This window comes from Ligilactobacillus hohenheimensis (genome assembly GCF_947381805.1).
Classification (GTDB): Bacteria; Bacillota; Bacilli; order Lactobacillales; family Lactobacillaceae; genus Ligilactobacillus; species Ligilactobacillus hohenheimensis.
Genome location: NZ_CANCXC010000003.1, coordinates 115,024 through 172,694 on the forward strand (window position 1 = coordinate 115,024; position 57,671 = coordinate 172,694).

Annotated in this window: 53 protein-coding genes, 1 tRNA gene and 1 riboswitch (2 of these 55 only partly in view); of the genes, 25 read left to right on the forward strand and 29 right to left on the reverse strand. The window is 50.7% G+C overall.

All coding sequences use genetic code 11. The features are described from left to right. The 4 genes from QOR60_RS05280 to mnmE all read right to left on the reverse strand — a co-directional run. Positions 1-682, reverse strand: the 5' end (the start) of a protein-coding gene (locus QOR60_RS05280) for a GH25 family lysozyme (RefSeq protein WP_283582321.1). The gene continues 1,268 nt to the left of window position 1, outside the view; only the first 682 of its 1,950 coding nucleotides appear in the window; its start codon is at positions 680-682; its stop codon lies off the left edge, out of view. A 164-nt stretch (positions 683-846) separates the two neighbouring features. Continuing rightward, positions 847-2,265 (reverse strand): flippase, encoded by a 1,419-nt coding sequence (locus tag QOR60_RS05285; RefSeq protein ID WP_283582322.1) that lies wholly within the window; start codon positions 2,263-2,265, stop codon positions 847-849. Between the two features lie 250 nt (positions 2,266-2,515). Then, positions 2,516-4,420 (reverse strand): tRNA uridine-5-carboxymethylaminomethyl(34) synthesis enzyme MnmG, encoded by a 1,905-nt coding sequence (mnmG, locus tag QOR60_RS05290; protein ID WP_283582323.1) that lies wholly within the window; start codon positions 4,418-4,420, stop codon positions 2,516-2,518. A gap of 14 nt (positions 4,421-4,434) precedes the next feature. After that, positions 4,435-5,829: a tRNA uridine-5-carboxymethylaminomethyl(34) synthesis GTPase MnmE gene (gene mnmE, locus QOR60_RS05295; RefSeq protein ID WP_283582324.1), complete on the reverse strand. Its 1,395-nt coding sequence runs from the start codon at positions 5,827-5,829 to the stop codon at positions 4,435-4,437. A gap of 196 nt (positions 5,830-6,025) precedes the next feature. Between mnmE and QOR60_RS05300 the strand changes: the two genes are divergently transcribed. Continuing rightward, the gene (locus QOR60_RS05300) at positions 6,026-7,003 is read left to right on the forward strand and encodes an FAD:protein FMN transferase (RefSeq protein ID WP_283582325.1); all 978 of its coding nucleotides are present in this window, start codon (positions 6,026-6,028) and stop codon (positions 7,001-7,003) included. 40 nt (positions 7,004-7,043) lie between these two features. On the opposite strand, the gene QOR60_RS05305 is transcribed toward QOR60_RS05300, so the two are convergent. The 17 genes from QOR60_RS05305 to yjeM all read right to left on the reverse strand — a co-directional run bounded on the left by QOR60_RS05305 (position 7,044) and on the right by yjeM (position 28,147). Further along, positions 7,044-7,418, reverse strand: coding sequence for a hypothetical protein (locus QOR60_RS05305; RefSeq protein ID WP_283582326.1), 375 nt, complete (start codon positions 7,416-7,418; stop codon positions 7,044-7,046). Between the two features lie 177 nt (positions 7,419-7,595). Beyond that, positions 7,596-8,159: a redoxin domain-containing protein gene (locus QOR60_RS05310; protein WP_283582327.1), complete on the reverse strand. Its 564-nt coding sequence runs from the start codon at positions 8,157-8,159 to the stop codon at positions 7,596-7,598. Positions 8,160-8,258: 99 nt separating this feature from the next. Next, positions 8,259-9,143: a LysR family transcriptional regulator gene (locus QOR60_RS05315; RefSeq protein WP_283582328.1), complete on the reverse strand. Its 885-nt coding sequence runs from the start codon at positions 9,141-9,143 to the stop codon at positions 8,259-8,261. A gap of 697 nt (positions 9,144-9,840) precedes the next feature. Next, positions 9,841-11,136 carry an adenylosuccinate synthase gene (locus tag QOR60_RS05320; protein WP_283582329.1) on the reverse strand — a complete coding sequence of 432 codons (1,296 nt, stop codon included), beginning with the start codon at positions 11,134-11,136 and terminating at the stop codon, positions 9,841-9,843. 162 nt (positions 11,137-11,298) lie between these two features. Further along, the gene (locus tag QOR60_RS05325) at positions 11,299-12,078 is read right to left on the reverse strand and encodes an alpha/beta fold hydrolase (protein ID WP_283582330.1); all 780 of its coding nucleotides are present in this window, start codon (positions 12,076-12,078) and stop codon (positions 11,299-11,301) included. Continuing rightward, complete coding sequence (gene citX / locus QOR60_RS05330) at positions 12,059-13,489, reverse strand: citrate lyase holo-[acyl-carrier protein] synthase (protein WP_283582331.1); 1,431 nt, start codon at positions 13,487-13,489, stop codon at positions 12,059-12,061. Before citX ends, QOR60_RS05325 begins: the two co-directional genes overlap by 20 nt. Positions 13,490-13,583: 94 nt before the next feature. After that, positions 13,584-15,119: a citrate lyase subunit alpha gene (citF, locus tag QOR60_RS05335; RefSeq protein ID WP_283582332.1), complete on the reverse strand. Its 1,536-nt coding sequence runs from the start codon at positions 15,117-15,119 to the stop codon at positions 13,584-13,586. Continuing rightward, positions 15,109-16,014, reverse strand: coding sequence for a citrate (pro-3S)-lyase subunit beta (gene citE, locus QOR60_RS05340; RefSeq protein ID WP_283582333.1), 906 nt, complete (start codon positions 16,012-16,014; stop codon positions 15,109-15,111). The genes citF and citE overlap by 11 nt, the downstream gene beginning before the upstream one ends. Before the next feature lie 2 nt (positions 16,015-16,016). Continuing rightward, positions 16,017-16,307 carry a citrate lyase acyl carrier protein gene (gene citD / locus QOR60_RS05345; RefSeq protein WP_283582334.1) on the reverse strand — a complete coding sequence of 97 codons (291 nt, stop codon included), beginning with the start codon at positions 16,305-16,307 and terminating at the stop codon, positions 16,017-16,019. Continuing rightward, positions 16,297-17,349 (reverse strand): [citrate (pro-3S)-lyase] ligase, encoded by a 1,053-nt coding sequence (gene citC, locus QOR60_RS05350; RefSeq protein WP_283582335.1) that lies wholly within the window; start codon positions 17,347-17,349, stop codon positions 16,297-16,299. Before citC ends, citD begins: the two co-directional genes overlap by 11 nt. Positions 17,350-17,557: 208 nt before the next feature. After that, a complete protein-coding gene (locus QOR60_RS05355; protein WP_283582336.1) occupies positions 17,558-18,499 on the reverse strand; it encodes a DMT family transporter in 942 nt (313 codons plus the stop codon). A gap of 144 nt (positions 18,500-18,643) precedes the next feature. Then, the gene (locus tag QOR60_RS05360; protein ID WP_283582337.1) at positions 18,644-20,065 is read right to left on the reverse strand and encodes a DASS family sodium-coupled anion symporter; all 1,422 of its coding nucleotides are present in this window, start codon (positions 20,063-20,065) and stop codon (positions 18,644-18,646) included. A 247-nt stretch (positions 20,066-20,312) separates the two neighbouring features. Continuing rightward, positions 20,313-21,764, reverse strand: a complete 1,452-nt coding sequence (locus QOR60_RS05365) for a basic amino acid/polyamine antiporter (RefSeq protein ID WP_283582338.1) — start codon at positions 21,762-21,764, stop codon at positions 20,313-20,315. A gap of 197 nt (positions 21,765-21,961) precedes the next feature. Beyond that, complete coding sequence (dnaB, locus tag QOR60_RS05370) at positions 21,962-23,365, reverse strand: replicative DNA helicase (protein ID WP_283582339.1); 1,404 nt, start codon at positions 23,363-23,365, stop codon at positions 21,962-21,964. Positions 23,366-23,513: 148 nt separating this feature from the next. Beyond that, positions 23,514-23,963: a 50S ribosomal protein L9 gene (gene rplI / locus QOR60_RS05375; RefSeq protein WP_283582340.1), complete on the reverse strand. Its 450-nt coding sequence runs from the start codon at positions 23,961-23,963 to the stop codon at positions 23,514-23,516. A 5-nt stretch (positions 23,964-23,968) separates the two neighbouring features. Beyond that, on the reverse strand, positions 23,969-26,020 hold the full coding sequence (locus QOR60_RS05380) for a DHH family phosphoesterase (protein ID WP_283582341.1): 2,052 nt from the start codon (positions 26,018-26,020) through the stop codon (positions 23,969-23,971). Between the two features lie 576 nt (positions 26,021-26,596). After that, a complete protein-coding gene (gene yjeM / locus QOR60_RS05385) occupies positions 26,597-28,147 on the reverse strand; it encodes a glutamate/gamma-aminobutyrate family transporter YjeM (protein WP_283582342.1) in 1,551 nt (516 codons plus the stop codon). Between the two features lie 274 nt (positions 28,148-28,421). Here yjeM and nrdI point away from each other — a divergent pair, with 274 nt between their 5' ends. Genes nrdI through QOR60_RS05400 form a run of 3 tightly spaced genes read left to right on the forward strand, consistent with a single transcriptional unit; the run spans position 28,422 to position 30,284 of the window. Beyond that, entirely contained in the window at positions 28,422-28,874 is a 453-nt protein-coding gene (gene nrdI, locus QOR60_RS05390) for a class Ib ribonucleoside-diphosphate reductase assembly flavoprotein NrdI (protein ID WP_283582343.1), read from the forward strand. A 22-nt stretch (positions 28,875-28,896) separates the two neighbouring features. Next, positions 28,897-29,877, forward strand: a complete 981-nt coding sequence (gene nrdF, locus QOR60_RS05395; RefSeq protein WP_283582344.1) for a class 1b ribonucleoside-diphosphate reductase subunit beta — start codon at positions 28,897-28,899, stop codon at positions 29,875-29,877. Between the two features lie 26 nt (positions 29,878-29,903). Next, on the forward strand, positions 29,904-30,284 hold the full coding sequence (locus tag QOR60_RS05400) for a hypothetical protein (RefSeq protein ID WP_283582345.1): 381 nt from the start codon (positions 29,904-29,906) through the stop codon (positions 30,282-30,284). A gap of 206 nt (positions 30,285-30,490) precedes the next feature. On the opposite strand, the gene QOR60_RS05405 is transcribed toward QOR60_RS05400, so the two are convergent. The 3 genes from QOR60_RS05405 to rpmH form a co-directional block, all read right to left on the reverse strand. Continuing rightward, a complete protein-coding gene (locus tag QOR60_RS05405; RefSeq protein ID WP_283582346.1) occupies positions 30,491-31,336 on the reverse strand; it encodes a membrane protein insertase YidC in 846 nt (281 codons plus the stop codon). A 12-nt stretch (positions 31,337-31,348) separates the two neighbouring features. Next, positions 31,349-31,693 carry a ribonuclease P protein component gene (gene rnpA, locus QOR60_RS05410; RefSeq protein WP_283582347.1) on the reverse strand — a complete coding sequence of 115 codons (345 nt, stop codon included), beginning with the start codon at positions 31,691-31,693 and terminating at the stop codon, positions 31,349-31,351. Between the two features lie 72 nt (positions 31,694-31,765). After that, the gene (rpmH, locus tag QOR60_RS05415; protein ID WP_010581276.1) at positions 31,766-31,900 is read right to left on the reverse strand and encodes a 50S ribosomal protein L34; all 135 of its coding nucleotides are present in this window, start codon (positions 31,898-31,900) and stop codon (positions 31,766-31,768) included. A gap of 545 nt (positions 31,901-32,445) precedes the next feature. On the opposite strand from rpmH, the gene dnaA reads away from it, so the two are divergent. From dnaA to QOR60_RS05480, 13 genes are all read left to right on the forward strand, one after another. Next, positions 32,446-33,843, forward strand: a complete 1,398-nt coding sequence (gene dnaA / locus QOR60_RS05420) for a chromosomal replication initiator protein DnaA (protein ID WP_283582348.1) — start codon at positions 32,446-32,448, stop codon at positions 33,841-33,843. 165 nt (positions 33,844-34,008) lie between these two features. Continuing rightward, complete coding sequence (dnaN, locus tag QOR60_RS05425; RefSeq protein ID WP_283582349.1) at positions 34,009-35,145, forward strand: DNA polymerase III subunit beta; 1,137 nt, start codon at positions 34,009-34,011, stop codon at positions 35,143-35,145. Positions 35,146-35,395: 250 nt separating this feature from the next. Then, the gene (gene yaaA / locus QOR60_RS05430; protein WP_283582350.1) at positions 35,396-35,632 is read left to right on the forward strand and encodes a S4 domain-containing protein YaaA; all 237 of its coding nucleotides are present in this window, start codon (positions 35,396-35,398) and stop codon (positions 35,630-35,632) included. Next, positions 35,619-36,779, forward strand: a complete 1,161-nt coding sequence (gene recF / locus QOR60_RS05435; RefSeq protein WP_283582351.1) for a DNA replication/repair protein RecF — start codon at positions 35,619-35,621, stop codon at positions 36,777-36,779. Before yaaA ends, recF begins: the two co-directional genes overlap by 14 nt. Positions 36,780-36,805: 26 nt before the next feature. Further along, the gene (gene gyrB / locus QOR60_RS05440; RefSeq protein ID WP_283582352.1) at positions 36,806-38,764 is read left to right on the forward strand and encodes a DNA topoisomerase (ATP-hydrolyzing) subunit B; all 1,959 of its coding nucleotides are present in this window, start codon (positions 36,806-36,808) and stop codon (positions 38,762-38,764) included. Between the two features lie 77 nt (positions 38,765-38,841). Next, positions 38,842-41,322 carry a DNA gyrase subunit A gene (gyrA, locus tag QOR60_RS05445; protein ID WP_283582353.1) on the forward strand — a complete coding sequence of 827 codons (2,481 nt, stop codon included), beginning with the start codon at positions 38,842-38,844 and terminating at the stop codon, positions 41,320-41,322. A gap of 181 nt (positions 41,323-41,503) precedes the next feature. Beyond that, a complete protein-coding gene (gene rpsF, locus QOR60_RS05450; protein ID WP_283582354.1) occupies positions 41,504-41,794 on the forward strand; it encodes a 30S ribosomal protein S6 in 291 nt (96 codons plus the stop codon). A gap of 33 nt (positions 41,795-41,827) precedes the next feature. Further along, positions 41,828-42,385: a single-stranded DNA-binding protein gene (gene ssb, locus QOR60_RS05455; RefSeq protein WP_283582355.1), complete on the forward strand. Its 558-nt coding sequence runs from the start codon at positions 41,828-41,830 to the stop codon at positions 42,383-42,385. Positions 42,386-42,405: 20 nt separating this feature from the next. Beyond that, positions 42,406-42,642 (forward strand): 30S ribosomal protein S18, encoded by a 237-nt coding sequence (gene rpsR / locus QOR60_RS05460; protein ID WP_283582356.1) that lies wholly within the window; start codon positions 42,406-42,408, stop codon positions 42,640-42,642. 104 nt (positions 42,643-42,746) lie between these two features. Then, complete coding sequence (locus QOR60_RS05465) at positions 42,747-42,956, forward strand: hypothetical protein (protein WP_283582357.1); 210 nt, start codon at positions 42,747-42,749, stop codon at positions 42,954-42,956. Then, positions 42,956-43,876: an RluA family pseudouridine synthase gene (locus QOR60_RS05470; protein ID WP_283582358.1), complete on the forward strand. Its 921-nt coding sequence runs from the start codon at positions 42,956-42,958 to the stop codon at positions 43,874-43,876. The genes QOR60_RS05465 and QOR60_RS05470 overlap by 1 nt, the downstream gene beginning before the upstream one ends. After that, positions 43,873-44,991: a glycosyltransferase gene (locus QOR60_RS05475; RefSeq protein ID WP_283582359.1), complete on the forward strand. Its 1,119-nt coding sequence runs from the start codon at positions 43,873-43,875 to the stop codon at positions 44,989-44,991. Before QOR60_RS05470 ends, QOR60_RS05475 begins: the two co-directional genes overlap by 4 nt. A 90-nt stretch (positions 44,992-45,081) precedes the next feature. Then, entirely contained in the window at positions 45,082-45,627 is a 546-nt protein-coding gene (locus tag QOR60_RS05480) for a biotin transporter BioY (RefSeq protein ID WP_283582360.1), read from the forward strand. Positions 45,628-45,681: 54 nt separating this feature from the next. Here the strand turns inward: QOR60_RS05480 and QOR60_RS05485 are convergent, their stop codons facing one another. From QOR60_RS05485 to QOR60_RS05495, 3 genes are all read right to left on the reverse strand, one after another. Then, the gene (locus QOR60_RS05485; protein ID WP_283582361.1) at positions 45,682-46,374 is read right to left on the reverse strand and encodes a VIT1/CCC1 transporter family protein; all 693 of its coding nucleotides are present in this window, start codon (positions 46,372-46,374) and stop codon (positions 45,682-45,684) included. A 12-nt stretch (positions 46,375-46,386) separates the two neighbouring features. After that, the gene (locus QOR60_RS05490; RefSeq protein WP_283582362.1) at positions 46,387-47,079 is read right to left on the reverse strand and encodes a VIT1/CCC1 transporter family protein; all 693 of its coding nucleotides are present in this window, start codon (positions 47,077-47,079) and stop codon (positions 46,387-46,389) included. A 201-nt stretch (positions 47,080-47,280) separates the two neighbouring features. Beyond that, a complete protein-coding gene (locus tag QOR60_RS05495; protein ID WP_283582363.1) occupies positions 47,281-47,724 on the reverse strand; it encodes a universal stress protein in 444 nt (147 codons plus the stop codon). 161 nt (positions 47,725-47,885) lie between these two features. On the opposite strand from QOR60_RS05495, the gene QOR60_RS05500 reads away from it, so the two are divergent. The 4 genes from QOR60_RS05500 to QOR60_RS05515 all read left to right on the forward strand — a co-directional run bounded on the left by QOR60_RS05500 (position 47,886) and on the right by QOR60_RS05515 (position 52,629). Then, entirely contained in the window at positions 47,886-49,469 is a 1,584-nt protein-coding gene (locus tag QOR60_RS05500) for an Nramp family divalent metal transporter (RefSeq protein ID WP_283582364.1), read from the forward strand. A gap of 82 nt (positions 49,470-49,551) precedes the next feature. Next, entirely contained in the window at positions 49,552-50,523 is a 972-nt protein-coding gene (locus QOR60_RS05505) for a Gfo/Idh/MocA family protein (RefSeq protein WP_283582365.1), read from the forward strand. Positions 50,524-50,573: 50 nt separating this feature from the next. Beyond that, a riboswitch (TPP riboswitch) is annotated at positions 50,574-50,673 on the forward strand. 39 nt (positions 50,674-50,712) lie between these two features. After that, a complete protein-coding gene (gene thiT, locus QOR60_RS05510) occupies positions 50,713-51,267 on the forward strand; it encodes an energy-coupled thiamine transporter ThiT (protein ID WP_283582366.1) in 555 nt (184 codons plus the stop codon). Positions 51,268-51,402: 135 nt separating this feature from the next. After that, on the forward strand, positions 51,403-52,629 hold the full coding sequence (locus QOR60_RS05515) for a NupC/NupG family nucleoside CNT transporter (protein WP_283582367.1): 1,227 nt from the start codon (positions 51,403-51,405) through the stop codon (positions 52,627-52,629). Between the two features lie 102 nt (positions 52,630-52,731). Here QOR60_RS05515 and QOR60_RS05520 read toward each other — a convergent pair whose 3' ends face one another. After that, a complete protein-coding gene (locus tag QOR60_RS05520; protein WP_283582368.1) occupies positions 52,732-53,190 on the reverse strand; it encodes a MarR family winged helix-turn-helix transcriptional regulator in 459 nt (152 codons plus the stop codon). Between the two features lie 145 nt (positions 53,191-53,335). Next, positions 53,336-53,408 (reverse strand) — tRNA-Lys (locus QOR60_RS05525). A gap of 208 nt (positions 53,409-53,616) precedes the next feature. Between QOR60_RS05525 and yycF the strand changes: the two genes are divergently transcribed. The 4 genes in view from yycF to QOR60_RS05545 are tightly spaced (at most 11 nt apart) and all read left to right on the forward strand, a layout consistent with a single transcriptional unit that may run on beyond the window. Continuing rightward, positions 53,617-54,327: a response regulator YycF gene (gene yycF, locus QOR60_RS05530; protein WP_283582369.1), complete on the forward strand. Its 711-nt coding sequence runs from the start codon at positions 53,617-53,619 to the stop codon at positions 54,325-54,327. Positions 54,328-54,336: 9 nt separating this feature from the next. Next, complete coding sequence (gene walK, locus QOR60_RS05535) at positions 54,337-56,211, forward strand: cell wall metabolism sensor histidine kinase WalK (protein WP_283582370.1); 1,875 nt, start codon at positions 54,337-54,339, stop codon at positions 56,209-56,211. Beyond that, positions 56,198-57,514: a two-component system activity regulator YycH gene (yycH, locus tag QOR60_RS05540; protein WP_283582371.1), complete on the forward strand. Its 1,317-nt coding sequence runs from the start codon at positions 56,198-56,200 to the stop codon at positions 57,512-57,514. The genes walK and yycH overlap by 14 nt, the downstream gene beginning before the upstream one ends. Positions 57,515-57,525: 11 nt before the next feature. Beyond that, positions 57,526-57,671, forward strand: partial view of a two-component system regulatory protein YycI gene (locus QOR60_RS05545; RefSeq protein WP_283582372.1) — the beginning only. Its footprint extends 643 nt past the window's final position; 146 of the gene's 789 nt are visible here — the first part of the coding sequence; the start codon lies at positions 57,526-57,528; its stop codon lies off the right edge, out of view.

Here is a 57,671-nt window from a genome sequence, read left to right on the forward strand (position 1 = left end):
CGTTAGCAGCACCAGCATTCCCACCAAACGTTGCGTAGTGGTATCCCTGCGTCATCATTCCATTTGCTTCTGATGACCTAATTTGACCAGCGGCATTCGGGTTAACATACCCCGTCCCCTGCGAAACCTTAACGATTGAGAACGTTGCGCCTGCCTGGGCATATGGTGCCATGTTCGTCCCCTGGTAACTTGAAACGTCGACCCCGAGGCTCCGGTTAGGAACTGCTCCTGCCGAAAAGCCTGTCATATTGTAAATATTGGCAGTCTGGTTTTCCCGGAACGTGTTCTTCCCATTGTCCAGAATCTGCTGATTAGCGGCTTCCTGGGCTGCCGTGATATTCGTCTGTGATGTGGTATTCTTCGCTTGATTCTGGGCACTTGTACCCTTTGATGTTTGAGAAGAAACCTCACTTGATTGCACATTCTTCTGCTGGTTCATCGCCGTTTGTGCTGAAGAACTACTCGTCGTAGCAGCTGACGTACTCCGTAAAGTAACCGTTCGAGAAGACTGGGCTGCCTGCTGCGTCGATGTTGATTGCGCTGTTGCCGTTGCAAGCGTGTCGGCTTTCACGTGGTGGCTCCCGAGGGTAACTGTTCCAAGCGTTGCCACTGCCGTTGTAACCCCTGCAACAACCCATTGCTTGCCACTCTTATACATCTTAAAATGCTTTTTACTTTCCATGGTAACCTCCAAATAAATATCCAAAGGATATTATGGGAGACGGCTTTCTTTTATGTCAATTTAAAATCAACGTTGTTATCTGTTTTTTAACCTTCACCAAAATAAAAAACCGAATGATTTTCTCATTCGACATCTACTCGTTAACTATCAATAAATCGACCCACTCACCGTTGATTTGCCAAAGCAGCTACTTCCCGTATAATCGCCGGGCACAAAAGAATAACCAAAATAATATAAAGCACTACTCCCAGCATAATCTCAAACGCAAAGTGAACGATTCCCGGTGTCAACGTGTAGTTAAGGTAGAACACGGGGATAAACATTCCCACTCCCGCTAAAAAGTACCTCCACACGTTTTTAAACATCGCCCGGAACCGGACAATATGGCGAATCGACCATAACTGGTAACTTGTTACTACGATTTCCGACAGCACGGTTGACACCATTGCCCCGTTAAGGCCCCACGCCTTAATCAAAAAGAAGTTCGCACAAATATTAAATAGCGAACCCGCAATGATCGACATCGTGTATGGCCGAACCCGATTCGTCGGCACCAAGAACTGCGTTCCAATCACGTTACTCCATCCAATTACAAGGAGAACCACCGACTCAATCACCATCGCTGGGCCGACCGGCTGGAATCCTTTCCCATAAAACCACGGGCCAAGACGCAGACTAACCGCCGCTACCCCAAAGAACATCGCGGTACACAGCAAGCTCATCGCATCAAACGACTTATACAAAAGTTCGTTAATCTTTTCCCGGTTTCCCTTCGCGAATTCAGCTGCCACGTGGGGAAGCATTACCGTTCCTAACGCCGTTGCGACCGACAGCACCATCTTAATTACCTGATCAGAGTTATAGTAGTACCCGGAATACGTTGCTCCAATCATGACCCCCAACATCGTCTTATTCAACTGGACATAAATTTGAATCGCAATGGTTGGAATAAAAAGACTAATTGTCGGCATAACGTGACGAAGTGGCCGTAAGTCCCGCAAATGAACGGGACGAAGGACGTTTCGCATGTGCGGCCATAGGGTAAGGTTCCCCGCCAGGTTAGAACCGGCAACAATTAAAATGTATAATCCGACGTCATGGATATTACGAACCAACGTAAAAATCAAAACAACGGACAGTAACCGCACAACCGTATTCTTAACAGCCGTTCGTTTGAAATCCTCAAGTCCCATATAAGCCCATGAAATATCAAACGCAACCCCAACAATATTAACCGCTTGGATTGCTAAAAAGTAAACATACTTATCGTAGGCCCTAACAAAAAGGAAGAAAATTATCAATGACACCACTGTCATCATAATTTTTACAATTTGAATTTCCCAGAAAACCCGTGATAGCTTCTGAGGATCTTCCCGGACGTACGCAATTTCGCGGTTCCCATATGTCTCGATTCCCAGACCGGCTAGCAAAACAAAGTACTGCACAATCGAGTTTGTATACGCGTTGATTCCGACCCCCCCGGCGTGTAAAACCCGGCTAATATAGGGCGCTGTGACAAACGGGACAATCAGCACCAGCAGTTGGTATCCCGCGTTGTACAGAAAATTTTTAATGACCTTCATTCCAATTCACCGTAACCATTCAATTAATTCACCCTATAATTTAGCACACTTTAATTCGCCCGCGGTAATGGAGTTTATTTATTTTTCATTTAAGGCGATTTCCCGGGAAATATTCCGGCTTAGCAAGTAAACCGTCTCCGAGCAAAAAGGCAACCGTGGTGCGTACTCTGCAAGTCACTTCTATCCAGTTTCATTTTCCCAGATTACCCAGCAAAAAAGGCTGGAACTGCTGTCCCAGCCTCAGCCACCACTATTCTGGTAACTTAGCAATCTTCCCCTGTTCAATGTACACCGCTAAGATTGACAGGTCCGCCGGATTGACCCCGCTAATTCGGCTAGCCTGGGCCATCGTTTCGGGCCGAATCTTATCAAACTTTTGCCGCGCTTCGGTTGCCAATCCCTCAATCGCATCGTAATCAATCCGGTCCGGAATCTTCTTCGCTTCCATCTTCTTCAGCTTCTCAACGTTCCGTTCTTCCTTTTTAATGTACCCTTCGTACTTAAACTGGATCTCAACCTGTTCAACCTCCCGCCGGTCTAACGGCGTTTCAGGCGCCGGAATGAACTGAAGGAGGTCCTGATACGTTACCTCCGGCCGCCGCAGGAAATCTGCTGCCAGCACGGCATCCTTCAACGGATGGGAGCCGTGCGCCTTCAGGAATTCGTCAACTTCCGTTCCCGGCTTAATCCGCAAGTGCTGAAGTCGCTCCTTTTCAGCAGCAATCGTTGCCCGTTTCTGCTTAAACCGCGCGTACCGTTCCTCGCTAATTAAACCAAGCTCATGCCCAAGATCAGTTAAACGGAGATCCGCATTGTCGTGCCGGAGAAGCAACCGGTATTCTGCCCGGGAAGTTAACAGCCGGTACGGTTCGTTCGTCCCCTTAGTTACCAGGTCGTCAATCATGACGCCGATGTACGCCTCACTCCGTTTAAGAACCACTTCGCTCTTCCCAAGTGCGTGCCGACCCGCATTAATGCCGGCAATCATTCCCTGACCAGCGGCCTCTTCGTACCCCGAGGTCCCGTTTGTTTGACCGGCCGTATACAACCCCTTCACTAGCTTCGTTTCCAGGGTAGGACGTAACTGGTACGGCTCGATAATGTCATACTCAATGGCATAGCCCGGGCGCATCATTTGGGCGTGATGCATCCCCCGAATTCCGTGGATCATTTCCTGCTGCACCTCTTCGGGCATTGAGGTGGACAGTCCCTGAACGTACACCTCATCCGTATCCCGGCCTTCAGGTTCCAGAAAGAGCTGGTGCCGGGTTTTATCGGCAAACCGCACCAACTTGTCTTCGATTGACGGGCAGTACCGCGGACCGACCCCCTTAATCACTCCCGAAAACATCGGCGCCCGGTCGAAGTTGTCACGAATAATCTGGTGAACTTCCGGGTTAGTGTACGTTAACCAGCACGACAGCTGCTGGGAAACGGGGAGGTAGTCCTCATCCGGCGTTGTGAAACTAAAGTGGTTGGGCGTTGCGTCACCCGGCTGTTCCTCCGTCTCGTCATAGTCAATGGTATTCCCGTCAACCCGGGGCGGGGTCCCCGTCTTAAACCGCTTCAGGCTAAAACCGAGTTTCTCCAGGTTCCCGGATAATTTTTCAGCCGGCTTCGTGTTATTTGGCCCTGATGAGTAGGACAATTCCCCGATGAAAATCTTTCCGCGCGCTGCGGTTCCCGTCGTTAGGACAACCGCCTTCGCACCGTACTTTGCACCGGTATTTGTAATAACGCCCTTAACCGTTCCGTCTTCAACGATTAAGTCGTCTACTACCGCTTGCCGCAGTGTCAAGTGCTCCTGCCGCTCAAGGGTGTGTTTCATCTCAATTGAATACCGGCGCTTATCTGCCTGGGCCCGGAGCGCCTGAACAGCGGGGCCCTTCCCGGTATTCAACATCCGCATTTGAACGTAGGTCTTATCGATGTTCCGCCCCATTTCACCACCCAGGGCGTCAAGCTCCCGGACCACGATTCCCTTTGCCGGGCCGCCGACTGACGGGTTACACGGCATAAAGGCAACCATTTCAAGGTTAATCGTAATTAACAACGTCTCGTTACCCATTCGCGCCGCTGCTAAGGCCGCCTCGCATCCCGCGTGCCCGGCACCAACTACGATTACGTCATAGTTTCCACCATCGTATAGCTTCATCGTTCTTTCCCCCATTACTTTCCTAGACAGAACTTACTAAAGAGTTCATCCAGAAGTTCATCCGTATAACTATCACCGGTAATTTCTCCCAGCAGGTCCCAACAATGGGTCAGGTCAATCTGGACGAGGTCAACCGGCATCCCGTTTGTAATCCCTGTCAACACGTCGTCAAGGGCCTGCTCCGCCTGGTTAAGGAGTGCAATGTGCCGGTCGTTAGTAACCATCACCGTTGTTTGGGAGTTTTCAATTCCGCCAAAGAAAAGTTCCTGGATTTTATCCTCTAGGGCCGTTAAACCATCATTTTGCAGTACTGAAATTGGCATGACCGGATCATCACCGCTTAACTGCTGGACGGTGTCCTGCTCAATCTTCTGCGGGAGGTCCGTCTTATTCAAGAGAATAATCCGCTTCTTTCCCTGCGTGAACTTCAATAAATCGCGGTCCTCAGTGGTGAGGGGTTCGCTTGCATTAAGCACCACAATGACGAGGTCCGCCCGCTGGATTGCCTGCTTCGACCGCTCAACCCCAATTTTTTCAACCTTATCATCCGTGGCATGAATCCCAGCCGTATCAATCAGCTTCAACGGAACGCCGTGGACGTTGACGTACTCTTCAATCACGTCCCGGGTGGTCCCAGCAACGTCGGTCACAATCGCCTTATCTTCGTGTAAGAGGTAATTTAATAGACTCGACTTCCCGACGTTTGGCCGCCCGACAATCGCCGTAGCAAGGCCGTCCCGGAGGACCTTCCCCTGCTGGGCAGTTGCCAACAATTCCTTAATCTTCTTCCGGACGCTGATCGCATGGTCGTGCATAAGCTTTGTTGTGACCGTTTCAACGTCATCATACTCAGGGTAGTCAATGTTAACCTCCACCTCGGCAAGCACGTCCAGAATCTCCTGCCGGAGAGCCCGAATCCGGGTTGCCAGGTTACCGTCCAGTTGACCGAGGGCGACCTGCCGTGAGCGGTCCGTTTTCGCGGTAATCATATCCATTACGGCTTCCGCCTGTGATAGATCAATCCGGCCGTGCAAGAAGGCCCGCTTCGTGAATTCGCCTGGTTCTGCCAAGCGCGCCCCGTTTGTCAGCGTCAGCTGAAGAATCCGGTTGGTCGGAACGATTCCGCCGTGGCAGTTAATTTCCACGACGTCTTCCCGGGTAAACGTCCGGGGGGCCCGCATTACCGACACCATTACCTCATCAATTTCCTCGTGCGTCTTCGGGTCAACAATGTGCCCGTAGTTAATCGTATGGGTCGGAACCTGCCGGAGGTCCTTTCCCCGGAATAACTTGGTTACCAGTTCAACGGCATCGTCGCCACTAACCCGCACAATCGAAATTGCCCCTTCACCCGGCGGCGTGGCAATCGCTGCAATCGTATCGTACTCTGTTGCCTTTGCTAACGGCATCTTCATTCCTCCTTGCCATAAAAAAAGTGCTTTCGTCCACACTTCGCCCCTGCGAAAACTTGTGGATAAAGCACTTTGACTACTTTACCGGTCTAACATTTACGCCGTTTATTATACCCCATTTCCCCCACCTGTCAATTTTCCGAACCGGTAAGATGATATAATAATGCCATGAACTTATAGGGGGAACACTCAGATGACAACTATTGAAAACGCCTGGCGAGAAACAACCCCGGCCATTCCAGGTGTCCGGCGCCGCCAAATTCAAAAACAATACTTTGCCCTTGGCACCCAAATCGAATTAACCGCCTTTGGCACGGCGACCGAGGCTGATTTAGACGACGCGTACCACCTTATCCAGGGGTATGAAGACCGGTTAACCGTTAACCGCGACCACTCCGAACTCATGAGCGTCAACCACGCTGCGGGGGACCATCCAGTTCAGGTCAGCGCCAGCACGTACGCCCTTACTAAACTCGCCGTGGCGGTAAGCCGGGAAAACTGCGGCTTTAACGCTGCCATTGGTCCCCTCGTTAAACTCTGGCGGATTGGTTTTTCAGGAGCCAACGTCCCTTCAGAAACAGCCATCGAAAAACAGCAGGTATTATGCGATCCCCAACATATTCTACTTGATGATGATAACCTCACCGTTTTCCTAACCAAACCAGGGATGGAACTCGATCTTGGAGGCATTGCGAAGGGCTACATTGCAGATCGGATCCGGGACCTCTGGCGCTCCCGCGGAATCCAATCCGGAATGATTAACCTGGGGGGCAACCTTTTAACAATGGGACCGTGTCCCCTTCACCCCGATGGTTTGTGGCGAATTGGGGTTCAAGACCCCGCTAAGACCCGGGGACGCGTAGTGGCCACCGTCCATCAGTCCGCATGTTCTGCGGTAACGTCCGGAATTTATGAACGCTATTTAAAAAAGGACGGTCATACCTACCACCATATTATTGACCCCCGGACGGGCCACCCCCTCGAAACCGCCGTGGCGGGAGTCACCGTCTTTACCCGTGATTCTGTCGTGGGCGAAATCGAGTCAACCCGGTTGTTCTTTGCCGGTCACGCTCCTAAGGGGTGGGTCCAGGATAACCCCAACATTTACGGTGCCGTCTTTGTTTACCAGGATCACCACGTTGAACAGGTCGGGTTTGCCAATGAACATTAAATAAGGAGGATGTGGTCTTCACCACACCCTCCTTACTCTTCTAACCCAAACGTTGCTGTAAGGCAGCAATTAACTTTAGGAGAACCTGCTGCAACTGGTCATCATGGAAGTAGTAGTACCCGTCCTCTTCCTTGGTGAAGTAGTGCATCTCCATCTTCTTACTAAAGTCCCACATGGCCTTTTCCCGCACCTTCAGGGGAACATCCCGCATCATGTCCATGATCGGCTTTCCCTGCATCACAGGAATGATGTTGAGCTGGTCATATAAATCCTCCGCCTGGTTTGCCGTCACGATCTCCTTAAGGGGAACAACCACCTCATTATATGCTTCCTCTGTTTCTGTCCGCTTAAATTCCGGCAATTCAGTGACCTGATCAGCAAGCTCCGTTAACCGGGTTAAATCTTCCTTTGCCATCCATACTTCCCTCTTTCCCAGGTTATTTCCGCGGAAATAATCCCGTCATTCGTACCTCAATTTTAACATTGATGACGTTTTTCCAGCAAATTGCTCAAAATAAAAGGGGAAACCATCTGTACCAAAGCAATAAAAAAGAACCATGATCTTCATCATGGTCCCCTCTTAACGGAACGCTTATAGTTTCCCTACTAAGTCCATTCCCGGCTTAAGGGTTTTATCACCCGGATGCCAGTTTACCGGACAAACCTGATCGCCGTACTTCCGGACAAACTGCGCAGCCTGAAGCGTCCGCAGAATTTCGTCCACGCTCCGGCCAATCGCCATGTTGTTTACCGTGTATGATTGAATCTTGCCGTCAGGGTCGATGATAAAGACGCCCCGATAGGCTTGCCCAGCCTCTTCGTCAAGGACATCAAACTGCCGCGCTAACTTCCCGGCCGGATCAGCAAGCATCTTGTATTGAATCTTCCCGATTTCTGGAGAGGCATCCGCCCACGCCTTGTGAACAAATTCCGTGTCCTCTGAAATCGTGTAAATCTCGGCCCCCGCCTGCTTGAACTCTTCGTACTTATCCTGAAGTGCTTCCAGTTCCGTCGGGCAAATGAACGAGAAGTCCGCCGGATAAAACAGGAAGATGGCCCACTTTCCTAAGACGTCCTGCTTCGTAACGTCCATGGTTTCGCCTTGCTGGTATGCGGTTACCTTAAAATCGTCAATTTCCTTGTTGATGTAGTTCATCGTCTCACCCCGTTAGAAATTTACTTCGTCATTAGTATACCGCCTAAAAACCCATGATTAAAGTGTTTTGCCTAATAATTCATAATTATTCCAACTGGATTATTCCTGATACTGCCGCTTTAAGAACTGCCACAAGTCATCCGCAGCAGCTGTATGCTCTCCAATTGGCCGAATGAAGCATAATCCAAGGGCAATATTGCGTGGAATGGAAACCACCTGAACGTCGGCGTTCGGCCGGTTCACAACGGACTTCCGCATTAAAAGCCCGACTCCTTCACCGTTTCGAACCGCTTGTAAAATGAGGTCAACCCGGTGTTGGGGCCGGATTTCCCGCGGCTGAACACCGTTCTGGGCGCACACCTTTAATGCGCCATCGTACAATCCCGTTGCCTGATCCAGCGTGTACAGCGGTTCGTCCTGAACGTCCTTTAAGGTAAGGTCCGGCCGGTGCGCCCATTGCCCATCCTTAGCCGTAATCAAGACATACTCGTCATCGTCCACGGGAATGTACTCGAACCGGTCATCCTTACAGTCCTTAAAAATACGGGTAAACATAATGTCCCCCGGATCAGTTGCATTCTGCGGGTTAAAAATATGCTTCGTTGTTTCCCGGAACCGGGCATTAACAACGGGATGTTCCCGAAGAAAATGGGTTACCCGGTCAAACGCAGCGTAGTTAAGCATGGTTGGAATTGTAATCAGGTAAAGTTCATGGTCCCGCTGGTTCCGGAGCCGGTGCATCTGTTTTTCGACCCGCTGGTAGTCAACCAAAAGGCGCTGGACGGCGGGGTAAAGTGCCTGCCCGCTTCCCGTCAGCCGCACTGCTTCGACCTCGCGTTCAAAGAGGGGGGCGCCTAGTTGATCTTCAAACTCACGCATCTGTTCCCGCACCGCGGTCACGCTCATTTGCAGCTGCGCAGCCGTTTCCGGGTAACTCTTCGTTTTTGCAAGCGTTGCAAAAAGTGTTAGGTTTTGGATATCCACTTAATCTCATCCCTTTATATCATCTGGTTTAAATAACCTGCTAATTACAAAATTATCCTTCCACCCTATGATATGGAATTTTATAAAAGCCTGCAATTATTACTAGCAATAAAAAAGAACGTGATGGAATCCACCCTTCCATCACGTTCTCCTCGAACCTATTTGCCCTGCGCAACTGCCAACAATGCTTCCAGTGCTTCCTGATAACTGCATCCTTGTTGGTCCATAATCTGCCGCGCAAGCTCCGCTGCCGATGTGTGTGCCGAGATTACCACGTTAACCCCTCCATGCGTCCATTTATCCGAACATATGTTTCTGTTCGGAACTACGTGTCCTATTCTAACGCGTTCCCGCACCACTGAACACCCCTAACTTTTATTCAAAAAATTTACTTGACGACGAAGTGAGCGTGCCTTTGCGGTCCACCCTCACTCTAAAAAAATTTCCAAGAAAACTTAACAAATTAAATTTCAATTCTTCCCTTTCACCGCTAACATTTCGCAGTGAAACCTTATCTTAGCAAGAACAAACGCACTTCCAGTCAGCCAATTCCTATGCCTGCTTGAAAATGCGTTTTTTACTAGAATTCTTATAAACTAACCATAACTATATGGTTATTGGAACGTTAGTCATCCCATATAACTATAACAGAACAATTTTCTCTACCTATCTTGCAAAAAAGGCAGCCAATTATTCACTACCGGGCCATGTCCCAACAATTTTGCAAGACAATCGTTTGCTCCCTATCCGGGCCAACCGAGAACATCGCAACGGGTACGCCGACTAATTCGGCAACCCGTTTGACGTAGTTCCGGGCATTCGCCGGCAATTCCTCTAGGCTCCGGCAACCGGTAATGTCTTCTTGCCACCCCGGAAGGGTCTCGTAAACCGGCCGGCACGCCGCAATCTCCTTTAAGGTTGCCGGGTACCGGTCAATCCGCTTTCCGTCAAGCTCATACGCCGTGCAAATCTTTAACTCGTCAAGACCCGTTAATACGTCTAAACAGTTCAGGCACATGGCACTCAGTCCTGCCACCCGCCGGGAATGCCGCAGCACGACCGTATCAAGCCAGCCAATCCGCCGGGGCCGTTTGGTAACCGTGCCGTACTCATGGCCCCGCTCACGGATGTAATCACCCGTCTGATCCATCAATTCCGTCGGGAACGGGCCCGCTCCCACACGGGAAGTGTATGCCTTGCAGGCACCACAGACCGCTCCAATCTGTTCGGGGCCAACCCCGTTACCGGTTGCTGCTCCGCCGGCAATTGGGTTGGACGACGTAACAAACGGGTAGGTCCCGTGGTCAACGTCAAGCATTACTCCCTGGGCGCCCTCAAACAGGACGTTTTGTCCCGCACTCAGGGCATCATCAATGACAACCGCCGTGTCACAAACAAAGTCCTTAATCTGTTGCCCGTATTCATAGTATTCATCAAAAATTTCATCGAATGACAGCGGGGCTTCGCCGTAGATCTTCGTGAATAGCTGATTCTTTGCGGCCAAATTCTGCTTGAGTTTTGCCGCAAAGGTCTCCTTATCAAGAAGATCCGCTACCCGGATCCCCACCCGGGCAGCCTTATCAACGTACGCCGGGCCAATCCCCTTCTGGGTCGTGCCAATCTTACTATCCTGCTTAGCCTGTTCCTGTAATTTATCGAGAAGAATATGGTACGGAAGAATAACGTGGGCCCGGTTTGAAATGCGGAGGTTCGTCGTATCAATTCCCGCCTGATGAAGGCTGGATAACTCCGCTACCAGTGACTTCGGGTTTAGCACAACCCCGTTCCCGATCACACACTGCTTATCAGAATATAAAATCCCCGACGGAATGAGCTGTAACTTATGCGTCTTTCCCGCCGCAACAATCGTGTGACCCGCATTATCGCCCCCCTGATAACGGGCAATCACTGCTGCTTGCCGACTCAAAAAATCGGTAATTTTACCCTTACCTTCGTCGCCCCACTGGCTTCCAACAACAACAATCGCTGCCATTTCACTTCACCTCAATAAATCGTTATGTTTCTTACGACCACAACGATTATATCAATAAACGCCCCGATAAACAATTTATCCCGAATTTACGTTTTTAATAAAAATAAAAACCAGCTAAAAGGCGAACATTCTCCCCTAGCTGGTCATCTGTATCCGATTTATTTAGGCAAGAAATTCCTGAACACACCGGTTAAATGCCGCCGGTTGCTCCGCCATTACGCAGTGCCCCGTCTGGTCAATCCGCTGGTGGGTAATCAACTGGTTGTTTTCCGCCATTACGTCGCCAAACGCGCCGTCAAAGAACGGGCTTTGGTTGGCCGTTACCAGTAACGTCGGCACCGTGGTTGCTGCCAAGGCCGCCCGCCAGTCCCGGCGCGCATGGTCATACATCAACGGCATCAGCGTCTTCTGATCAACCGGGTACTGCGCCTTTGCCTCTTTGAGGGCCAGGTAAACCTGGTCATCAACCCCGTTTAAAGTCTCCTTAACGCGGCCAAAAGTGGCGAGTTTTGTCCGGTAATTTCCCCGGGTAATGTCCATAAAACCGTACTCCCAGTCCGGCGCGTTTAACATCTTAGGCGACTGGTCAATGGCCACCGCAGCCCGAACAGGCAGTTGAGGATAGTAATGAAATAGCCCGTAAATCACCGCGGCGCCCATTGAATGGCCCATTAACACGGGGCGTTCCACGTGTAACACCTGCATTAGGGTAACTAAGTCATCAACCAGTTGTTTGATACTCGTTACTTGGGGCTCCCGCGCTGACGCCCCGTGTCCCCGGTGATCATAACTAATTACCTGATAACCCTGTGAAACAAGGAACGGCACCTGCCGCGTCCAGATTTGGCGGTACCCGCCAAACCCGTGAATTAATATTACCGGTTGCCCGTGGCCAACCTTGCTGTAACTGAGCACCGCCCCGTCATTCATCCGTGCTTGCACTGCAAAATTCCTCCTCGATATCCGCCATTAACAACGTTCCACTAACCATATCCGCCACACCGCCAAGGCTCAGATGCCGGGTACTGTACTCCGTTTGCATTTCGTTCAGTAATTTCCGGCCCGCCGGCGTCGTGATTCCCCCCGCTCCAATGATAGCGGCCACCTGCCGCTGCTTTTCCTGCTCAATCGCATCCGTTCCGGCCCGCTTATACAACGTACTGTCCTGAACATGCTGAGCCAACGCTAAAAAGGCGGTAATAATCCGGTCATTTGTGGTTCCCCGTGCTTGTTTGTAAGCTGGTAATCCGACCTCAAAAATAACGGGAAATCCGGCGACAGCCTCGCCCCGTGCGCCTTTTCGGCCAGTTTGCTGGTATTGCGCTTCCCCGGCTGTCTGGGGAGCTTCCTGCTTCATCCGGGTAAAGTCATCCGTTAGGTGGGTGAGAAGCGCCTGGACCCGCCGCTGAATCGTCCTGAGGGTCACCCGCCCGGTTTGCCAGCAGCTTGCCGTTGCGGTTACCAAAATTCCCAGGGCGAAAATGGCTCCCTTATGGGTATTAACGTTTCCCGTCGCCCGCATCATTGTGTGCTCAGCCTGAATTCCATATCGCCGAACCACGTTAAAAAGCGCCGGGTAATCCTTTCCCGCATAATTAATTGCTACCCGCGCACACCGGCGAAAGTATCCTTCTAATGCCAGCGCGCTCCGAACAAAGAGGGGATAGTCCATGTCCGGGTGGGCGCCGTGTTCAACCGGATCAACTAGCCCCGGTTTTGGCCAGGCCGCCGCTTCGTTAATTAACGCCCGCACGGCCAGGGTCGCCAACCGACTTACCACCCGCTCCTTCTCCGTCGCATTCACGGCCGCTGTGATTAACGCTGCCACCCGCTTTTGAAGAGCAGCAACCGAATGGCGCCGGGACCGGCCACAATCCTTAGCAAGCCGGTCACACAATAAGCACCGGCGTGCAGGCAACCCTACTTCTTCCCGGCTAACCGGCCGAATCACATCCTTATCCCTAACAAGAACATCCATGTCAAACAACCGGGCCGCCGGCGTTGCCGTTTCAAACGTTACCGTCAGGCGCTTGGCTGCTTCCGCCGTTATTTGAACCACGTAAAACCGTTCTGGCCCCGTCGGACGGTCGTCTTCTATTTCCGTCCGTAAAACAAGGACGCCCGCTTCCGCTAACTGCTTTTCAAAACAAGCAAGCTCTTCCCGGAAAAACCGACGAATCACCGGGCTCGTCTTAACCGGGCCAGGAATGTTAAGTTTTACCGCAACCACCGTTGCATTGGGAAAAGCTTCCACGAGGCGGCGTTGCTGAGCCGCCCGCCAATCCCGGTTGGCTAATACCGCCGGGATATCCTGCTGGTCCCCCCCAACGAAAACCCTTGCGCTTGTTTCCATTCGTCCCGCTCCTTTCGCTCCTCATCATTATACCCGATAAAAAAAACGAAGCTGTCCGTTTTCGAACAGCCCCGTTGTTTCACCGCAATTTCACCTACTTAATTTCGTGAATTTCGTCAATAATTGATCCGTCCCGGTATTCCATCAGAGCAACAACCCGGTCAGTGTATTCGAGCGGCTTTGGCTTGCCAACAATTTGCTCCGCCTTCTGCTGGAGCTCTTCAATCGTCATTAACGGGAGTCCTGGAACCTGTTTAAAGGCTGCCAGAAGGTCCTGCCGCCGTGGGTTAACGGCAATCCCGACTTCCGTAACCAGCACATCAATGGATTCACCCGGCGTAACCACCGTTCCAACGTGCGGAACGACCGTGGCAATCCGGCCCCGGGTCAGTGGGGCGGAAATAATCGTCATCTTTGCCGTGGCAGCGTCCTGGTGACCCCCAACGGCGCCCCGGATAACCCCGTTTGACCCCGTCATTACGTTAACGTTGAAGTCCGTGTCAATTTCAAGAGCGGACAGGATGCAGACATCCAGTTGGTCTACCATGGCACCCTTGTTGTCCGGATCAGCGTACCATGACGCATCAATTTCCTGCTGGTTCCGGTTATTTTTCATTGAATCAGCGGCGCCCTTATCGAAGTCCTGTACGTCCATTACCCGGTTTACCAGGCCTTCTTCGAGCAGCTTAACGATTGGGGTTGTGATTCCTCCCAGAGCAAACGAAGCGGTGATGTTCTTGTCAATCATTGATTCTCGCAGGTACCGGGCAACGGCCAGCGCAGCCCCACCAGAACCTGTCTGGAATGAAAAGCCCTGCTTGAAGTACGGTGAATGAACGATGACGTCGTTTACCATCTTAGCAATCTTCAGGTCCTTCGGGTTCTTCGTAAACCGCGTTGCTCCGGTTCCAATCCGGTCAGGATCCCCAACCTGGTCAACCTTAACCACGTAATCAACCTGCGTTTGCTTGATTGACGCTGGCGTGTTCGGGTAGTCAACCACGTTATCCGTTAAGAGAACCACCTTATCGGCGTAGTTGGCGTCCATTAAGGCGTACCCAAGGGAACCAAAGACCGCGTCACCTTCCATTCCGTTGGCGTTTCCGAGCCGGTCGGCGTTTGGGACCCCTAAGAAGGCGACGTCAATCTTAATGTCGCCGTTCTCGATGGCCCGGGCCCGCCCACCGTGGGACCGAAAAATAACGGGGTTCGGCAGTAACCCGTGGGAAACCGCCTCGCCTAGGCTTCCCCGCATTCCGGAACTGGTAATGTTGGTGATGACCCCTGCTTTAATCGCTTCAATCACCTTATCGTTCATCACGTTTGTCAGTGATGATGGTGCCAACGTTAAGTTCTTGAAGCCCTGCTTGATGATTTCATCCATTACCTGGTTAAAGATGAAATCCCCTTCCCGCAGGTGGTGGTGGAATGAAATCGTCATTCCGTCTTTTAGGGTCTTCTTCACCACGTCCGCAATGGAATCAACCAGTTTCCCGTCCCCGGTTGAAACGCGCACGGTCGGTGCGGTCCGCTGGATCTCGGGATTCCCAATCGTCGCGTTTTCGAACGGCTTGTAGTCCTTTTCCTTTAACAGTTCGGCTGATAATTCCCGGTTAAGACTATTCTTCAATGTACTCGCCCTCCTCGTTAAGTAAGTGTGACGCCCGTGCTAACCGTAATACCCGCTGCGCCCGGAGAACAACTGGCCGGTCAACCATTTGACCATTCATTGAAATAACGCCAGATCCCTTAGCGTGCGCTTCCTTGATGGCTGCTTCAACGTCAAGGGCATCCTCAACTTCCGCACGGGTCGGTTCGTAAACCTTGTTAACCATGTCAATTTGCCGCGGATTAATCAGGGACTTCCCGTCAAATCCAAGTTCATGGATGTGTTCCGTCTCCCGCTTGAACCCAGCAATATCATTCATGTTAGTAAAGACGGTATCAAACGCTGCGATTCCGGCAGCCCGAGCAGCGTGGATAATCATGTTCCGTGCAAATTCAAGCTCCGCCCCATCTGGGTACCGGTGCGTCTTCATGTCCGTCGTGTAGTCTTCGGCTGAAAGGGCCAGTCCCATCATCCGGTCGGTACTCTCAGCAATTTCAAGGGCCTTCATTACGCCCCGGGCGCTTTCAATGGCGGCCATTACCAGCGTTGAACCAACCTTGCGGCCAAAGTGCTTTTCAGCTTTCTCAACCGTTGCAACGAGGTCGGTCATCATCTTTCCGGATTCAACCTTTGGCAGCCGGATAACATCGACTCCCGCCTTAACCATGGCGTAAACATCCGCCTTAAAGAACTCCGTATCGATTCCGTTAACCCGCACAACCAACTCAGCATCACCGTAGTCCTGGGTTTTTAATGCTTCGTATACTAAAATCCGGGCCGCATCCTTTTCTGCCAAGGAAACCGAGTCTTCCAGGTCAAACATAATTGAATCTGCGCCGTAAATTCCGGCATCCCGGACCATCCCGGCGTTATTTCCCGGGACAAACATCATTGTCCGCCGTAACCGTTCTTCCATTATTAGAGCACCTCCCAGTTTGGCGTTTCACTTGTTCCAAGGGCCCGCTGTGCTGCGGCCATTGTCCGTGCCTTGATTACACAATCCAGCGCACCCTTATCAACGGCCTTAACGTGAGCTCCTTCAATTCCGTACGCTGCCAGCGTTTCCTTAATCACCTTTTCGATTTGTTCGCCGTATAAATCAGCGACTGATGAATCAAGATCAATCGTTAATTCCGGAGCGGCACTAATCGTAATTTGAATATCCGAGGATTCAAGCGTCCCCGCCATTGCAGTCTGCTTAATCTCCATTCTGCCTCATCCTTTCCTGCGCCCGCTGACGCAATTCATCCCAATTTTCTTTCACGTATGCCATCGTAGTTGAAGGAACCAGCCGAGCAACCTGCTTTTCATCACCCGCAGCCAACGCAGCGCGGACCTTTGTCGCCGTTACAACCGTTCCGTCTTCAATTGCCGTCCGGTCAATAATCCGCACCGCAATTTCTGGCGGAAGAATCCGGTGCAACTCTTCGTTGTACACCTCGGTTGTTTTGGAGTACGGCTCACTTCCGAGGTAACGGGCCGTAATGTTCAGCGCCGGCGCAACCTGCTCCTTAAACAGCGTTGCATCAAGTGCTGCCTGGTATCGCCCAACGTTTTGGTCATCCTTTAGGAAGTATGCTGGGAACGTCGCCCCGCTTACCATGTATTCCTTTCCGGGAACAACTAAAACGTTCTTTAAATCAGCCGTCCCAGCTTGCACAAGCTTTGTCCGTTCTGCGGTTGTGAATAACGAAGCATCCTGGCTAACCACAAAAACGTATACCACGTCATTTTCGCGACTTGCTTGTTCAACTAAGAACCGGTGCCCTTTCGTAAACGGGTTAGCGTTCATCACAATTCCGGCGACCCGCTTATCCTGCTGGTCCTTTACCCGGGGAAGCTCCTTCAAGTACGTCGAAATCGTCGGCATCCCGGTTTCAAGGACGGCCCCCATTTCCGTTTGCGCTAGAAGCGTAAACCCAACATACTGAAAGCTCTTCACGTACTGTGGTTTAGTAAACACCATTAGATGAAACTGCCCCTGCTGGGCAGCCGCTGATACAAGCTGACTAACGACCGTATTGAAGGTTGCCCCGTTTTCCTGGTAATCCGGAGCAATCGCGATGTATTTAAGGACGTTTCCCGCAACGGAACCCGTCGCAACCAGTTGATAATTATCAAACCACCCAAAGGTTTGCTCAACCGGTCGGACCTCCCGTTCATTAAAAACGTGGATTCCGTTTGCTTCAAGAAACTGCTGCCAGCGTTTAAAATCACGCTGTCGATGAATATTCATCGTTCGCAACTCCATTCCACCACCTCCTTCGCCATTATTGTAACGCTTACTTGACAGATTGCAAATTTCTGGGTATTCTTTTTTATTTTGGAAAAACGATTCTATTTCGCAAAAAAAGACCGTCCAGATAACAAGGAGGTCGCAACTTACGTCACAACCTCCACGTTTCTAAAATATTATGTTACATGCGGTGATACTGTAGCGCGGCGGCCCCGCACCTTCACTAATCATCAAACGCGTCCTGCTGCAACTGCTTTTCCTCATACTGCCGCCGGCCACGCTGCAACACGTAAATTCCAATCACAACAAGCACCATGCCGCCAACTTCAATCAAGCTTAGTTTAACCCCTAAAAACAGGAAACACAGAATTGATGTCACGGTTGGTTGGACAGCATCCATAATGCTAATAACATCGGAACTAGCAAACTTCGCCGCGTACAGCAGCAGGCTAAACGGCAAAATCGTCCCAGCGATTACGGTCGTCGCAATTGACCCAACTACCGCCAAACTCAGGTGCGGCACCTGAACCCAAAACGGATGGTACAGGTTGAAAAGGATCCCGGCAATCATGGTTCCCCATCCAAGAATTACAATTGGCGGGTTCCCATCCTTAACCAGCGGCCGGGGAAGGGCAACGTAAAACGCCGCCGTTAACCCTGAGCCAAGCCCCCACATCAGGGACGTTACTGAAATGGACAGCTGTCCCAGATTTCCCTTCGTAAGCGCAAGAATGACCCCAACAAGGGCAAGGATAAACGCAATGATGTCCGTCTTTAACGGCCGGTTGCCGATGAAAAGCCCCCCAACCACAATAAAGAGGGGAGCAAGGTACTGCAAAATCGTGGCCGCCGGTGAATTTCCCGTTTGAATTGCCAAGTAAAATGTGTACAGGTTGGCCATTAGCCCAAGAACGGCGTATGCCACCAGCCACATTACTGACCGCCATGACCGGAAAACATCAAAGATTTTACGCCGATAAACCAGCGCACTAATTACTAAGAGAAGGACTCCTGAGCTAAGCGTCCGGGCCGATAAAAGCCAAGCTTCCGGCACCTTTAAGTTGTGTGAAATTAACTGGAGAACCGTTCCTGAAATCCCCCACATTGCGGACGCAAGGGCGGCCCAGAAGATTCCCTTTACAACGTTTTTTCCTGAAGAGTTCATTGCTTACCTCACTGAATTATTGCTTACAGTAATCAACTACCTCCCGATTATATGATAGATTATCTCACATAAGCAAGCGTTATCCACCAAAAAAGGTTGGGGACAACCTCCCCAACCTCTTAGTTTTCTCCATTCAAATGTTAATTACCACATTCCGATCAGTTTCATCCACAGTGGACCAACCAACCCAAAGATTAGCAGGTAAACAATTCCCATTACAACGTTCAGCTTCCACCACGTTGACTGCTTAACGTATCCCGACGTTGCCAGAATAGAAGCCGGGCCGTTAGCGTAGTGCGTGGTTGAACTCATCAGCGCCGTAATGAAGGCCAGCATCATTGCCGCTAACATCGTCGGCACGTGCGCTGCCAGCGCCACCCCTAAGAGGGCCCCGTACATTGCCGTTGAATGGGCAGTGGCACTCGCAAACAGGTAATGGCTGTAGAAGTAGAAAAGCATCAGGGCTGCCAACACAACAATCCAGTTAATTCCGTGTAGCATGCCCCCAAAGGCCTTAACCATCCACGGAATGAAGCCCATCTTGGTCAGCTGGGCCGCCATGAAGACCAGGATTGATAACCAAATCAAAACGTTCCAGGCACCCGTTTCGTTTAACAGGTCCTTTACGCTCAAAACACCCGTAACAAGCAGTAGGACAATGGCTAAGAACCCAACGGCGTAAGCTTCAATTCCAATAAAGCTTGAAACCATCCACAGAACTAGCGTCAGAATAAAGACAATTCCCATAATCTTTTCGGATGTCTTCATTGGCCCCATTTCGGCCAGCTTATCCTGCGCCCATTCCTTGGCGTTCGGTGTTTCCTTAACCTTTGGCGGGAAAATCTTGTAAATCAAGAACGGAACCAGCAACAGGCAGATTACTCCTGGTAAAACGCCGGCAGCAAACCAGCCAAACCAGGTAATGTGAACACCCAGCTGCTTGGCAAGGGCTACAACAACCAGGTTTGGCGCCATCGCCGTCATGAACATTGCACTTGTAATCAGGTTAATGTGGAATTCTGTAAATACCAGGTATGACCCAATCTTCCGGGCTGATTCCCCGTTATCTGGCTGGGAATCAAACGTATCAGCAAGGGAAGCAACGATTGGGTACACGATCCCACCAGCCCGGGCCGTGTTACTTGGCGTTGCAACCGACGTTACCAGGTCGACCCCAGCAACGGCGTATCCTAACCCCAGCGACCGTTTCCCGAACCACTTAATGAAGTTCAGGGCAATCCGCCGTCCAAGCCCGGTCTTAATGAAACCCCGCGAAATCAGGAAGGCCATGGCAATTAACCATGCCGCTGAGTTACTGAAGGCTGCCAGGGCTGGTTTCATTGGAACAAGGCCAGTGAAAATCATCAGCGTAAATCCAATTAGGGTAACTCCCGCAATTGAAATCGGCTGCGTGATACAACCCACAATCGTGGCAATAAATAGTGCTAACATGTGCCAGGCAACGACCGACACACCCGCTGGCCGGATCGGTGCCGTGAACCAGATAATTAACCCAATCACAATTGGAAAAATAAATCCCTTATACTTGACCTTTTCAAGTCCCATAATCGTCACTCCTCCTTAAGAGTATTAGTAAAATAAGAGCACAAGCACAATATAACACATTTTTTCACAAATTGTTGTTATTTGCCAAAATAAGTGCCATTTTTCACAATTTAAAAAAGAAAATCCGTTTCATTATGTAAATAGTACTGCCTTAACAGCCCGGTTATCCCTCACCAATTCAAAGAAATCCCCAAACCTCAGCCCTTTCCAGCCAAGATTTGGGGACATATTATTCATTGTTACTTAATTAACAGTAATATACCAGCACGGCGCCCACCGCGATAATAATAATCGCCGCAGCAAACCACCGTTCCCCCCGCGTAAAGACCGGCTCACCGGGAGCCTGCTCGTGTCGGGCCTTGATGAACAGCGGAATTCCCAGCGCGTATACGACAAAGGCAATCATCACGTACTTCACACCGGATACCAACCCCATCATCACGGTATAAAGCACGGCCAGGATTCCGGTAATTAACGCACCAATCCGCCCCTTATTTCCCGGGTAATTATCCGCCCGCAACGCTAATTTCACCAGGTAAAGGGCGCTAATCATGTACGGCGGAACCGTCATCGTTGCCACAACGGTATATGCTAACTGGAATGCATTGTTAGCAAAGTGGGCGACCAGGAGGACCACCTGCATTAAAACCGTTGCCGCGAGGAGTGAAATTACCGGAACGTGGTTTTTGCTTTCCCGGGCAAAGATTCGCGGAAAAGCCCCGTCCTTAGCGGCGGCATACGGCATTTCCATCAACATCATCGTCCACGTTAACCAGCATGAAAAGACGGAAACCAGCAACCCACCAGCCATAATCACCCGGCCAGCAGGACTGTGCAGTGCCATTGTCAACAGCCCCGCCGTTGACGGCGACCCGACCTTAGCGATTACGCCGTACGGTTTCATTCCCATTGGTAATAAGGAAACTAGCATGTAGAGTGCCAAACACCCGAAAAAGCCAATGGCCGTCGCTTGCCGAACAGCCCGCTGAGACTTTGCCCGGTCAGATAACACAACGGCCCCTTCAATCCCGCCGAACGCCCACAGCGTTGCCGGGAGGGCCAGGATAACCTGTTTTCCCAGGTGACCCATTGCGGGCATGGCCGCCGTAAACGACCGCGTTGCCGTGAAGTTTGTACTAAACCGAATCCAGCGGAACTGCGCCGCAACCGCAATAATAAAGATGGCGACCGCCGCTAACCGGACAATCGTTCCTACCAGGTTCACCCAACTTGCCTGCCGAACACCGAATAGGATAATTAGCGACATTCCCCAAAGGACAATACTGCCGCCAATCACTGCCGCCCAGTTATTTCCCCCGGGGAAGTCCCCCGGGAAAAAGTAGTTAAGCGTACTCATCAGTAAGATGGCGTAGGCAACGTTGGAGAAACTCTCGCACACCCAGTAACCCCACGACACAAAGAAGCCAGTAAACTTACCGAACCCCGCTTCGCCATACTTGTACAGTCCGGTCGTCAGGTTCGGTTTCAGTTCCGTCAGCTTAAGAAACATTGACGTTACAAACCACATTCCAATCCCGGCAATGGCCCACGCCAAGATGGTTCCGAGCGGGCCAGCACACGCGGCCATGTTTTTAGGTAAATCAAAGATTCCCCCGCCAAGCATGGCGCTCAAAACAATGGCACTGAGCCCAATTACGCCGAGTCGTTCGCCCTGCTTACTATTATTCTGTTTTTTCATTAGTGGTCACTTCTCCTTATTAACGATTGTTATCCCGATCATTTTTGCGAAGAAGCACCTGATGTCGATGGGCGTGCAGTTCAACCACGTACTGCTTGGTTTTATTTTTGATTTCAAATCCCATGACATCATCCCTTATCATAAATTAATCAATAGTTGCATTTTACCGGCATTTTTGCTGAAAAACAAGGCACAGCCTACGGTTCATCCTGATATGCAAGGTTCGCAAACTTGTTGTACGCCTTCATAAACATCAAGCGAACCGTCCCCCGGGATCCCGCCCGGTTTTTCTCAATAATTAATTCCACTTCACCAGCGTCTGAATCATTCGGGTCGTTGGCCTGCTCCTGCTGCTGGTTCTCCTCATCATCACCGTTGTCCCGCTCATAGTAATCCTCCCGGTACAGGAAGGTAACAATATCAGCATCCTGTTCAATTGATCCGGATTCCCGAATATCGGACAGCACCGGCCGTTTATCCTGTCGCTGTTCAACCCCCCGGGATAACTGGGACAGGGCGATAATCGGGACGTTAAGTTCCTTAGCAAGCTTTTTAAGCTGCCGGGAAATTTCCGACACTTCCTGCTGCCGGCTCTCCTTGGTCGATCCTTCAATCAGTTGGAGGTAATCAACCACGATCAGATCCAGCCCGCCCTGCTCCTTGGCAAGCCGGCGGGATTTTGCCCTGATTTCACTCATTTTAATTCCCGGCGTATCGTCAATGTAAATCGATGCACCGCTCAGGGCACTGGCCGCCATCATCAGGCTCTCCCATTCATCGGCGGACAGGTTCCCACTCCGGAGGTTATCCGCCCTAATCGTTCCCTCAGCACACAACATCCGGCTGACCAGCGATTCAGCGCTCATTTCCAGGGAAAAAATTGCCACCGTTTTACTTTGATCACTAACGGCAACGTTCTGAGCGATGTTCAGGGCTAACGCCGTTTTCCCGACGGCCGGTCGGGCAGCCAAAATAACCAGGTTATCCGGTTGCAGCCCTGAAGTTTTAAGGTCAAACTCCCGGTATCCGGTCGGTAAGCCCGTAATTTCTTCGTTGTCTTCTGATAACTTACTGATATGGTCTAATTCGGCGGAAATAACGTCCCGTACGCGCCGAAAACCTTCGCCGGAACGTTCATCCGCAACGTTCATAATGGCCTGCTCAGCGTTATCTAAAAGGCCCGTAACGTCATCGTTCCGCTGGGCGTCCGCAATCATCCCGTTTGCCACGGTGATTAGCCGCCGCCGGATTGCGCTGTTCCGCACTAACTGTGCGTAGTACGCCACGTTTGCGGCCGATGGACTGGCATCAACCAGTTCTGCCAAATAATCAAGGCCACCAATGTCGTCCAGCTCATTGTTCCCACTTAACTCCGCTTGGAGAGTGACCATGTCAATTTCATCACCGTTATCGTCAACCGCTAACATTGCCTTGAAAATCAGCTGGTTGGCCTTGTGATAAAAGTCGTCTGGCTCGACGAATTCATGGGCGGCCGCCAACGTATCGCTTGCAGCCCCACTAATTAGTACCGACCCCAAAACTGCCTGTTCTGCTTCTAGGTCCTGGGGCGGGACGTTTCCTAAAATTTCACTATTATCCATTGGTTAATTCCCCGTTAACTGATTGATAAAGGGGGGTTAGCTCCTCCCGTGCAAAACAAACGAGCTAAGCGAAAGACCGCCCCGTCCGCACCTCCCGTGCTGCGTTCGGGGATTGTTTCCACCACGCCCGTTTTCTCCGTTTGTATTTCTACTTCTCCGCAATATGCACGCGAATCGTCGCCGTGACATCGTTATGCAACTTCGCCGGAACGTTCACGTAACCCATCGAGCGGATTGGTGCCGCCAACTTCATCTTCCGCTTGTCAACGTGCAGCCCATACTGCTTCGTTAATTCCTGGGCAATCTGCTTGGTCGTAATTGACCCAAAAAGCCGCCCGTCCGTCCCCGCCTTCGCGCGCATCTCAACGACATAGTCTCCCGACTCAAGTTTGGCCTTTAACTCCTTGGCTTCTGCCAGTTCAGCCGCTTCCTTTTTAGCTTCGGCGCGCTGCTGGCCCCGCAGCTGGCTCATCGCCTGCGCACTCGCCAACTTCGCCTTGTTGTTCTTGATTAGAAAGTTAGCGTAACCGTCGGGGAGTTCCTTTACTTCGCCACGTTTTCCCTTGCCACGAACATCCTGAGTAAAAATAACCTTCATTCCCGTCACTCCCAATCGTCGTTTGCTTGCTCATCTTCTTCTGCCGGTTCTTCTTCATCAGCAGTCCCATTCAAAATCGCTAATAACCGTTGCTTCGTATCGGCAATCGTCACGTCCGTCAGCTGGGCGGCGGCGTTGGCGAGGTGCCCACCACCACCAAACTTTTCCATTACCAGCTGCACGTTTGTTTTCCCAATACTCCGGGCGGAAACTCCCACGGTATCCTTGTCCCGCCGGGTAATCACAAACGAAGCTTCAACGCCGCTCACATCAAGGAGGGCGTCCGCTGCCTGGGCGGCGGTTACCGGATCATACTGGCGGTCCTCTTCACCCGTCACAATTACATTATCATCAATAAATTCAGCCCGGTCAATCAGGTGGTTCCGCTGCATAAAGTTATGCATGCTTTCCCGCATGAAGTGCCGGACCATCTGGGCATCCGCCCCGGCTGACCGCAGAAAACTAGCCGCATCAAACGTCCGCGTCCCGGTATGGTTAGCAAACGACTGCGTGTCCACCACAATTCCGGCTAACATCGCCGTTGCTTCTAGGCGATCAATTGGTTCACTATCCCGCGACTGGTACTCAAACATTTCCGTTACCAGCTCACACGTGGAACTAGCATACGGTTCAATGTAAACCAGCTGCGGGTTCTCAGGAAACTCCTCACTCCGCCGGTGGTGGTCGATTACCACTACCCGCGCCTTCAACCGCTCGTACAGTTCCGGACTAATCGCAATTGACGGCCGGGAATGGTCGACCATGATTAGTAGCGTATCATCCGTCGCCATTGCCAGGGCTTCCTTGGGGGTAACGATTACCTGATCTAATTCGGGGTACTTTGCCGTTTCGGCAAGCAGGCGTTCAACGTCCGTGTGCACCTTTTCAGGATTTACAACCACCTTACATTCCTTACCGTTCATCGCGGCAATCCGCCGAATCCCAAGGCTGGCCCCCAGCGCATCCATATCAGGTTGCTGGTGTCCCATCACAAGAACCTGGCTCGACTGAGAAATTAATTCCTGGAGTGCCTGGGAAATCATCCGTGCCCGCACCCTGGTCCGCTTTTCCATCGGGTTTGTCTTTCCCCCGTAGAACCGGGCGTCACCGGTTTCACCCCGAACAACAACCTGGTCACCCCCCCGGCCAAGGGCAAGGTCCAGGTTCCGTTGGGCCTGCCCGGATAAGGAAGCCAGGTCCGCACTGCCAAACGCAATTCCCATACTAAGGGTGACCGGGAAGTTTGTTTTCGCCGTCCGTTCACGGATTAAGTCAAGAATCTGGAACTTGTCCTTTTCAAGCGCCGCTAACATTTTGGCATACCCCACTAAAAAGAAGTGGTCCTCATCAATTCGCTTTAAAAACAGCCCAAACTGGCGCGCCCAGTCTGACAACTCATTGGTGATGAAGTTACTTAGGTTTGAAACCCGCTTATCCGACATCGACTCCGTCACTTCATCGTAGTTATCCAGGAAGATTTGCCCGATGACAACCCGTGAATCATCGTATTCCTGCTGGATTTCGGCATAATGCGTAATATCCATCAGGTAAACCGCGTTGATTTCCTGTTGGATCATCATCCGGAAGGTGTTTCCCTGCCAGGTCACCTCAACCGGTTTCTTATCATCCTGGTACTTCGTAATCAGCTGCATCAACTGGGGGGCACTTTCACCCAGCGGCTTGCCCAAAACATCTTCCTTCCCGAAGTACTGCTGCATGTACGGGTTTAGCCATTCAACAACATTATCGTTGTTGTAAAACAGTACCCCGATTGGCATCCGAATCAGCGCTTCCTGCTCGCCCTGATCAATCCGGTGCGACAGGTTCGCAATGTAGTTATTAGTGTCGCGGGTAATCTGGCGCAGAACAGCGTACACCGTTCCGAGCATTCCGCTTCCCAAGACAAGCACAACTATGCCGACAATCCAGTTCGCCCAGCAGGCCATCCCGGCACACAGCACCACGATTAGCGTCAAAAGAACCGCAATCAGTCGTAACTGCCGGTTATGCCAAAAGTCAGGCAACTTCCAAAATTCCCGTGTAAAAATTCGTTTCATTCTGTTTAAATCCATCCTTAAAGTGATTACTACCAGATCCAGCTAAGGGGACTCCCCCTACCGTTTCCGAATAACCCAGTATAAAGTGGCTCCTCGTAACTTTTCTTCTCCCTATATTCTAGCGCATCTTCCCCGTTCTTTTATTACACTTTCATGTTTTTTACTGATTCCCATACAAAAAACGGGCCGTTCTCGTAATGAAAACGGCCCGTTTGGGTGAAAAACGTACAACTTAACGCGTTTAAGCTGTTATTGGGATAGAAAAAGTACGCCTCACCTTCCCAGTCAATGGAGAAAAATTCAATGGATTACTTAAATTTATTCTCAACCTGAAAACGAATATATACATGAAAAAGGAGAACCGCTAACCACGGCTAACGGTCAGGAGAACTTTGCTTTCAGGCGCCACCAACCTGGGAAATAATTAGTAGCTTGTTTAAGAGGTTATGCCCTTATTTTAGAGAATAATTGTGACGCTTTATACTGCGTCCCCGGTCCATTTTAGCAAACACTTGTTCGCATTTCGGCTTCTATCTTTGCAGCGGTGGCTGCCGTTGAACACACCGATAAAATTATCTAGTCGTTTTCATCCTCTTCTTGCATCCGCAACTCCGCATTAAGGAGGTGCGCCTCATGCGCGTTGGTGTAGTGGTACATGATAATCGCAATCACCGCAAACGCGACCGGCCCGATTGCCGTCCAGAAGAACGTCTTTACGTCGTGGCTAAAGAGGGGTTGAATAACCGAAAAAATAACCCCAAAGAAGACCAGGAGCCACGCCACCGTTACGGTCAGTGTTGTCTGGGTTGAATTAGTAAACGCTGTAAAGGGCCGCCCTAAATTCTGGTGCGCATCAAGGGATGCAAGCCGCCGCTTAAAGAAGGGAAACGCCCCGATCAAAAAGAGGTACGGCACGGACGATGAAACGTTCATCATGTCCACTAAGATCGTGTAGAAGTCCTGCATTGTCGTTCCCCCAAAGGAAATCACAAGCAAAACGACCACAATAATTCCTGCCTGAAGCCACATTGCGTTTGCGGGCATCCCCGCAGCGTTTAACTTGGTTAACCGTTGCGGCCAAAACTTTTGGGGTGACCCAATAATAAACGACTTCAGCGGCGAATAAACTAGCACGAAAAACGATGCCGTAAACGCAAGGAGCTGGACTGCCCCCATCGCCCGGACAAGCCACCGGCTGAAGATGAGGGCGTTCGCCGGGGAAACGTGTAAGCTGTAGGCGAGCGTGTATCCCAAATTGCTGACCAGGACATAGCCAACGTTTCCTAACGTGACGCCCCGCCCTCCGAGAACGTGGTGCCAGTTTGCGCTAATTCCCCAACAAAAGATCAATAACGCGTAGGCACCAAACATCAGCACGGCTGCCAGCATGATTCCCCGCGGAAAATTCCGCTGGGCATCCCGCACGTTATCTGAGATTCCACCCATCGTTTCCATTCCGCCGTACGCAAAGACCGCATACACAAAGAATGACAGGATCGCAAGGGGCGACATAAAGTTCTTATTTGGTGAAATAACCAGCGCCTTGGCCGTTAACGGCTGTGCAAGGTGCCCGTGATGGAAGAAAAGTACCAGAACACTCCCTACTAAAACAAACCCCGTTAGGGCAAAAACAAAAATGCCGCTAATCGTCGAGATCTTGGCAATCTTATCAAATCCCCGTGTAACGCAGAAGGTGACGGCTAAAATAAACAGGCTTCCCAAAATACCAAGCGTTGCCGTTGAGGAGAGCTCTCCCAGGTGCCACGTGGTGGTCATGTCCTGCCCCCAGAACGTTTCGGATAAATTAACGAAGTTTACTGACGTATTGGAAAGAAGCCAGATAATCCACGATGCCAACCAAATGAACGTTCCGATAAACGCTCCCCGCTCACCAATCGCAAACTCCAGCCACGAATAAATCCCTCCCCGGGCATCCTTCAGGACCGACCCGTACTCCGCAAACATTAATGCACTGGGAAGGAAGAAGAATAATGCAGCTAAGACATACCACATAATCGCCGCATACCCCATCTGGTAGTAGGCAATGGCCGTGTTCCCCATTCCGTAAATTGCCGCTGCTACCATCAGAACAATTCCCCAGATTCCAATTTTTTGTTGTTTCCGCATGTTATTTCACCGCCACCAAAATTTATTATGTATGCACAAATAATTAACTTGGCTCCTATTATTGCCACCTTTTCTGCATAAAGCAAATGAATATTATAATAATATGCACAAAAATTAATAAAACAAAGCAAAATAACCGGAGAACGGGGGCCTAAATCAAGCGGTCCCCCTTGCATGTGAACGGAATATCTTGTAAGCTAACAAGCGTTAACCACAATATATTGTGGTTCGATACGGAATAGTGCACAATAAACACCAACTTACCGGGGAGGTTGTGAGGATGATTAATATTTTGTTTATTTCCGTTGAGGGAAACACGCGCACGTTCATTCAAAAACTAACGGACTACGCCGAACAGCAACACGCTAAGGACGACCAGGCACCGCTAATTAATGCCAAGGAAATCAGCGACATAACGCCGTTTGCGGATGAAACCGCCGATTACTTCGTTTTTGTTCCGACGTATCTGGACGGCGGGAACGGGATTGATAACGGGGTTAAGGAACTAATGACTAATTCCCTTGGCGAATACATTGGGTATAATGATAATGCCACTCATTGCCGTGGCGTCATTGGTTCGGGAAACCGGAACTTTAACCAGCAGTACTGCCTCACTGCACGGCGGTACGCGGAACAGTTTAACGCCCCGTTCCTTGATGACTACGAATTACGGGGAACAACTGATGACGTTGCGCGCATTTACACCACACTCGTTGAAAACAATTAATTAAGCGGAGGGGTTATTCACTATGGCAGATAAAAGCTACAAATCAATTAATTGGAACCAGATTGACGATGAAATTGATAAGGCAACCTGGGAAAAACTTACCGAACAGTTCTGGCTTGATACCCGGGTGCCGGTTTCTAACGATCTTCCGGATTGGCGGAAACTCGACGACAAGCACAAGTACCTGGTCGGCCACGTTTTCGGTGGATTGACCCTGTTAGATACGGTTCAGTCCCAGGACGGAATGGCCTCCCTCAGACGGCACGTCCGGACACAGCACGAAACGGCCGTCCTAAACAACATCCAGTTCATGGAATCCGTTCACGCTAAGAGTTACTCCACCATTTTCTCGACGTTGAACACGCCGGAGGAAATCAGTGAAATCTTTGAGTGGAGTGATTCGGAAGAATACCTTCAAAACAAGGCCAACTGGATTGCCGACATTTACAAGGACACGTCCGCTGACCCGCTTAAGCAGAAGGTCGCCAACGTTTTCCTTGAAACGTGCCTCTTTTACTCCGGGTTCTACACCCCGCTGTACTACCTCGGCCATAATCAGCTCGCTAACACGGCTGAAATCATTAAGTTGATCTTACGGGACGAATCAGTCCACGGCACGTACATCGGCTACAAGTTCCAGCTTGGATTAAAGGAACGGAGCCAAAACGAACAGGACGCCGTGAAGGACTGGCTGTACGACTTCTTATACCAGCTTTACGACAACGAAGAAAAGTACACGAAGCTCCTGTACGATGAAGTCGGCTGGACGGACCAGGTGCTGACGTTTGTGCGCTACAACGCTAATAAGGCGCTGATGAACCTCGGGATGGATCCGATCTTCCCGGACACCGCCGATGACGTTGAACCAACCGTCCTAAACGGGATTTCAACCACCACGTCAAACCACGACTTCTTCTCCCAGGTCGGGAACGGATACCGCCTCGGCCAGGTTGAAGCCATGAGTGATGACGACTACAACAAGTGGTCAAACGCAGACAAGTAACCAGCATACAATTTACGGGGGACAAAATGGAACGAGTACGAAACATCACCGCGTTTATGCGGCAAAACCTCACAACCGGGGTAATTACGGTCGATAATCTCATGCTTGACTTGAGTGGTGCTGATCACGGCCGCGTCTTTCTTAAGAACCTTGCTAAGCAAATCCTGAACGGCCAAACGTGGTACACGGGCGTTTACTTCCAGTTTAACGATGGCCGGGATGTGCGGGAAACCGTGATGACAAACTACCAGAAGATTGCTAACTGGCTGCACACCGTTGATACCATGGTCGTAAACCAGGAACTAACGGAAAACGCCGACCCAACTACCACCAATGAAACCAAGTGGCTCCGCGTTACGGAGCACGCAAGCATGAAACTAATCCGCGAGCCGATTGCCGCTGATTAGTTGGTATAAAAGAATAAAACGGCCGAGAGGAGAACAGTGTGCGGCGAGTAATGCCCGCAACCGACTCCGCTTCGGCCGTTTTTTGTATTAGGTTTTACAGCGCAAAGAGGCGGCGTATCACGCACAGCCTCCTTGTAGTGTTTATAAAAAACATGGTGCCCCACCTGATTTCGGTGATGACACCATGCTAAAGTTTTAATCTAATGTTAACCCTTTTTCCGGTTTTTCAACGCTTTTTGCCGCGCCTTCCGTTTCTTTCGCTGTGCTTCCTTTGCCTGCCGTTCCTGTTCCTCCCGCTCACGACGAATCTTAAACGGGTTTGAAATTAACAGAATTTGACCAACAGAAAAGGCATTGGTAATCATCCAGTACAGCGATAGTGCCGCTGGAAAGTTGATGGCCATGATAAACGTCATAATCGACATTCCGTACGTCATGATCTTCGTCATCCCGTTTTGTTCCGGCTGAGACATCATGCTTAGGTACGACGTTAAGAACGTAAATAACGCCGCCAAGATCGGCATGATGTAGTACGGATCCTTATCCCCTAGTTCCATCCAGAAGAAGTGGCCGGATTTCAGGACCGGCGACCGGAAAATGGCCTGATACAGGGCAATCAACACGGGCATCTGGACCAGCATCGGTAAACACCCGGCAACCGGTGAAATTCCGGCATCCGCGTATAACTTCTGCTGCTCTTCTTGCATTGCCCGCGCCTGATTCGGATCAGTCCGGGCATCGGGATACTTCGCCTGTAACGCCTTAAACTGTGGCTGCAACTCGGTCGTCTTCCGCATCGACTTGTTCTGGTAGAACATCAACGGGAGGATAATAATCCGCACAATTACGGTGAAGACAATAATTCCCCACCCGTAATTATTACCAAATAAGTGACTGAGCCATTCGATTGCCCGGATAAAGTTCCAAATTACGTAATGGTCCCAAATCCCCGTACTATGAGCAGTAACGTTGCTCGTTCCGCATCCTGCTAACAGTAGTGGCAGTGCCATCACACTTAGAATAACAAGTCCGCGCTTGTGCTTTTTCTTCATGCGTATTTCCTCTTATTCAGCTGGTAAAATCTTCGCGAGTCGCAGAACGTGCATCAGGTGCCGCTTAACGTCCCCCATTGCCATTCCAGAAACGGCCGGCCGCGCAATTACCAGGAAATCACAGTCCTGTTTTAGCTGGGGCTTAAGTTCCGTTAGGCTCTGCCGAATCCGTCGCTTAACCCAGTTCCGCGCCACGGAATTACCAATCTTCTTCCCCACTGAGATTCCTACCCGAAAATGAGGTTGATTTGGTTTTTCCAAAACGTACACAACAAACTGACGGTTAGCGTACGACTTTCCGGTCGCAAAGACCCGCTGAAACTCCGCTTCTTTTTTGACGCGATATGATTTTCTCATAATCCATCTCCAAAAATCCGTGGCTTTTTCCTTTAATAAGTAAAAGAAAAAGACCACTGACGGTCCAGTGGCCTATGCAGACAATACTTTTCTGCCTTTCCGGCGACGCCGTGCAAGCACCTTCCGGCCATTGCTCGTGCTCATCCGCTTCCGGAAACCGTGAACCCGTTGCCGGTGCCGCTTCTTCGGTTGGTATGTTCGCTTCATGCTGCTGCACCTCCTATTCAATTTCCCAACAAGATTGACCGGTCACCCGCGCCAACTGCCAGGTCAAGACTTACCCTATAAGCCTACCATACAGCCTCCCAAATGAAAAGCAGTTTTTCCCTAGAAATCCAGAAGTAGCCGCCATGGTATCCCCAAAAACGGTGGATAATCTTGTGGACAATGTGGATAAACCCAGAATGTTATTCGCACTTAATCCCCACAATTCACGAAATCATCCGCAAATTCACCCCCGTTGAACAAGAATGTGCACAGTTCTGTGAATTCTGTGGATAATCGCAAAACAACCCTGATTTATTAGGATTTCATTGGTGTAAAACTTCTGTGACTTGTTCGTAACCGTTTTGAAATATCCCCACAATTCACATTTTCTGTGGATAAATTATTCCTGAAATGTGCTTTTAGGGGATTTTTTTATCCTCACCTTGTGAATTACTCCCCTAAAAAACAAAACCGTTGTGGAAAAAAAGCAAGCCGTTATGGTAGACTAGGTGCGTAATTCTAAGTTAAGTAGGGAGGAATTTGTCGTGGCGAATCAAAGTCAACCAAGTTTAGCGACTATCTGGCAATTCATTAGCGACACCCTCCGGCAGGATCTTTCTCCAACTTCATTTGCAACCTGGATCGAAACGGCAACCCCGGAATCGTTTACGGATAACGTGTTAACAATTACCGTTCCTACCCAGTTTCACGCCGATTTTTGGCGCGATACCCTTGCAGAAAAAGTAAGTGCCCTCCTAAAGAAATCAACGAAGGACACCATTACGATCCTGGCGCAGGTTCCAGAAGACGCAAACCCGTTGTCCCAAACGGTGACTCACGATGCCGGCCAATCCCAGAAAAATATTGACCAGACCGGAACCAGCAACGACTTCGATCAGGTTCCAGCGTACATGAAACCCTCATCCCTCAACGATCATTACACCTTTGAAAACTTCGTTGTGGGTGAAGGCAACCGGATGGCCCAAGCAGCGGCACTGTCAGTCGCCGAACAACCGGGATCGATGTATAATCCCCTGTTAATTTATGGTGGCGTTGGGTTGGGAAAAACCCACCTAATGCAAGCCATTGGCCACCGGATGCTTGAAATTAACCCTAATTACACCATCCGGTTTGTTTCCAGTGAAACGTTTACGAACGATTTCATTGATTCAATTCGGAATAACCGCCAGGCTGAATTTCGTGATGCGTACCGGAACGTCGATCTCCTTTTAATCGACGACATCCAGTTCTTCGCGGATAAGGATTCCACTAAGGAAGAATTCTTCCACACGTTTGAGGACCTATTTGAAAAGAATAAACAGATTGTCTTTACGTCTGACCGCCAACCAGAACAAATTCCTAACCTGGAGGACCGCCTTGTTTCCCGGTTTAAGATGGGGCTTTCCGTTGATATTACCCCCCCTGACCTTGAAACCCGGATCGCAATCCTCCGGAATAAAGCTGACGATAACCACGTGAGTGCAACCGACGATGCGCTGAAGTACATTGCTAATAACCAGGCGGATAAGAGTGTGCGGGACCTGCAGGGAGCGCTTAACCGGGTAATTGCCTACTCCCGGTTAAACAATAAGCCGATTACAACGGACTTAGCTGCCCAGGCGCTCCAAAACTACAACACGCAGGTCACCCGGCCAGAGCTTTCGATTGCCCTCATTCAGGAGAAGGTCGCCGCTCATTTTCACGTAACGGTTGATGATTTAAAGGGGCGCAAACGGGTTAAAACAATCGTTGTTCCCCGGCAAATTGCAATGTACCTTTCCCGGACAATGACGGATGCTTCCCTTCCCCGGATTGGAAACGAATTTGGGGGGAAGGATCACACGACGGTGATCCATGCCTACGACAAGATTGATGCTGCGCTTAAGGAGGACGCATCTTTACGTCAAACAGTTGCTGATATTAAAGCTGCCCTCCAAAAATAGCCTGTGAATAACCTGCGAGTAATCCCCAAAAGTTATTCACAGGTTATTAACAAGTTTAATTAACGTGATCTTCACTATTTCGGGGGTTATCCACAAAATAAACAGCCCCTAATACTATTACTGTTATTCTTTATAATTAATTATTAATAACCAGGAGGAACATCCATGGAATTTTCTGTAAATCGCAATGCTTTCTTAGCCAAACTCAATGACGTTCAACGGGCAATTTCAACTAAAACCGCCATTGAAATCTTGACGGGCTTAAAATTAGATTTAACTGACGACGGCTTAACCTTAACTGGAAGTAATGCTGATATTACCATCCAAACACAACTCCCAGTGACTGCTTCACCTGCAGACCTAACTATTGAATCAACGGGCTCCATTGTTTTACCAGCGCGTTTTTTCAGTGAAATTGTTAAAAAACTTCCTGAAAAAACAATGAAGGTCACGGTTAATGACCACTACCAAGCAACCATCACGTCAGGATCCGCTTCCTTTACAATTAATGGGCTGGATGCCGTTAACTACCCACACTTACCGGAAATTGATACGGCAGAACAACTGACAATTGCGGGGGACGTTTTAAAACAGATTATTAGCCAGACCGTAATTGCCGTCTCCAGGCAGGAAAGCCGGCCAATGTTAACTGGAATTCACGTTACCATTCATAACGGGGAATTATTGGCAGTCGCAACGGACTCCCACCGGCTAAGTCAACGGAAAATTACGTTAACGGATGCGCCGGAGGTTGACTATGACATTATTGTTCCCGGCGATGCGTTCCGCGAATTCTCCCGGATGATTGATGATAACGAGCAACTTCATCTCCGGGTTGCCGAAAACCAAATTCTCTTTACGTGGGGAACAACGGCGTTTTATTCCCGGCTGCTTGATGGGATGTACCCGGAAACATCCCGGTTAATTCCGCAGGATTCAAGCACGCAGGTAGAATTTAATGCGGGGGTTTTGTTACAAGCAATCGAACGGGCGTCACTGTTATCGCATGCCGGTCAAAATAACGTTGTTAAGCTGGAACTTGATACTGACGCACAGCGGGCAACGCTTTCCGGGAACTCACCGGAAGTCGGAAACGTCGAGGAAGAATTACAGTTTAGTTCCCTTTCTGGTGAGGGGATTGCGATCTCGTTTAACCCGGATTACATGAAGGATGCGCTCCGGTCATTTGGCCAAGCAACCATCAAGTTGGCCTTTACCCAACCACTCCGGCCGTTTACCCTCGTTCCAAGCGACGACCAGGGTGACTTTATCCAGTTAATTACGCCGGTGCGGACGGTTTAAGACAGGAAATTAGCTGCGAAAAACGAATAGCCAAAAGAAGGTGGAGTGCACACCTTCTTTTTTTACGGGAAAATTTAGCTGAGAGGGTTACAAGCGATTTTAAGGACGTTTACGGGAGTTGGATTGATTGTAAGTGGAAGACCATTCAATCACTACAAATGAGCTGAAACAGGCCGTTATTCGCTTCTAATTGTTTTTAGGGGGCAAAAAAGCTATAATTAAAGGCGGACACGAAAGTGAGGGATGCTGTGTGAGAAATGAATTTCGGCTTCGAAAACCGGTAATTACCCTGGGGCAATTACTTAAAAGCATCGATCTAATTTCTTCGGGAGGCCAGGCTAAGTGGTACTTAGCGAACAATGAGGTCTTGGTCAACGGCGAACCCGAAGACCGCCGGGGCAGGAAACTCCGCGCTGGTGATACGGTGACGCTTCCCGATAAGCAGGTAATTACGCTGAAAGCGATGGGTCCCCGTGCACCTCGATAAACTTCAACTCACCGATTTTCGAAATTATGCGGACCTCACGGCTGAGTTTTCACCGCAAACGAACGTGTTACTCGGACAGAACGCGCAGGGGAAGACGAATTTACTAGAAGCAATTTATCTTCTGGCAATGACACGGAGTCACCGGACGGCGAATGACCGGCAACTTATTCGCTTTGGGCAAAAAAGCGCCCAGATTGAAGGAGTAGTAAGCCGGAAACTAGGACCGCTCCGGTTAAGCGTTTCCCTTGGCCCAACCGGGAAACGGGTCCGGGTTAATCAGCTAGAACAGGCGAAGCTCTCGCAGTACATCGGTCAGATGAACGTCATCTTATTTGCACCCGAGGATCTTGCGCTCGTAAAGGGGGCGCCTGCGATTCGCCGCCGGTTTGTTGATATGGAGTTTGGTCAAATTGATGCCCGGTACTTGGCCGCCCTTAGCCAGTACCGGACAGTCCTACGGCAGCGAAACCAGTACCTTAAGCAGCTGCAACTTAATCAGGCGCGCGATGAGGTGTACCTCGACGTGTTGTCCGCCCAGTTAGCGGAATTAGGCGGAATAATCATCGCTAAACGGGTTAAGTACCTTACACAGCTAGAACAGTACGCCCAGGAGTTGCAACATGAGATTACTCAGGGAGATGAGCAGCTGACGATCCGGTATCACGCCCGTCTCTTAAAGGAAATCGGTGCGACTGCCGAGGAAGTGGGGGAACAACTGACCACAAAGTATCAGGAAATTCGGCTAACCGAGGTAGAGAAGGGAACGACGTTAGCGGGGCCCCACTTGGACGATGTTTATTTCTACCTTAACGGAAAGAACGTGCAGTCATACGGTTCACAGGGGCAGCAGCGAACAACGGCGTTGGCGGTTAAGTTAGCTGAGATTGGGTTGATGCAGGAGGCGACGGGGGAAGCGCCGATTCTCTTGCTTGACGACGTTTTATCTGAACTGGATGGAATGCGCCAGACTCATCTTCTCCGGGCAATTCAGGATCGGGTGCAGACGTTTTTAACGTCGCCGGCGCTGAGCGATGTTGCGCGGAAATTAATTAACGCTCCCCGCATTTTTACGGTTAGTGCGGGAACGATCACGCCAACCGAAAATATTTCCCCGGAAATACCAGACAGTAAAACCACCACTGATTGATGTTAATTAGGAAGGAAGGAATCACCTTGACTGAAGAAGAGAAGACAACGGCGGCTAAACAGGCCGCGGCAAAGGAATATGATGCCAGTCAAATCCAGGTGTTGGAGGGACTGGAAGCTGTCCGGAAGCGGCCAGGAATGTACATTGGTTCTACTAGTTCTCAGGGATTACACCACCTTGTATGGGAAATCATTGATAACGGAATTGATGAAGCCCTTGCAGGGTTTGCAACGGAGATTAACGTCACCGTTGAGGAGGACAACAGCATTACCGTTCGGGATAACGGGCGGGGAATTCCGGTTGACATCCAACCAAAGACGGGGCGGCCAGCCCTTGAAACCGTCTTTACCGTTTTGCACGCCGGCGGAAAGTTCGGCGGCGGCGGGTACAAGGTATCTGGTGGGCTCCACGGGGTGGGAGCCTCAGTTGTAAACGCCCTGGCAACCGAATTAGACGTTCAGGTTATGCGGGCTGGTGACACTAACATCTACGGAATGGACTTCAAGCGGGGCAAGGTTGTCCACGCAATGGAGGTAATCGGCCACTGTGATGCTGATACGCACGGAACAATGGTGCACTTTAAGCCGGATGCTGATATTTTCCGGGAGACAACGGTGTACGACATTAACGTGTTGACGACCCGGATTCGGGAACTGGCTTTCCTAAACAAGGGACTGCGGATCACGATTGATGATAAGCGGCCGGAAGAGCCAACGCACGCGGATTTTCACTATGCGGGGGGAATTAAGCACTACATTGATTACCTAAACGAGGGGAAGGAGAAACTTTTCCCGGAGCCGATTTACGTTGAGGGGGAGGAAAACGGGATTACCGTTGAGGTTGCCCTGCAGTACACGGACGACTTCCATTCAAACCTGCTGACGTTTACGAATAACATCCACACGTATGAAGGTGGGACGCACGAGGCCGGCTTCAAGACGGCATTGACGCGGGTCATTAACGACTATGCCCGGAAGAACGGAATTTTAAAGGACAACGACCCGAACCTTTCCGGGGAGGATGTCCGGGAAGGGCTCACGGCCGTAGTATCAATTAAACACCCGGACCCGCAGTTTGAAGGCCAGACGAAGACGAAGCTGGGGAATTCGGATGCCCGGCACGCCACGGATAAGCTTTTTACCGCCACCTTCTCGAAATTTATGTTGGAGAACCCAACGGTTGCAAAGCAGATTGTTGAAAAGGGAATGCTGGCTGCGAAGGCGCGGGTTGCTGCTAAGCGGGCGCGGGAAGTAACGCGGAAGAAGAACGGGCTAGAAATTAGTAACCTTCCCGGAAAGCTGGCGGATAACACCAGTAAGGACCCTGAGATTTCAGAACTATTTATCGTCGAGGGGGATTCCGCGGGTGGTTCCGCTAAGCAGGGCCGGTCGCGGCTAACGCAGGCAATCCTTCCAATCCGGGGAAAGATTTTGAACGTTGAAAAGGCCAGCTTAGACCGGATCCTGGCAAACGATGAAATTCGTTCCCTGTTTACCGCTTTGGGAACAGGGTTCGGAGATGACTTTGATGTCGAAAAGGCGAACTACCATAAGTTGATTATCATGACGGATGCCGATGTTGATGGCGCCCACATTCGGACGTTACTTCTGACGCTGTTCTACCGGTTCATGCGGCCGATGATTGAGAAGGGCTACGTTTACATTGCCCAGCCACCGTTGTACCAGGTTCGGCAGGGGAAGATGATTAAGTACATTGATTCGGACGAAGAACTTGATGAGGTGCTTGGGCAGCTTCCGCCAAGTCCAAAGCCAGTTATCCAGCGGTACAAGGGGCTTGGTGAAATGGATGCCGAACAGTTGTGGGAGACCACGATGGATCCGGCAAACCGGCGGCTCTTACGGGTGGATTTATCTGATGCGGAGGAAGCAAACGGAATCTTTGAAATGCTGATGGGGGATCATGTTGGTCCGCGGCGGCAGTTTATTGAAGATAACGCAACGTTTGTTGAAAACCTGGATATTTAGGAATTCCGCCGTTGATTAAGTGGTGGAACAGGATGTTTCATGTGAAACACTGACGTGACGTAAGGAGGATGTGACAAGTGGTTGAATTACCAGACCGCATAAAGAATGTTGACCTGTCGAAGGTCATGCGGGAATCGTTCCTGGACTACGCGATGAGCGTAATTGTTGCCCGGGCGTTACCAGATGTGCGGGATGGCCTTAAGCCCGTTCACCGGCGGATTTTGTACGGGATGAACGAGCTTGGGGTTACCCCAGATAAGCCGTATAAAAAGTCGGCCAGAATTGTTGGGGACGTAATGGGGAAGTTCCACCCGCACGGGGATGCGGCAATTTACGAGTCGATGGTGCGGATGGCCCAAGATTTCAGTTACCGGTACCTGTTAGTTGATGGGCACGGAAACTTTGGCTCGGTCGATGGTGATGGTGCGGCCGCAATGCGGTACACCGAAGCCCGGATGAGCAAAATCACGCTGGAAATGCTCCGGGACATTAACAAGGATACGATTGATTTTCAGGACAACTATGACGGCACGGAGCGGGAACCAGAAGTCCTTCCAGCCCGGTTCCCGAACCTGTTAGTTAACGGGGCGACGGGGATTGCGGTTGGGATGACAACCAACATTCCGCCGCACAACATGGCGGAAGTAATTTCCGGATTGCATATTCTGATGGAAAACCCGGATGCGACAACGGCAGACCTGATGGAGGCCATCCCGGGACCTGATTTCCCAACTGGTGGGGTTGTCATTGGCAAGTCCGGAATTCGTAAGGCGTACGAAACGGGGCACGGAACGGTAACCTTACGGGCAAAGGTTGATATTGAAGAGCAACCAAACGGGAAGGAACAGATTATCGTCCACGAAATTCCGTACATGGTTAATAAGGCCAAGTTAATTGAGCGGATTGCTGAGTTAACCCGGGAAAAGAAGATTGACGGAATTACTAATATTCAGGATGAGTCTGACCGGGATGGAATGCAGATCACGATTGATGTGCGGCGTGATGCGAGTGCGTCAGTGGTCCTTAACAACCTTTACAAGTTAACGCTGATGCAGACGTCGTACACGTTTAACATGCTTGCAATCGTAAACGGCACGCCGAAGCTGTTGAGCTTGAAAGAGATTTTGCAGCATTACCTGGACCACCAGGAAAGCGTTATTCGGCGGCGGACGCAGTTTGACCTGAAGAAGGCGAAGGCGCGGGCCCACATTCTTGAAGGGTTACGGATTGCGCTGGATCACATTGATGAAATCATTAGCATTATCCGGAACTCGCAAACGGCGGAGATTGCCAAGAACCAGTTGATGGATAACTACCAGCTGAGTGATAAGCAGGCGCAGGCCATTCTGGATATGCGGCTTGTCCGGTTAACCGGTCTGGAACGCGAAAAGGTCGACAACGAGTACAAGAAGACGATGGCGGCCATTGCCGATTACGAAGACATTCTGGCCCATGAAGACCGGATTAAGGAGATCATTTATAACGAGCTCCTTGCCATTCAGGAGAAGTTTGGCGATGAACGGCGGACAGAACTCATGGTCGGCGAAGTCCTGAGCATTGAAGACGAAGACCTCATCGAAGAAGAAAATGTTGTGGTAACCCTCACGCATAACGGTTACATTAAACGGCTTCCGACCAAGGACTTTAAGTCCCAGAACCGGGGCGGTCGGGGCGTTCAGGGAATGGGCGTTCACGATGATGATTTCATCGAACACCTGTTAACGACGTCGACCCACGAAGAGCTTCTGTTCTTTACGAATAAGGGGAAGGTTTACCGGATGAAGGGATATGAAATCCCAGAATACGGCCGGGCTGCTAAGGGAATTCCGGTAATTAACCTCCTTAATATCGCGGGGGACGAACGGATTCAAACCGTAATCAACCTGTCGAAGGATGCCCGTGACGGCAACCACTACTTCTTCTTTACCACCGTTAAGGGTGTTGTTAAACGCACGGCGGTGGCTGAATTTGAGAATATTCGGAGTAACGGGTTAAAGGCAATCAACCTAAAGGACGACGATGAACTGATTAACGTTGCCGTAACGGACGGTAACCAGAATATCATTATCGGCACCCACAAAGGATACGCGGCAAGTTTCTGGGAGGACCAGGTGCGGTCAATGGGCCGGTCAGCCACGGGAGTTCGGGGGATTCGGCTGCGGGATGATGATTATGTCATCGGTTCTGACCTGTTAGTTCCGGGAGCACAGGTGCTGGTTATTTCCGCTAATGGTTACGGAAAGCAAACACCAGTAAGTGAATACCCGATTAAAGGTCGTGGTGGTAAGGGAATTAAGACGGCCAACATTACCGCCAAGAACGGCCCGCTGGTTGGGTTAACCACCGTTACGGGTGACGAAGACATCATGGTGATCACCGATAAGGGGGTCATTATCCGCTTTGCTGCGGCAAGCGTTTCGTCAACCGGCCGGGCAACGATGGGGGTTCATTTGATTAACCTGACGGATGATGCCCATGTTTCCACGATGGCGAAGGTCGCGCCAGAAGAAGCCGGTTCTTCGGATGAGGAAACCGCAGAGACGCAGGACGAAAAATAATTCCAAATAAAAACGACGAAGAGTATCTTTTTTGACGTAGTTATAAGTAGCTGCGGGTTCAACTCTTCGTTGTTTTTAGTTTGGAGGAATGATACAATAATTAACCGTGAGTACCTAACGATAGGCTACTCCTTGTTCTTATCATTTAAGAACCAATAGTCCATAAGGAGGTGACACAGTCATGACAAAGTACGAAATTACGTACATCATCAACCCATCACTGGATGAGGCAGCTAAGAACGAACTGGTTAGCCGGTTTGACAAGGTATTAGCTGATAACGGTGCTGAGGTGGTTGATTCAAAGGACTGGTCAAAGCGGCGTTTCGCATACGAAATTAACGGCTACAGTGAAGGAATGTACCACATTGTAAACGTTAAGGCGGAGAACGCGGACGCAATTAACGAATTTGACCGGCTTGCTAAGATCAACGACGGAATTCTTCGTCACATGATCGTTAAGCGCGAAGACTAATTTAGATTACCGACATTAAAGGAGGAATGCACCATGATTAACCGGGCTGTTCTTGTTGGACGGTTAACACGTGACCCGGACTTACGGTACACACCGTCAGGGGTTGCTGTGGCGAACTTTACGTTGGCCGTTGACCGGCAGTTTAAGAACCAAAACGGCGAACGCGAAGCTGATTTTATTAACTGCGTAATTTGGCGGAAGTCAGCCGAAACGTTGGCAAATTATACCCATAAAGGAGCCTTAATTGCCGTTGAGGGGCGGATTCAAACCCGGTCGTATGATGACCAGAACGGGAACCGGGTCTACCGGACAGAGGTTGTTGCTGACAACTTCTCGTTCTTGGAATCAAAGGCGGATTCAGAACGCTACCGGCAGCAGAACGGTGGTCAAGGTGCCCCTCAGAGTAACGGTGCGGTGCAGAATACGTTTAGTGATAATCAGGACTTTGGCATGCCAGCGGGTGGCAACCCTACCCCGGCACAGGGTCCGGCGGATTCAACACCAACGAATAACCAGCAGGATAGCGATCCGTTTGCAGATAACGGGAATGGGGATACCACAACGATTTCTGAGAACGATCTGCCGTTCTAGCGAACGAAGGAGGGATTTTCATGGCACAACAGCGTCGTGGTGGCCGGCGGCGGCGGAAGATTGATTACATCGCCGCAAACCACATTGAATACATCGATTACAAGGATACAGATTTGCTGAAGCGTTTCATTTCAGAACGGGGTAAGATTTTACCACGTCGGGTAACCGGAACAAGCGCTAAGAACCAGCGGAAGTTAACGGTTGCAATCAAGCGGGCCCGGATTATGGGACTGTTACCGTTTGTGGCTGAAGACTAATCAGCAATTCAGAAAAGAAGCCTGGGTTTCAGAACCCCGGCTTCTTTTTTGTGGCCAAAAGAGGCTGCCGTGAATGGGGTATAATGAAGCGTGAGGTGATCCAAATGGCGGAGATGTTAACCAAAACACTCGAACTAGTTAAGATTCCGGCAATGGGCCGTAATATGCTCACGGTGGGGAATAATTACGTTGTCCGGTGCCACCGGTGCGGCCACGTAGAGGAGATTAATGCGCAGTTTTGGCGGGATTTTATCCAACACCCGTACTGTGAGCAGTGTCGCATGACCGCCCAGCATCACCACGGAGAGAACTGATGCGCTGGGAGATTACACGGGAAGTGGGGCCAACGCAGGGCAACCAGTCCCTGCGTGATTTACTTCAACGAACGTGGCTCCTTCCCCGGCGGTTTGTCCATTACCTGCGGGTTAACCGAACAGTGACCGTAAACGGAATTTACCAGTCAATGAATACCCCAGTTAAAGGGGGGATGCAGGTGCATTTGGCCTTTAACGGGGAAGAGTTTCGGACGCCAGAATCACACTACGTGGTTAACCGGGGCATCCCCTGTTCGGTGTTATATGAAAACCAGGATTTAATGGTTGTTAATAAACCCCGGGGACTAAAGAGCCACCCGAACTGGCAAGCTGAAAGCCAAACGATGATGAATGCGGCGGCTGGATACCTTGCGGATCACCCTCAGGCGGCCCCGTATATGGTTCACCGGCTTGATCAGCAAACAAGTGGTGCAATGATTATCGCTAAAAATCCAATTGTTGTGCCAATCCTTGACCGCAATATCAGTCTGGGACGGATAAAGCGGCGGTACGTAGCGGTTGTTCAAGGACAGGTCACGCCCTCAGCTGGAACGTGGACGCAACCAATTGGGCGGGATCCGCAGGACCGGCGGAAACGAATGGTCGCTGGGAAGGCAGCCCAGCCGGCGGTCACCCACTATCGGATCCTCCGGCAAACGGCGACCGCAACGTTATTGGCATTGACGCTTGAAACGGGGCGGACCCACCAACTGCGGGTTCACTGTGCGGCGAATGGCCACCCGATTATTGGTGATCCATTATATTTCCCGGGAAATACTTCCCAACAAGGATTGATGCTTCACGGAATCCAGCAGCGGATTGTGATTCCGTTTACTAACGAACGGCGGGTAATCACCGCGCCTTATCCAGAAGAATGGCCCCAAGCATTTCGGGAAAAATTAACGGAGGAAAACGAATGAAGACGATTACCCTTTTAGGACAGTTTAATCAGGATAACGGGATTACCGCCTTTGTCCGGAATAATTATACGCAGCTTTACTCCCGGGGATTCCGGTTTCGGGTAATTAACATTGCGCGGGAGCGGCCAGATGAGGGGTTACGCCAGTTAGGCGAATACCGGGCGGCGGCGCCCTTTGGGAAACGGCCAGCCCAACTAATGCGGCATCTCCAGTCGGTGCGGCGGGAGCTCCAAGCAGCCCGGCAAGAAAGTTCAATCATCCATCTTCACCTGGATACGCTCGCAAACTTTGCGCCCATTTTGTTAGCCCGGGAGGTGGGGTTTCAGCGAATTATTGTCCATGCCCATGCTGACCGGCGGGGCCAGGATCGGTGGGGGCGGGACCGACTTCACCGGCTAGGAATGATGGTGGCGGCGCGGACCGCAACGGATTTTATTGCGTGTTCCCAGTTTGCTGCTGACTACTTTTATTCACCGGCAGTCCAGCAGCGCCCCACGTTTAAGGTAATTGTGAATGGGGTTGCTCCCCAGAAGTACCGGTTTGATGCCCAGCAGGCGGCTGAAGCACGGCGGCGGTTAGGGGTTGCTCCGGATAAGTTTATCATTGGCCATTTGGGCCGGTTTCTTCCCCAGAAAAACCAACAGTTCTTATTACGGGCGTTTGCACGGGTCCACCAGCAGAATCAAGCGACGCACCTGGTTTTGGTGGGCGACGGGAAACAGCAGGCAGCTGCCCGGGAATTGGCTAGACACCTTGGAATTACGGCAAACGTTACGTTTACGGGCTTTTTACGTGATCCCCGGCCGGTAATGGCGGCCTTTGATTTGTTTGCTTTGCCGTCGCTTTACGAGGGGCTTTCCCTTGCATTGCAGGAAAACATTGCAAACGGCACACCCGCCATTATTTCACCGAACCAGTCTCCGGAAGCGCACCGGGTAGGGCAGGTGCAAGTATGTTCCCTTGATGAGCGGCAGTGGGCGGATAAAATGGCAACCGCCGCAGCGAACGGCCATCCTGATAAGCTAACCTACAGCGTAACGAACGCGATAGCCTTTGCAAACGCGGGGTATACGTTAGCAGCGACGGTACAGCAACTGGCAGCCTTGTATGAATAAAAAACTTGCGTTTTGAAACCTTCCTAGTATAATCATTTGTGTTAACTAATATTGAATTCAAGTTAACGCAAATGAAAGGGAGGTCTTTTCGTGCAACTCAGATTACGACATTTGCTTCAAATTGCAATGATGGCGGTAATTATTTGTGTAATGGGGCTGTTGCCCCCGATTCCGGTTGGATTTATTCCGGTGCCAATCATCCTACAAAACATGGGAATTATGCTGGCGGGGGCCCTGTTGGGTGGCCGGCGCGGGCTACTGGCCGTTTTGGTTGTAATGCTTCTGGGAATCTGTGGGATTCCCGGTGGCGTTTCGCCGTTAACGGTTCTTGTTAGTCCAACGGGCGGATATATAATGGCGTACCCCCTTGCAGCGCTTTTAATCGGGGTAACCGTCCACCATTTTGGCGTTATGACGACCTTTTGGCGGCAGTTGCTCCTGGTAATGCTCTGTGGTGTTCTTCTGATTGATGGGTTAGGAACGCTATGGCTAGCGCATATTAGTCACATGGCGTTGGGGAAAGCAATTGTAGCGAACCTGGTTTTCTGGCCGGGGGACACGCTCAAGGCGATTGGAACGGTGATTATTACGCAAATTTGCTACCGGACGCAGCGTCTTCAGAAACTTTTTCAATAACAAAACCGGGCTTCGTGCGTGAAGCCCGGTTTTGTTGGTAGTTGAATTGAAAAATTAAAGAAGTAGTCCCACGTAGTAGTGGATAAACATCGTGATAATTCCGATAATCACGTTGCGAATCATTGCCACCCGGACATTCCCGTTGCCAAGCTTAGCGCTCAGGAAGCCGGTAAGGGCCACCGAAAGAATCACCGCAATGATGGTCCCCTGCCACCGAATTGCTGATGGGAGAAGTGTCATGGCAACAAGCGGGAAAATGCCCCCAGAAGCCGCTGATACGAGGGATGAAAAGGCTGCGTGCCACGGGTTGAGGTAGTGGCCTAATGTCAGGTCGTGTTTGATTCGGACAATCGTTCCGAGGGGGTCCTTATCCATGAGTTCCGTTGCGATTTCCTGAGCCGTTTGGGGGGAAACGCCCCGGGCCTGGTAGTACTGGGTGACGGTTGCAAGGTTCTCTTCCCGGCGCTCATTCAGGTGCCGTTCTTCGTCTGCCACCACGGCCTTTTCGGTATCCTTTTGGGAACTAACGGAAGTGTATTCCCCGGATGCCATGGAAAACGCACACGCCAGCAAGTCAGAAAGGCCAGCCATAAAGATGGCAAAATTACTGGTCGTTGCAACCGCCATACTGAATAGCACCCCCACAACCGTGAGGATTCCATCGTTGGCGCCGAGGACGCCCGCTCGTAACGTATTGGCCCGTTCGGCCAGGGTTTGGTGTTCTTTTTTGTTAGCTTTGGTTGTCATGAATTCGCCTCCTTACGCGAAAAGGGTCCCAATGACGTAGGTCACGATCATCGTAAGCAACCCGAAGAGAACGTTGCGGCCTAACGCTTTTCCGCGCTGTGCGTTTCCTAAAACGGCGGCCGTGTATCCCGTAATTGCAAGGGCAATGGCAACCGCAATGATCGTTGCGCCGATCCGGATAGACGCCGGAAAGAGAGTGATTGCAAGGAGGGGGAGGAGCGAACCGGTCGGAAATGAAACCATTGAAGCGATGGCTGCGCCAACCGCACTCGTTTTATCGGCCGGATCAAACCCGTAACGTTCCCGCACCGCCACGGTCAGCTTATCACCGGCGAGCATTTCCTTCGTTGCTTTGGCTGCCAGGTCGGGTGAAATGCCCGTTTGGACGTATTTATTTTTAATGAAGTTAAACTCCTCATCATAGCGTTCATCAAGGGCCAGCGTTTCGTCCGCAATGGCCTGTTTCTCGGTATCCCGCTGGGAGCTGACCGAGACAAACTCACCCATCGCCATGGAGACTGTTCCGGCCAGCATGCCCGCAAGGCCAGATAACAGGATGTTATGGGGGCTGACCGCCGCCCCCGCAACTCCCAGAACAATGCCGGCAATTGAAAGGATCCCGTCGTTTGCACCCATTACCGCCGCCCGAATAAGGTTGATTCGGTTAGCGAGGGATTGCGGCCGGCGCTTTTTTGGCTTATTCATACCGTTCACTCCCTAATTTAGAAATTTTAAAAGCATTGGTTATATTTTACCATTTCTCCTGGGAAGCACAACACTAAATTTTGTTTATGGCCATTTCCCGGGAAATAAAAAATGGGACGCCGAAGAACGTAACAAGGTAAAAAACAAAAAAGCTGAGCTTATGCCCAACTTTCCTTGCTATTTCATAATGACCGGATGGACCTACCGGACAACAAAGACAGAACACGGCGCATACTTGGCCATGTATGCGGCCTGAGAACCAAAGTACTTGCGAATTCCCTGCTTTGAAAGGGCCCCAACAACGAGAAGGTCAGGGTTGATGCTTGGGATTACTTCCTTAACAATGGTTTCGCCGGGGTCCCCCTCGGCAATCACGATCCGGACATCAACCACCCCGGCTTCCTCAGCAATCTTTTGGTAGCGAAGAAGGTGCTTTTTTAATTCTTCGCGCTCGCCGTGAACATAATCGTCATCCAGAACCTGAAAGACGTTCATTTCATCCTTTTCCAGGACTGAAACGATGTAAAGGGTGGCGTTGAGGTCGATTGCACGGCGCATGGCAACCCGAAATGCAAGCTGGGCATCGGCTGAATCGTCAACGCCGACCAGAATCTTTTTGATGTTTTTAACACTTTCAGTATCCATCTAATCTTCCTTTCTAATAATTACCTGTGTTCACCGCTATTCTAACGTAAGTAATTGGATAACACCAGTAAAACTTTTGGTATCCCGAAAAAAATATCTGTCTTTTATTAAATGTGTGTGCTATATTTAAAATGGAATTTTTATTGGGGAGGAGATTTTCAATGGCTGAAAAGAAACACCGTTTGCTGGAATACGCGAACGGGAAATCGCTTGAAGAAATTAACGGTACCGTCGAGGTTCCCAGGGGGAAGGGGTTCTGGCGCACGCTCCTTGCGTACTCTGGCCCGGGGGCACTGGTTGCAGTGGGATACATGGATCCCGGGAACTGGTCAACGTCGATCACCGGCGGGCAGGACTTTGGCTACCTCCTAATGTCAGTAATCCTGATATCAAGTTTGATTGCGATGCTCTTACAGTACATGGCGGCTAAACTTGGTATTGTCACGCAAATGGACTTGGCGCAAGCAATTCGGGCACGGACAAGTAAGGCACTCGGAATTGTTTTGTGGATTCTGACGGAGCTTGCCATTATGGCAACGGATATTGCGGAGGTAATTGGGGCCGCGATTGCGTTAAATCTTCTCTTCCATATCCCGTTAATTATTGCGGTCTTTATTACGGTTGCGGACGTAATGGTTCTGCTTTTGTTAACGAAGATTGGTTTCCGAAAGATTGAAGCGTTGGTTGTGTGCCTGATTCTCGTAATTCTTGGGGTGTTTATTTACCAGGTTGCGTTATCCGACCCGAAATGGGGCGCGGTAATTACGGGCTTCATTCCGAGTGCTAAGGTGATGGCGAGTCATCCGGTCGTTAACGGAACCACCCCGTTGAGCGGGGCGCTTGGGATTATCGGGGCGACGGTAATGCCCCATAACCTGTACCTTCACTCGGCAATTTCACAGACCCGGAAGATTGATTACGATGACGAAGAAAGCGTTAAGCAGACGGTGCGCTTTACGACGTGGGACTCAAATATTCAGCTAACGGCGGCATTCTTTGTGAACGCCTTGCTGTTAATTATGGGGGTGGCCGTCTTTAAAACGGGCGCCATCAAGGACCCGTCGTTCTTCGGACTATACCAGGCGTTGCATAACCCGAACACCGTAAGTAACGGGATGTTAGCGGCGGTTGCCCGTTCCGGCATTCTTTCAACCCTGTTCGCAGTCGCCCTGTTAGCCTCCGGGCAAAACTCAACGATTACCGGGACGTTAACCGGACAGGTTATCATGGAAGGCTTTATCCACATGAAGATGCCGCTGTGGGCCCGGCGGTTGGTTACCCGGTTGCTCTCGGTGGTTCCCGTCCTGTTGTGCGTCCTCATGACGGCGGGTGAATCGGAAATCCAGCAGCACATTGCCATTAATAACCTGATGAATAATTCGCAGGTCTTCCTGGCGTTAGCACTTCCGTTTTCAATGCTCCCGTTGCTAATGATGACGGACAGCGAACTGGAAATGGGCCAGTATAAGAACACCTGGTGGGTTAAGGTTCTAGGATGGGTCTCAGTTATCGTCCTAACGTTCCTGAACATGCAGGGATTGCCTGACCAGATGACCGCCTTCTTTAGTAGTAACCCAACGCCGGCGGAGCAACACCTTGGTGCGATTGTGGCGTACATTCTTGATGTTCTTATTATCGCCCTGCTGGTTTGGACAATCGTTGAACTAAAACGGGGTAATAAACGGTATAAGCAGCAACTTGCCGCTCAACAGGAGCCGTCAACGGCGGCAAAGAAAAATGAATAATTAAAATTCCGGTCTGCCTGGTTAGGGTGGGCCGGATTTGTTATCCTATGAGTAAAGCGCTTTATTTAAGGAGGAGTTAGTGATGAACTGGGGCATAATTGGAACGGGTTGGGCTGCGGGCGACATGGCCGCCGCCCTTAATGCGGTGAACGGGGAGGTGTACGCAGTTTCCAATCCGCACAGGGAACACACCGACGACTTTGCGGCAAAGTACCACGTTTTACACCGGTACTATGATAATGCGGCCCTTATGAACGACCAGCAGGTGGACATTGTGTACATTGCCACCCCGCATAACCAGCACTACGAGCTAATTAAGCAGGCCCTTCTGGCAGGGAAGCACGTTTTTTGTGAAAAGGCGATTACCGTAACGGCCGCTGAGTTTGACGAAGTGGCGGCCCTGGCTCAGAAGCGCCACCTCATCCTGACGGAGGGATTCACCCTATACCACATGCCGTTGTACAAGCAACTGCACCAATTAATTGCGGCCGGGAAGCTTGGCACGATTAAGATGGTGCAGGTTAATTTTGGAAGTTTAAAGGATCCGGATCCGCGGCACCGGTACTTTAACCGCGAGTTAGCGGGCGGTGCGTTACTTGATATCGGCGGGTATGCGGTGGCGTTTGTCCGCCAGTTTTTACGGGACCTCAACGTTGCGGCCACTTCCGTTCAGTTTTACCAAACCGGAGTGGACGAAATGGCGGGCGTCGTTTTAAAGAACGGCCACGAGCAGATGGCGGTCATTAGCCTGTCGTTCCGGGCAAAGCAGCCCAAACGCGGCGTGGTTTCCGGGACCAAGGGCTTTGTTGAGGTAAATAACTATCCGCGGGCTGACCAGGCAACGGTTACCTACACTGCGGATGCGCACACCGCTACGACCACGACAATGACGGCCGGGGCAAGTGATTTGGCCCTCCAGTACGAAGTGCAGGACATGGAGCGCTACGTTTTGCAGGGCCACGATGACGGCGAGTTGGCGATGAGTGCGGATATTGCCCACCTGTTAAACGAAATTCGGGTTAACTGGGGACTCCGGTTTCCCAATGATAAATAGTTGCGCGGAGGAACGTGGTGTACTAGACTGAAGGTAAATTGAAAACGTTTAACCAACACAGGGGGAGCCGGTTGGCTGAGAGTGGATTCGTTCCTGACCCTTTGAACCTGTTCGTTAGTACGAGCGTAGGAATTGTGTGGTATCGAAGTGACCTTCGCTGTGTTGGGATGACGCAGGGGAGGTTTTTTGATGACAAAACAAACATTGCAAGGAGTAATCGAAGGAACGTTAATGGCGGCATTGGCAGCGGCCCTCACAATGGTGGTGCCCACCGTTGAATGGATTGACCTGTCTTTGGGGATTATCCCGATTGTTCTGGTTAGTCTCCGGCGGGGGTGGAAGATCGGCGTGTACGCGGGCCTTCTTTGGGGAATTTTGCCCGTTTTGTTTGGCCGGGCGGAAATCCTGACGGTTTGGCAGGGAATTCTGGAGTACCCGGTAGCAAGCATGAGTGTGGGGTTGGCTGGAATATGGGCATCCCGCTTTCAGAATGCGCTTCGTGCGGGCCGGCCAGTATTTCGCTGGATTATGGTAGCCTGCTTAACCGGAGTCGGGGTAAAGTACCTCATTCACTTCTATGCGGGCATCGTCTTTTGGGGGGCATACGTTCAGTGGGGGCTTGGCCCGGTGGCGTACTCCGCCGCTGTAAACGGGGCAAGTTTCATTCTTAACATGGTAATTAGCACAACGGTTTTGGGAATCCTCCTCCGGCACCTTCCCCGGCTGGGAAGCAGTCACTCCTGATAAAGCGAACAATGCCGGATGAAAAAGGCTGAAAGACCGCCGAAATGATTTACATTTTTTGAAAAAACGGGTACAATATGAGCGTTTATGTTTTGTGTTGTGCAATTGTTTTTTTATATTTGAGGAGGAGAAGTTGTGGAGTTAGCAATCAACATTCTTGGGCTCATCATCTTCCTTGCGATTGGGTGGATTTTTTCCAAGGACCGCAAGCACATTAACTGGTACGGCATCATTGCGATGGTCGTATTAAACCTGTTTTTAGCATGGTTTATGACCAGCTTTAGTTGGGGCCAGAACATGATTAAGTGGGCGGCTGGTGCGTTTGATACGTTGGTAAAGGAAGCCTACGTTGGGATTGCGTTTGCAATTCCAAGCATGGTGCACGTCAAGCAGATGGACTTCTTTGTTAGTTCATTGCTACCAATCTTAATGATCGTGCCGCTGTTTGACATCTTGACCTACATCGGGGTACTGCCGTTCATTATTAAGTGGGTCGGTAAGATTCTGGCATTCGTCACGCGGCAGCCGAAGTTTGAATCGTTCTTCGCCGTTGAAATGATGTTCCTTGGAAACACGGAGGCGCTGGCCGTATCACAACTTCAGTTAAAGCAAATGAAGGCCAAGCGGAACCTGACGCTTGCCATGATGTCAATGAGTTGCGTGACGGCGTCAATTCTGGGATCATACATGCAGATGATGCCGGGGCAGTTCATCCTTACAGCCGTGCCGCTGAACGTGGTAAACGCGCTAATTGTTACGTCAATGCTGAACCCGGTTCACGTTGACAAGGAAGAAGATACCGTGGCAACGATTACCGGAGCGGCAGCGGAAGCATCCGGTGACGTTGAGGCGGACGGAAAGCGCGAACCGTTCTTCTCCTTCCTGGGCGATTCCATCTTAGGCGCTGGCCGGCTGGTTTTGATCATTGCGGCGAACGTTATTGCCTTTGTGGCTTTAATTGCTTTACTGGATAAGGTATTGGAGTTATGCCACATTTGGACGATTGAAAAGATCTTAGGTTACATCATGTTCCCGTTTGCATGGCTGTTAGGGTTGGACCCGCATACGGCGCTTCAGATGGGCCAGTACATGGGAACTAAGTTAGTAACGAACGAATTCGTGGTAATGCTGAAGGTAATGCACCAGGTTGGTCACTTTGCCCCGCACTTTAAGGCGGTGCTGACGGTCTTCCTGACGTCGTTTGCTAACCTGTCAACAATCGGGATGATCATCGGGTGCTTCAAGGGGATTGTTAACCGTGAAAAGAACGATGTCATTTCAGCAAACGTGGGTTACATGCTCATCTCAGGAATTCTGGTATCCCTGTTATCAGCAGCGATGGTTGGGCTGTTTGTATGGTAGGAATAAAGCCTTTCAGGAAGGCCTGAGTGGGTTGCATCCAATGGTTTATTGATAATATAAAAATCCCCCGGTGGTCTGTGCGACCGCCGGGGGATTTGCTGTTTACTTGAACGTTTCGAAGTAGTCACTCATTTGTTGGAGCGCGTTGATCAATGCTTCAACCTCGTTCTTGTCCATTCCGCTTAACAGGGAGCTCATTGCCTGCTGGTGAAGTTTGTTGTGAGCCCGGTATAACACCCGGCCCTTCTTCGTAAGGCCAATGTTAATTACCCGCCGGTCCTTTTTATTCCGAATCCGTTCGACGTAACCCTTGTCTTCTAGCTGATCGATGCTCTTTGTCAGCGTCCCCTTTGTCAGGTTTAGCTGCCGCGCAATCCGGGAAATTGGCTTCTTATCGTGAAGGGAAACAACGTGAATCAGGTGAAGTTCCCGGGCAGTGATGTCACTAAACGGGCTCTTCTTTAATTCGCTGTCTTCCACGTACCGCACCCGGTCATATAGCCGGAATAACAGGTCGTTAATCGTATTTGATTGTTGCTTTGTAATACTATCGTTTGCCATGGCGCACCTCGTTTTCATAATTATTAATATCGAACAACGATAATTGTATCATAAGCAAAAAGTTCTTGGCTAGTATTCCTGATGATGAATAAAATAAAATTATAAAAAAGGCCTCGTCCGAGGACGACGCCAGGTAAATCTCTGATGGGTGGTCAGGGGATCGAACCCTGGACCCACGGATTAAGAGTCCGTTGCTCTGCCAGCTGAGCTAACCACCCATATTTTTAATCACCGAAGGAACAACCTCCGTTCCAACGACGATATATATACTACCAGCTAATTACGATGATTGCAACCCTCTTTTTTAAAAAATTCACGGTGGTGCGGGCCGGTAAAATGGCAGGGGTTTCAGCGCTATTTAGGAATGATGTATAATTAGACCGGATTAGTGGGGCTATTAATATCCCAAAGAAGGAGGCCAACGGGATGAAGAAGATTCTAGTTGTTGACGACGAAAAACCAATTTCTGACATTATCAAGTTTAACCTCTCAAAGGAGGGGTACGAGGTGCACACTGCCTACGACGGGGAGGAAGCCCTCGCAAAGGTGAAGGAGATTGTTCCAGACTTGATTGTTCTGGACCTCATGCTACCGAAGATTGACGGCCTTGAAGTGGCGCGGGAAGTGCGGAAAGAATACAACATGCCAATCATTATGGTTACGGCGAAGGACGCGGAGATTGACAAGGTTCTCGGCCTTGAAATGGGAGCGGATGACTACGTAACGAAGCCGTTCTCTAACCGGGAACTGGTAGCGCGGGTCAAGGCTAACCTGCGGCGGCAGGAAGCCAACGTCACGAGTGCGAAGGAAGAGGCCGCGGAGGGCCAAAACATTGAGGTCGGTTCCCTTGTAATCTACCCGAAGTCGTACACGGTCGCGAAGAACGGGGAAAAGATTGAGTTAACCCACCGCGAGTTTGAACTACTAAGTTACCTGGCCCAGCATTTAGGCCAGGTAATGACCCGGGAGCACCTGTTACAGACGGTTTGGGGGTACGACTACTTCGGGGACGTCCGGACGGTTGACGTGACGGTCCGACGGCTGCGGGAAAAGATTGAGGACACCCCGAGCCGGCCGGTTTGGCTTGTAACCCGGCGGGGAGTGGGCTATTATCTGCGGAACCCGGAAGAAGAGTAGGCTAGTTCCATGAGCTGGAAGGAACGGATTAAACAACGAACCAACCCACTACGGTCAATCTACGTTAAGATTGCCTTTTCGTTTGTGCTGCTACTCCTACTGATTTTTCAAATTGTGGGGATTATTTTTGTGCAGCAACTTAAAACGGATAACCTGAAGACGTTTAAGCAGCGAACGGAGCTTTCATCGTACGTTGAAAACACGCTGGTTTCGGTGATGAGCCACCCCACCAAGGACACAAACGCCCGGATCCACAAGATAATCGCGGGGATTAACAACGACAATATTACGACGATTCAGGTGGTTGACCCTAAGGGGGTTATTCGGGGAGTAAGTAACACTGATGGGCGTAACCTGGTTGGTCAGAAAACAACGGATAATGACATCAAACGGGTTTTGTACGACGGCAAAACGGACACGAAGATGCTGGTTAACCGCTCAGATAACCATCGCTACTACGTCACAATCACGCCGTTGTTAAGCACAACGGGGAACACGAACACGGTGGTGGGGGCCGTCTATATCCGGGCCAACCTCGACGCCGTGTATAACGCCGTAAACAACGTAACGATGATTTTCGCTACGGCATCGCTGATTGCCACGGTGGTCGGGTTATTGTTGGCCCTGCTGATTGCGCGGACGATTACCCAACCAATCGAAGAGATGAAGCGGCAGACTACCCGGATTGCCCGGGGGGATTACTCGGGCCGGGTTAAGGTGTACGGGAACGACGAGCTAGGGGAACTTGCCACGGCGGTCAACGACCTCTCGGTGCGGGTGGAAAACGCCCAGGCCTCAACGGAAGCGGAGCGGCGCCGTCTTGACAGCGTGCTGACCCACATGTCTGATGGGGTGCTGGCGACCGACCGGCGGGGCTTGATTACCATCATTAACGATAAGGCGTGTGCGTTATTAGGTGTCGCGGAGCATGACGTGATTGGGAAATCAATTCTGGACGTTTTAGGAATTCGCGGGCAGTACGCCTTTCGTGACCTGCTCGAAAAGCAGGATGAAATTAAGATTAACCTGTCTGACGACGACCACGAGCAGATTTTAAAGGCGTTCTTCTCCCTGATTCAGCGCCAAACGGGCTATACGGCGGGGTTGGTTTGCGTTCTGCACGATGTTACCGAGCAGCAACGGGTTGACCGGGAACGGCGGCAGTTTGTATCCAACGTTTCGCATGAATTACGGACGCCGTTAACAAGTGTTCGAAGCTACATTGAAGCTCTTAACGAAGGGGCGTGGAAGGACCCGGAAGTTGCACCGGAATTTTTGCGGGTAACGCAGGATGAAACCGACCGGATGATCCGGATGATTAACGACCTGCTAAACCTGTCCCGGATGGATTCCGGCACGGTCAAGCTTGAACTGGAACTCGTGAACATCAACGAGTTGTTTAGTTACATCCTTGACCGGTTTGATATGATGCTTGCTAAAAACCGGGAAGAAGGGAAACCGCAACTCACCATTAAGCGGGACTTTACGGCAACAAGCCTGTGGGCGGAGGTCGACCAGGATAAGTTTACGCAGGTGATTGATAACATCATGACCAATGCGGTGAAGTACTCACCGGATGGGGGAACAATTACGTGCCGTCTGCAACAGGAGCGCAACAACGTTGTTTTGAGTGTGGCTGATCAGGGATTAGGAATTCCGAAAAAGGACATCGACCATATTTTCGACCGGTTCTTCCGGGTTGATAAGGCCCGTTCGCGGGCCCAGGGGGGAACTGGTCTGGGGTTAGCCATCTCCAAGGAAGTAATTGAGCTTCTGCACGGGAAGATTTGGGTAACCAGCACGGAAGGAAAGGGCTCAACGTTCTTTATTTCCCTCCCGTCGGAAGAATACGAGGAAGGAGACCTGTGGGATGAAGATGCTTAGGTGGTTTCGGGAAAACTGGCTGCACATCGCGTTGCTCTTGGCCCTGATTGTTAGTGTTACGTTCTCGTTTTTGATATGGGCCAACCCCTTTCAGCGGCCGCACAGTAAACGGACGCCGACGCTCCGACAACCAACAACGCAGACGGCGACCTGGAAGGCGAGTGACCTGTACGTTCCCACAACGGTTGTGATTAACCGGGGAGGCGGAAAGCAGGAGCAGGTTCAGTCCAAAACAAATGAGGCAATGCACGTAATTCAGCGGGGATTAGCGGCGACGAATGCCGACCGGATAACACCGGTTGCGCTGACTGCTCATGATTATCAGGGTGAGTTTCACCGGGCTGATACGGTTATTTTGAGTTATCCGGATCCACTTCCGGGCGGACTGTTTAAAAAACTGCTTCGTCGTGGGGGAAGTGGTGCATCTTTTCAGGTCAACCACGTGTTGATTTCTACGAAGAAACCTGACCGGTTGTACTTACTGGACGACGCCCATCGCCAGGAGTACGTAGTACCGGTTCGGGGAACGGCGGTCCGGCGCATGGTTCATACCCTCGTTACGCTGAAAGGCCAGCGCACTCCCATAACGTTCCAGCGCATTGCCGGGAAAATGACGGTGACGTACCCGGCCGGGCTGAGTTTGCCGCAGGTCAGCTATCTTGTAAATAAGCAGCCGGCTAACCAGCTCGTTACCCGGTTAATGGGGGCGAATAGCTCGTATATCATTGATTCGCGGCAGCAGGCAAACACGACAACGTATACTGATAGCAACCAGCGCCTAACCGTTAATCAAAAAGAAGGTGTGATTGCATACGACCAGTACCGTCGTCGGGGGCAGCCGGATGATGCAACGACGGTTCTAACTAGTAACGTTAAGCGGTTGAATGACCTGGATGTCGGGCTAACCGCCGTTCACTTTTTAAGTTATTCGCAGCCGCATCATACGGCAACCTACTGTAGTTACGTGGCCGGCTTTCCAATCATCTCATCGGTTAGTCGGGGAATGTATACCATTCGGCAAACGGCCACGGCCACGACTTCGGTGACGTTTTCCCAGTATGGCCTTCAGGTGGCAATTCCGTCTGGGGCGGGGGCCCACCAGGTTCATCTTCCAGCGACGGCAGAGGTGTTTAACCAGCTTGCGGCCGCGGGAATTTCGGCGGATAAGGTAACGGGAATTACGGTGGGCTACCAGTGGCATGCGAATAAGGCGTCGGGAGAAGTTGCTGACCTCACACCAACCTACTTTATCCGGATAAACGGCCAGTGGCAGGATTATCAACGGGTTATTGCCCACCACTAGGAGGAATTGGGATGAATTTCAAGCGAATTGAATGGATTTTTCTAATTGCGTTTATCGCACTCGATATTTTCCTGGTGGGGTCATTTACCCAACAGGCCCGCCTCCTAAGCGTGACCAATACCAGCCCGACAAGTTCAACGGCGCTGGTTCTCCGAAA

What these genes read in the sequence shown, in the direction of transcription:
- QOR60_RS05485 (WP_283582361.1), bottom strand. Translation starts at nt 46,374, where the DNA reads ATGACAACCAAAGCTAACAAAAAAGAACACCAAACCCTGGCCGAACGG.
- citD (WP_283582334.1), bottom strand. Translation starts at nt 16,307, where the DNA reads ATGGAGATTAAGCAGACTGCAATGGCGGGGACGCTTGAATCCTCGGAT.
- thiT (WP_283582366.1), top strand. Translation starts at nt 50,713, where the DNA reads ATGACAAAACAAACATTGCAAGGAGTAATCGAAGGAACGTTAATGGCG.
- rplI (WP_283582340.1), bottom strand. Translation starts at nt 23,963, where the DNA reads ATGAAGGTTATTTTTACTCAGGATGTTCGTGGCAAGGGAAAACGTGGC.
- QOR60_RS05490 (WP_283582362.1), bottom strand. Translation starts at nt 47,079, where the DNA reads ATGAATAAGCCAAAAAAGCGCCGGCCGCAATCCCTCGCTAACCGAATC.
- QOR60_RS05305 (WP_283582326.1), bottom strand. Translation starts at nt 7,418, where the DNA reads ATGGCAAAGGAAGATTTAACCCGGTTAACGGAGCTTGCTGATCAGGTC.
- ssb (WP_283582355.1), top strand. Translation starts at nt 41,828, where the DNA reads ATGATTAACCGGGCTGTTCTTGTTGGACGGTTAACACGTGACCCGGAC.
- QOR60_RS05500 (WP_283582364.1), top strand. Translation starts at nt 47,886, where the DNA reads ATGGCTGAAAAGAAACACCGTTTGCTGGAATACGCGAACGGGAAATCG.
- mnmG (WP_283582323.1), bottom strand. Translation starts at nt 4,420, where the DNA reads ATGAAGCTATACGATGGTGGAAACTATGACGTAATCGTAGTTGGTGCC.
- rnpA (WP_283582347.1), bottom strand. Translation starts at nt 31,693, where the DNA reads ATGAGAAAATCATATCGCGTCAAAAAAGAAGCGGAGTTTCAGCGGGTC.
- QOR60_RS05465 (WP_283582357.1), top strand. Translation starts at nt 42,747, where the DNA reads ATGGCGGAGATGTTAACCAAAACACTCGAACTAGTTAAGATTCCGGCA.
- walK (WP_283582370.1), top strand. Translation starts at nt 54,337, where the DNA reads ATGAGCTGGAAGGAACGGATTAAACAACGAACCAACCCACTACGGTCA.
- QOR60_RS05380 (WP_283582341.1), bottom strand. Translation starts at nt 26,020, where the DNA reads ATGAAACGAATTTTTACACGGGAATTTTGGAAGTTGCCTGACTTTTGG.
- rpsF (WP_283582354.1), top strand. Translation starts at nt 41,504, where the DNA reads ATGACAAAGTACGAAATTACGTACATCATCAACCCATCACTGGATGAG.
- citX (WP_283582331.1), bottom strand. Translation starts at nt 13,489, where the DNA reads ATGGAAACAAGCGCAAGGGTTTTCGTTGGGGGGGACCAGCAGGATATC.
- yycF (WP_283582369.1), top strand. Translation starts at nt 53,617, where the DNA reads ATGAAGAAGATTCTAGTTGTTGACGACGAAAAACCAATTTCTGACATT.
- nrdF (WP_283582344.1), top strand. Translation starts at nt 28,897, where the DNA reads ATGGCAGATAAAAGCTACAAATCAATTAATTGGAACCAGATTGACGAT.
- citE (WP_283582333.1), bottom strand. Translation starts at nt 16,014, where the DNA reads ATGGAAGAACGGTTACGGCGGACAATGATGTTTGTCCCGGGAAATAAC.
- QOR60_RS05300 (WP_283582325.1), top strand. Translation starts at nt 6,026, where the DNA reads ATGACAACTATTGAAAACGCCTGGCGAGAAACAACCCCGGCCATTCCA.
- dnaN (WP_283582349.1), top strand. Translation starts at nt 34,009, where the DNA reads ATGGAATTTTCTGTAAATCGCAATGCTTTCTTAGCCAAACTCAATGAC.
- rpsR (WP_283582356.1), top strand. Translation starts at nt 42,406, where the DNA reads ATGGCACAACAGCGTCGTGGTGGCCGGCGGCGGCGGAAGATTGATTAC.
- citC (WP_283582335.1), bottom strand. Translation starts at nt 17,349, where the DNA reads ATGGAGTTGCGAACGATGAATATTCATCGACAGCGTGATTTTAAACGC.
- QOR60_RS05475 (WP_283582359.1), top strand. Translation starts at nt 43,873, where the DNA reads ATGAAGACGATTACCCTTTTAGGACAGTTTAATCAGGATAACGGGATT.
- QOR60_RS05285 (WP_283582322.1), bottom strand. Translation starts at nt 2,265, where the DNA reads ATGAAGGTCATTAAAAATTTTCTGTACAACGCGGGATACCAACTGCTG.
- QOR60_RS05320 (WP_283582329.1), bottom strand. Translation starts at nt 11,136, where the DNA reads ATGGCAGCGATTGTTGTTGTTGGAAGCCAGTGGGGCGACGAAGGTAAG.
- QOR60_RS05470 (WP_283582358.1), top strand. Translation starts at nt 42,956, where the DNA reads ATGCGCTGGGAGATTACACGGGAAGTGGGGCCAACGCAGGGCAACCAG.
- QOR60_RS05505 (WP_283582365.1), top strand. Translation starts at nt 49,552, where the DNA reads ATGAACTGGGGCATAATTGGAACGGGTTGGGCTGCGGGCGACATGGCC.
- yycH (WP_283582371.1), top strand. Translation starts at nt 56,198, where the DNA reads ATGAAGATGCTTAGGTGGTTTCGGGAAAACTGGCTGCACATCGCGTTG.
- QOR60_RS05495 (WP_283582363.1), bottom strand. Translation starts at nt 47,724, where the DNA reads ATGGATACTGAAAGTGTTAAAAACATCAAAAAGATTCTGGTCGGCGTT.
- QOR60_RS05400 (WP_283582345.1), top strand. Translation starts at nt 29,904, where the DNA reads ATGGAACGAGTACGAAACATCACCGCGTTTATGCGGCAAAACCTCACA.
- QOR60_RS05365 (WP_283582338.1), bottom strand. Translation starts at nt 21,764, where the DNA reads ATGAAAAAACAGAATAATAGTAAGCAGGGCGAACGACTCGGCGTAATT.
- rpmH (WP_010581276.1), bottom strand. Translation starts at nt 31,900, where the DNA reads ATGAAGCGAACATACCAACCGAAGAAGCGGCACCGGCAACGGGTTCAC.
- mnmE (WP_283582324.1), bottom strand. Translation starts at nt 5,829, where the DNA reads ATGCCGTTAGCAAAGGCAACAGAGTACGATACGATTGCAGCGATTGCC.
- yjeM (WP_283582342.1), bottom strand. Translation starts at nt 28,147, where the DNA reads ATGCGGAAACAACAAAAAATTGGAATCTGGGGAATTGTTCTGATGGTA.
- dnaB (WP_283582339.1), bottom strand. Translation starts at nt 23,365, where the DNA reads ATGGATAATAGTGAAATTTTAGGAAACGTCCCGCCCCAGGACCTAGAA.
- QOR60_RS05360 (WP_283582337.1), bottom strand. Translation starts at nt 20,065, where the DNA reads ATGGGACTTGAAAAGGTCAAGTATAAGGGATTTATTTTTCCAATTGTG.
- QOR60_RS05520 (WP_283582368.1), bottom strand. Translation starts at nt 53,190, where the DNA reads ATGGCAAACGATAGTATTACAAAGCAACAATCAAATACGATTAACGAC.
- QOR60_RS05310 (WP_283582327.1), bottom strand. Translation starts at nt 8,159, where the DNA reads ATGAACTACATCAACAAGGAAATTGACGATTTTAAGGTAACCGCATAC.
- QOR60_RS05405 (WP_283582346.1), bottom strand. Translation starts at nt 31,336, where the DNA reads ATGAAGAAAAAGCACAAGCGCGGACTTGTTATTCTAAGTGTGATGGCA.
- QOR60_RS05355 (WP_283582336.1), bottom strand. Translation starts at nt 18,499, where the DNA reads ATGAACTCTTCAGGAAAAAACGTTGTAAAGGGAATCTTCTGGGCCGCC.